Here is a 57671-nt window from a genome sequence, read left to right on the forward strand (position 1 = left end):
CAGCGCACCGAGCCCGACGCCATCGACACGCTCGCCCAGAGCATCTTCCACGATGAGCGCTCCAGCATCGACACGATCCTGGCGTTCGACATCCCGAACAGCCGCGCGTTCATGCACCTCGACACGGTGTTCACGCAGATCGACCACGACAAGTTCACCATCCACCCGGGCATCCTGGGCCCGCTGACGGTCTTCGAGCTCACCAAGGGTGCCGAGGGCAAGATCAACGTCAAGCGCCTCGACTCCGACCTGGAGTCCATCCTCACGAAGTACGTGGGTCAGCCCGTCCAGCTGCTGCAGTGCGGCGCCGGCGATCGCATCGCCGCCGAGCGCGAGCAGTGGAACGACGGCAGCAACACGCTGTGCATCGAGCCTGGCAAGATCTGCGTCTACCAGCGCAACAACGTCACCAACGACTTCCTGTACAAGAATGGTCTTGAACTGGTCGTCATCCCCAGCTGCGAGCTCTCTCGCGGCCGTGGCGGCCCGCGCTGCATGAGCATGCCTGCTTGGCGCGAAGACCTGTAAGGGTTACGCCACGCCTTCGAACCGCATGGCGGTTCAACCAACTCTTTAGTTAACGCCCGTATACGCAGGGCGAAATAGAAAGGAACAATATTATGCCTACTAGCCTGAGCGGTCGCGACTTCCTGAAGCTTCTCGATTTCACCGCCGACGAAATCAACTACCTGCTTCGCCTCTCCCGCGAATTCAAGAACCTGAAGCTCACCGGTACGCCTCACCGCTACCTCGAGGGCAAGAACATTGTTCTGCTGTTCCAGAAGACCTCTACCCGTACGCGTTGCTCCTTCGAGGTTGGCGCTATGGATCTGGGCATGGGCGTGACCTACCTCGATCCCGGCAGCAGCCAGATGGGCAAGAAGGAGTCCATCGAGGACACCGCTCGCGTTCTCGACCGCTTCTACGACGGCATCGAATTCCGCGGCTTCGCTCAGAGCGACGTCGAGGAACTGGCTGCCAACGCTTCCGTGCCCGTATGGAACGGCCTCACCACGGAATGGCATCCCACCCAGATGCTCGCTGACATCCTCACCATGCAGGAAAACTTCAACTACGACATCAAGGGCAAGACGCTGGTCTTCATGGGCGACTGCAAGAACAACGTTGCTCGCTCCCTCATGGTCGTTTGCGCCAAGCTGGGCCTGAACTTCGTGGCCTGCGGCCCCGAGTCCTGCATGCCTGCTCAGGACGTTATCGACGCCACCAAGCCCTTCTTCGAGGAGAACGGCTGCACCTGCACCCTCACGCAGGACGTTGCCGAAGGCGTTAAGGGTGCTCACTGCATCTACACCGACGTTTGGGTATCCATGGGCGAGCCCGACGAGGTTTGGGAGTCTCGCATCGCCGAGCTCACCCCGTACCGCGTAACCAGCGAGGTCATGGCCATGGCCGATCCTTCCGCCATCTTCCTGCACTGCCTGCCCAGCTTCCATGACACCAACACGGTCATCGGTGCTGAAAAGGCCAAGCAGTTCGGCATCACCGAGCAGGAAGTTACCGACGAGGTCTTCGAAGGTCCTCAGAGCCGCGTCTTCGATGAGGCCGAGAACCGCATGCACACCATCAAGGCCATCATGTACGCGACCCTGTCGTAACTAGCCTTACCGCTGTATCGATTTCTTCGGGGCCGGCCCCAGCGGCTGGCCCCGTCATTTGAAAGGAACAACCATGCCTTATCAGAAAGGTGAAGGTCCCTCCGTTGTTATCGCCCTCGGTGGCAACGCTCTGGGCAACACCCCCGAAGAGCAGCTCGAGCTCGTAAAGAACACCGCCAGCCACATCGTCGACATGGTGGGCGAGGGTGTTAACACCATCGTCACGCACGGCAATGGTCCCCAGGTCGGCATGATCAACAACGCATTCGACGCCGCTTGCAAGGATCCCGCGAACAAGGTTCCCGCAATGCCTTTCCCCGAGTGCGGCGCTATGAGCCAGGGTTACATCGGTTACCACCTGTCTCAGGCCATCCTCGGCGAGCTGAAACATCGCGGCATCATGCGTTCCACGGCTAACGTCGTTACGCAGACGGTTGTCGATCCCAGCGACCCCGCTTTCGAGAACCCCACCAAGCCCGTAGGCGCTTTCATGACCGAGGAAGAGGCCAAGGAACTGGCCGAGAAGACCGGCTGCACCGTGAAGGAAGACGCCGGCCGCGGTTGGCGTCGCGTCGTCGCTTCGCCGAAGCCCCAGCGCATCGTCGAATTCGACGCCGTTAAGGACCTCATGGACGCTGGCTACATCGTCGTTTCCACCGGTGGCGGCGGTATCCCCGTCATCGAGGCGAACGACAGCTACCATGGCGTTCCGGCTGTTATCGACAAGGATAACTCCGCTTCTATGCTGGCCGCTTCCTTCAAGGCCGACATGCTCGTCATCCTCACCGCTGTCGAGAAGGTGTGCATCAACTTCGGTAAGCCGAACCAGGAAGCCATCTCCCACATGACGGTTGCCGAGGCTGAGGAGTACATCGCCCAGGAGCAGTTCGCTGCTGGCAGCATGCTGCCCAAGGTTCAGGCTTGCATCAACTACGTGCGCCGTTACCCGCAGGGCAAGGCTCTCATCACGAGCCTCGAGTGCGCTGCGGCTGGCCTCGAGGGCAAGACCGGCACGGTCATCACGCTCGACTAGCACGGTTTAACTTGGTTGTAGTGGGCTGCATCCATTCGTGGATGCAGCCCCTTTTTGTCTAGATTGCTCTATATGCACTGTCATTTCCCGAATCGGGTGCTAGAATAGCCGCAATGTGCATTCGTAATAGGAAGTGACGGAAAACAACCATGCAGATTCGCGAACAACTTGAACAGCTTGTTGGCCAGGGTCTTTCGGCTGCTGTTGCCGATGGATCGCTCGCCCTCGACGAGATTCCGGAAGCTGCTCTAGAGCGACCTCGTGATACGAATAACGGCGATTGGGCTTCTACCGTGGCGCTGCGCCTGGCAAAGGCCGCCAAGAAGAACCCCCGCGAAATCGCGCAGATTATCGTCGATCATCTTCCCGAGAACGGCACCATTGCTTCTTGCGAAATCGCCGGTCCCGGCTTCATCAACTTCACTCTTGCTCCCGCGGTGTTCCAGGGCGTCGTTTCCCAGGTTCGCCAGGAAGGCCTCGATTACGGCAAGGGCGAAATCGAAGGCCCCAACTACATTAATATCGAGTACATCAGCGCTAACCCCACGGGTCCGTTCCATGTGGGCCATGGCCGTTGGGCTGCTTTGGGCGACGCCACGGCTCGTGTGCTTCGCCATGCTGGCTACAAGGTGTACGAGGAAAACTACATCAACGACCACGGTAGCCAGATGGACAACTTCGGCCGCAGCGTAGTTGCCCGTTACCTGCAGGAACTCGGTCATGACGTGCCTCTGCCCGAAAACTGCTACGCTGGCACCTACGTTATCGATATTGCCAAGTCCATTATCGCCAAAGATGGCGATAAGTGGGTAGACGCCGATGAGGAAGAGCGTCTCCTGAACTTCCGCGAGCGCGCCTACGCGTATGAGCTCGCCGAGCAGCATCGCATCTGCGATACGTTCGGCACCACGTTCGACAAGTGGTTCAGCGAGCGTTCTCTCTACGTGGAAGACGAAGAGGGCAAGAGTCAGGTCGACCGCGCCCTGGAAGCCATGGACGAGCGTGGGTACCTGTACGAGAAGGACGGTGCCACGTGGTTCAAGAGCACTGCTTTCGGCGACGACAAAGACCGCGTTCTCCAGAAGAGCAACGGTGAGTACACCTACTTCACCAGCGACGTTGCCTATCACTATAACAAGATGCAGCGTGGCTTCGATCACCTCATCGACCTGTGGGGCGCCGACCACCATGGTTACATCGCCCGTTGCGAGGCCATGCTTGCCGCCTGGGGCTATCCTGGTGCGCTGGAAGTCATGCTCGGCCAGCTGGTTAACCTGTTCCGTAACGGCGAACCGGTTCGCATGAGCAAGCGTACGGGCGAAATGGTCACCTTCGAAGAGCTCATCGAAGAAGTGGGCGTCGATAGCACGCGTTGGCTCATGCTTTCCCGCGGTGCCGACCAGACGATTGACTTCGATATCGAAGTTGCCAAGAAGAAAGACGCTTCCAACCCCGTCTACTACGTGCAGTACGCTCATGCGCGCATTTGCTCCATCCTTCGCAAGGCCGCTTCCGAAGAGGCCGCCAAGAAGGCCGAAGCAGGCGAAATCACGATGGACGAGCTCGTATCCCAGGTTCTGCCCGAGGGCATCGACCTTTCGGTGCTCACCAATCCTTCCGAAATCGCCCTCATGCGCAAGATCGAGACGCTTCACGACTTCGTGCAGCTTGCCGCACGCGACCGCGCCGCGTTCCGCATGACGCATTTCTGCCAGGACCTGGCTGGCCTGTTCCATGGATTCTATACCAACTGCCACGTGAACGTGGAAGACGAGAAGCTTCGCAATGCCCGACTGGCGCTCTGCGACGCCACGCGCATCGTTCTGGCCCTTGGTCTTGGCTTGCTGGGTATTACGGCTCCTGAAAAGATGTAAGCTCATCTCACAGCCTTGTTTTGAAGCGGCGGGGAAGGACCCCGCCGCTTTTTTAGTGCGTGATATGAGGTTGCGCCTTCTGCGTTAGCGCTCTGCCCCTCCGTGCTCGTTTTCCGCAACCATGACTACGCTGCCGATGACGTTCAAGATATTCTGAAGGCCGCCGCAGAATAGCTCGAAGCACAATGCCAGGGAAATGGCCACGTCGGAATTAAGGTACGTCAAGATGATCAACATACCGATGAGGATGGACCCGGGTTGGTTGGGTGCACCGAATGACAGAAATATTACGACAAGGGCTATTACCGCGATGTTGAACCACGATACTTCGCAATTGGCAACGAAAATGTAAATCGCCGCGAGCAGCATGAGGATGAAGCAATTGCCATCAAGGCTGGTCTGCGCCAATACCGGCAGCTCCTTCTTGAGCCGTTCAGTTGATAGCCCTAGGTGCTTCGCGCAATAGCGCGTGTTGTAGGGTACGGCGTCGATTACGGAGCCCATCACGTAGTTTTCCTTGATAAGGGGGCAAAGCTTCCGTACGAACCCCCGCACTTGGATGCCTCGCGCTCTCAGTCGCAGAGCGTATACGGCAAGCAATGGAATCGTGCATGCGAAGACGATGATGCCAATGAATAGGATTTCCAGGAAATTCGTTATGCCGTCTTTCGCCAGGAGAACCTCTAGGAATAGTAGGAAGCACGCCACGGGGAATGCGGTCATCAGGATATTGAGTATGCTGGAGAACAGGCTGTATAAGGCGTCAATCGCCGATTTCAGCAGATCGAAGCTCTTGCCTATTGAATTGAGTGCGCCGACGACGAGGAGCGCTACAACGATCATGGGGATAGGGGAGATGGTTTCGAAGGGTTCGATGATGCTCGATGGAATAATCTGGTCCACTGCCGAGGCGAGCGTCCAATTGGCGAATCCTATGTCAACTTGCTCTGCTACGCCGGTAGATGAGAGGGCCCATTGGGCGAAAGCGAAGCCCATGATGAGGGCAAGGATGACCACGCTTACCGATGACGACACTGCCTTGACGAATAGGCTACGCGATGTGGAATTGCGGTCGGCCACTATGAAGGAATCGGTTACGTTCTTGAGCAGCGAGAAGAGCGTCATCGGTGCGCCAATCATGAGCATGGCGTTGGTGAAAAGCTTTTCGAGAGGCGCTACCCATTCCGTTGCCAGTAGCTGCCGTCCTGATTCGTCGAGCGCAGATTCAAGCACGAGCCCCGCGATGACCGCCATGACGACGGCGAGAAGGCTGGGGAGGATGATGCTCCAGAAGCTCTTGCCCGCCGAAATGGAGATGATGTTGTCGCCATATTTATACGTGCAGGAATACTTGTCGGAGAATGCATGGAGAAGCCCTGCTTCGGAATCCGCTTGTCCATCTTCTTCGGGAAGCGTGAATCGCTTGCCTGGAAACGTGATTTCAATGTCGCTGTGGTCTAGCGCGATGGTGCTGCTGACCTCTAGTTCGGCGTTATCGTTGTCGATTTGAGATGCGGCATGCCGAAAAAGCGCGTTGAAAAGCGCCATGAATTCGGTGCGGCTGCAGGCAGTGATACGGCGCCCCGCAAGAGCGCTCTCCACGAAATCACGAGCTTGCGATAAGCCCGTTTCATTCGCCTTGACTGTTATTGCTTCGTTCTTAGCCATAGGAGGATTTTGCCGGAAAACCGGCGCACCCGTCTTCCTTCATAATCTGCCGTGGTTAATGCAACTTCATTAGCAACATTATACTAGCGTCTGAGCTGTTTTGGCATTTGGGTCTGCTAACAGTACGGTGCAGGATAGACCTAAGGCCATGAGTTTTTTCGTGCATCCAAATTGTGGATGAATGAGGGAGAGGATAGTGGTGCTGGATTGGCTATCCAGATATGAAAAAAGCCCCTTAGCAGGAGCTTTAGAAGAATTCGAAATGGTGGACCGTCGGGGACTCGAACCCCGGACCTTGGGATTAAGAGTCCCCTGCTCTACCAACTAAGCTAACGGTCCATGTTCATATGTCTTTTGCCCTTCGAAAAGCGGCGAACGCTATTTTAGGACAACCGCTCTTGCTTTGCAAGAACTTTTTTAAAAAGTTTTGCGCTGGGGTGGATGGAGAGATTCGAACTCTCGACCTCCAGAGCCACAATCTGGCGCCCTAACCAACTAGGCCACATCCACCGTGCGCAAGGAGAGATTATAGCGGCCGTTAGGGGAGGGGGCAACAAAAGATTTGCTCATCACGAATCATGCACAATTGGCCAAAGTGCGCGTTTGAGCGGTCTGATGAAGCAGGCGTTGAGGGATGCTTGCGAATCTCATTCTTCCGCTATCGGATAGATGCGGGGTTGTTGCGCGCTTCGCCCAGGAAGGGGTTCCTCGAAAAAGTTTTCCCTGCTCTATGGTGCGTACATACGCGCGCGCATAACCTTATATTGCGAATGAATGGGCGAGCGTCGTCTTCGAAAATGTGAAGATGAATCCACAAAAAAGGGGGTTGCCAAAGGGTTTGGTTCGCGTATAATCCTTTCTTGCGCGTTGCAAGTGCGAAAGATTCCTCGGTAGCTCAACGGCAGAGCATCCGGCTGTTAACCGGAGGGTTGTAGGTTCGAATCCTACCCGGGGAGCCATTTGTTTTCAAAGCCAATTGGCTTCTTTATATCGGGCGTTTGGCGCAGCGGGAGCGCGACTCCTTCACACGGAGTAGGTCACAGGTTCAATCCCTGTAACGCCCACCATCAAAACTCCAGGTCAGAGGGTGAATCCTCTGGCCTGGTTTTGTTTTTTCTAGCTCGTGTGGATTGCATTTGGATTACATTAGCGCGTGAAAAGTACCTAATGATGCCGGATAGCCAGGCCTAGTCGAGGAGCGCGCGCCGCTGCTTGGCGTCGCTAGCGCGCTGATTGCTCGAATACATCTAGATATGGAGTAGGCGTGGGGTGGCAGTTGCGATTTGCGACCGCCGATACAATCGGTTCGTTGCATACTGTCAGAAATAGTATATATATTCTGACAAGCACAGACGGAAGGGAATGCCCATGTCCATTGCGGCGGAAGTCGAAGGGCAGATTGCGAGCGTGGGATCTTGCACGGTTTTCGTGCCGTCGGACTTCCACGGCATCGCGAGTGTGGCAAGCCGCTTACGTTTTAACGGCTGAGCCATTGGTGATATTGATGGTCACGGTCCAGCCAATGCATCTCTTTCTGCTGTTTTCACAATGTGATGTACAATGTAACTCACGCGGCGACCGAAAGGCGAGCCATGACTAAGGTTCCAACCACCACGATCAGGATTGATCCCGAAGTAAAAGAGCAGGCTAGCGAGATCTTCGATGAGCTTGGGCTGTCTCTATCAGCAGCGGTAAACATATTCCTACGCGCTGTGGTGAGGCACAAAGGCATGCCGTTTGATGTTGTCATCCTAGATAGCGAGGAAGACGGGGAATAGATGACCAACACAGCAGAAACAGCTTCAATACCGCCCATTGCCGAGCTCGTACCGTATGCCTCAAAGATACTCCAGGCCGCTCAGGCATCCCAAAATGAGGAACAGCTAAAAATTGAGATCGAAGACATCCTAAAAACGATCTGTTCCTCTTGTGGCATCTTTTGGAACCCGTATACATACGAGCATTCGTTCCGATCCGGAAGCTATCGATTGGATGCGGTGCATGGGTCAACAATCATTGAGTACGAACCTCCCAGATCGTTCAATTGTATGGAAGGAGCTCAGCTCCGACATGCGCGCCAGCAGGCAGAGGACTACTGTGGTCTTCTGGCAGAGGAAGAGGGCAGGCGCAATGGAGCTTACTCCCTCGTGGTATGGGATGGAGAGACGATATCGTTTGGCGACGTGCGCGACGGCGAGTTCTTCTGGGACGACCCTAGGGCCTTCGACGCGGCCTGTCTTCATAGGATGCTTATGCTCATCGAGCGAGGCGGCAAGCCGCTCGTCAGCCCCATGGCGCTCAAACAGTTCATCGGCCCAGACACGGAGGTTGGCAAGGGCGTCATTCCCTCGCTGTATCAGGCGGTTGTCAATGCGATAGGCAATTCGAAGACCACGCGAACAAAGTTGATATTCACGGAGTGGGCCCGCCTTTTCGGCCAGGTAGACGGGATAAGCTCAGAACGGCTGCAGACGTATCTCTCGGGAGCCTCTGCCATGCATGGGGTAAACTATCAAGAGCATGCCCAGGCGTATGTCTTCGCGCTTAATACCTACATCGCAATCGTTGCAAAAGTGTGCGCCGTTCACGCCCTGATGGACGGGGGTGGAAGCCCGATTCAGTCAAACACCTCGTCAATCGACTTCCTCAAGGACGTAGAGAGCGATAGGTACTTCAAACTAAAGGGCATTCAGAACATGCTTACCACGGATTTCTTTTCGTGGTACCTAGGGCCAGATGTTGCCGACTCATTGACAGACAAGCTGCAAGTCCTGCTAGATAACCTTAGTTCGATGGACTTTGACGTGACCAGAAAGAGTTCCGAGTCCGTGATAGACCTGTTTAAGGGGCTCTATATGGAGTTCACGCCCGCACCCATGCGCCATGCCTTGGGCGAGTACTACACTCCGGACTGGCTAGCTGCGCATGCGATCGACATGGCGGGATGGGACATGTACGACTCTCTTCTCGATCCCACATGCGGTAGTGGTACGTTCCTGCTTGAAGCCGTGAAAAGGCGGCTTGAGGCGGCACATCCACGTAATACGGCCAAGGAGATACTCGAGGGACTGTACGGCTTTGACCTCAATCCGCTTGCCGTATTGACCGCACGTGCGTCTCTTGTGGTGTTCTTGGCCGGTCATTTCTCTGAGTCCGAAAAGACCCTCCTGCCCGTGTTCCTGGCAGATGCTATAAACACGGCCGATCCCGTTGATGGTGTCTTTACGCACAGCATCTTGACGGAGAAGGGCGAGAAGACGTTCGCCATTCCCTACGAGATGGCGATATCCCCAGACTTTTACGACGTCATGGACCATCTGCGCGTTTGCGTGGACTCGAATGTCGAGGCCAACGACATCGGCTTGGCACTTGAGGCGATGTCGGTAGCCGTAAGGTTCCTGGATGCTGACATGAAGAGCGTCCTCGCAAGAACGATAACCGATCTCGTTGAGCTCCACAGGAATCACTGGAACGGCATCTGGTGCTTCATCCTCTTCGACAGGATCAAGGCAGGTTGCGTGCATGATGTCGACTACGTCGTGGGCAACCCCCCTTGGGTCAAGTGGAGCGACCTTCCGCGCCCGTATGCCGAGTTCGTCAAGCCGCTCTGCGAGCGGATGGACATATTCAGCGAAGACAACTGGGTTGGCGGCATCCAATCCGATATTTCCACCGTCGTCACGTACCATGCCTTGGAGAGGTTCGTGCGTCCGGGCGGAACACTTGCATTCCTCATAACGGGAACGGTCTTCAAGAACGAGTCCAGTCAAGGCTTCAGGCGCTGGACGCTTCACCACGACGACGGCACAACAGAGAGCATGAGTGTCGAGCTCGTTGAGGACTACAAGGCAATCCGCCCATTCGAGGGTGTGGCCAACTGGCCATCGCTCCTCGTCATCAGGCGCAATGGCGAGAGAACGGCGTATCCTGTCGTATATCGCGAGTATCGCAAACCAAAGGGGAAGCCAACGGGAAACGAGCTTCTTTCCATTCCTGCGCAGAAACAGGCCATGCCTGTTCCCGGCACTATCGACGGCCCATGGCTCGTGGGGTCAAGCGAGCAATTACCTGTCTGGTCGCAGATCATGGACGCTGCTTCGTCCGTAAAGGACTACTCTGCGCGGAAGGGTGTCACCACGGATGCGAATGGCATCTACTTTGTCAGCGCACATGCGTCGAGCGTGCCTGGCCTAGTGAGGATATCGAATGATCCAAGCAATGGAAGGCGGTCCCTGCCTCGCATAATTGCCGACGTCGAGAGCACCCACGTCTACCCGTTGCTTCGTGGACGCGAAGTGTCGAGGTTCAGCGCGTCGCCCTCTCTTGGAAGCTGTGTCGTCGTGCCTCAGACTGGCATGTTCGGAGATGAGCGACTTCCCGCGACATCGCCACGGCTCTTTCGGTTCCTCGCCCGCTTCAAAGACACACTTGAGACAAGGTCGAGCTACCGTCGCTTCCAGCGAGGCAAGCCATTCTGGTCCATTTGGACCGTTGGCGCGTATACGTTTGCTCCGTATAAGGTGGTCTGGAAGGAGATGTCGGGCTCCAACTTCGTTGCCGCCTATGTTGGTTCCGAAAGAATGCCCGATGGGACAGAGAGGACGGTCGTTCCTGACCACAAGGTTTATTTCATCCCGGTGCAGACCGAGTCCGAGGCTGCCTATCTCACCGCATTCCTCAACTCGTCATCGGTGTCGGGGGCAATCGGAGCATACGCATCAGCGCTGAGTCTCGGAACGAGCGTTGTCGATTACTTCAAGATTCCAAAGTTTGAAGCCGGCGACGCTCGAATGGCTGAGCTTAGCGAGATGGGAAAGCGTTTTAGCAATGGTGTCGAGCCGACGGCTAGTGACGAGCGTAGGCTGGACGAACTGGTTGCCTGTATCGTATGCGGAAGCTGACTGTGGATACGCAGGTAAGGCAGCGGGTTTAGATTGACGGCATGATTTTAGAAAGGGCTTCAATTGGTATATGCGGGACGGGTGGATTCAAAGAAAATCGAAAAAGCAGCCGTCCTCGCGGTAAAGAACCTTATCCAGCCATGCGAGTGCATAGACGATAAGCTCGATGACGATGATAAGAATATCCTCGTAGACGGCTCTCTTGAGCTGTACAAATCATCTGAATTGACTATCCAGAACTTCATCGGCAAGGTTGATGTTCAGATCAAAGGAACGACCCGCAAGCTGACGTTGAATAAGCGTGGTTACGTGAAATACCAGGTTGAGGTTGAAAACCTCAGACGCTATCTCGACGTATTTCATGGTGTTCTGTTTTTCTGCGTGTCCGTTGGTGCGCCGCAAGGTTATATCGTCGGGAAAGATGTGTACTGCGTGCAGCTTCTGCCATATGACATCACCCAAATTCTTGCGGATACGAGGGAGGGCCAGAAGAAGGTATCAGTTCCGTTCAAGCCGTTCCCGACGGAACCGAAGGAGATTATACGTCTTGTAATGGCATTCAGGGCGGAGCGGGAGAAGCAGCTAAAGGCCAAGGTTTCAGGCTATGGATATCTAGACAAGATCTTCAAGCTACCACCCAACATAAGGTCGTTCAATTTCTCTATGCAGCTGTTCCCTGGTGAGCCCGTCACCACGCTGGGCGGGTTCCGAGAGGGCCCGTATATTTATGGCGAGGACCAAGAGGGGCATCTCACAGTATTCGGAAAAATGGGCGATGTATCGGCATTCGCCATGGGCGTGGAAGCAGAAGTCGGTTCAGGCGACTTCTCGTTTAGGACGACCGTATTTGCCGGCCAGTCCGACGAGGGCGAGTTTCTGGAATTCGAAGGCGTCCGCATGCTGCTTGCGAAGTGCAAGTCGAGGATTGACTATACCGTGTCTGGCAGTATGCGCACGCGTTACGCCACCGTACGTTTCATGCATGAGTTCTCAAGGACGGGCATCATGAGTTTGAATGGCGATAACGTTGTCTTGGCGGACGTTGGCAGCATTGATGATGCTCAGTGCATGCGCCTAGAAGAATTGCTGGAAGCGTACAGTCGGTTAGTCGACACACTGGACGCCCTTCACATACACGCCGACTGGGATCCGGCGACTTTAAGCGAAAAGGAGCTTGACGACTTCAGCTTCATGCGGCGTCTACTTGTAGAGAAGAAGGCCCTGATAGGCCAAAAGCTTGAATCTCCGCTTATTCATTTCGACATACAGGATGCGTACGTCTTCGCGCTTGCACATGAACACGAAGATGGATCCTATGAGTTCAAGGACCTTTTCTCAGGGGATTTGTTTTTCGTGTTCGGCGGTCCAGACGAAGCGACCGGGGAGACAAAGTTCGTGTCAGACCCCGTTCCACCGATAGTGGCGCTTGGCGAAGAGGGCTATAGAAGGATAGTTAACCTAGTTCCAGAGGAAGTTGAGCGGGCGTTCGAAAGATTCCCGATTACTGCGAGCAGCCAGAATCCGCTCAACCAGAAGCTTCTCGAAATGCTCTCCGCATATGACAAGGGCTGCTTGCAGCAGGAAGAGGTCTTGGCGACCGCAGCTATACTGGCTAGGAAACTATACGAAGCCGACCGCGCTTCGGAGACTCATTACCTCAACCTTATGCAAACGATCAAGCGCAAGCGCGATTTGACCGTCGAAGAGAAGAAGCGGCTCCAAGACATTGCCATCGACAGCAGTCAGTCATATGTCAAAGCGGCAGCGTATGCCCTGCTTGGTAATCTAGATATGGCATTCAACTGTCTCGATCGCTGCACGAACGATGAGCGGAAACAGATTGAAGACTATCCGATTGCTGTCTTCTTTAAATAAGAAGAACGGGCGACCGTAACATCGGTGAGAGCGAATCCAAACCGAAGAGCGCGCGTCGTTGAATTTAGTCTGCCGCAGCCCATGCGCACAGGCTCACAAGTTCTTCGAATCACTCGAGCCCGAGCTCGATTGTGGGTGCGCGAACCTGCCCTCCATCACCATTGGTTTTCGTCGTGGCGAAATCTGCAGCCTTTCCTGTGGTGACATTGACTTCGATCGCCGCGTTGCCGACATTCGCCATTCTTACGATAATCTGGGCAACCTCAATGACAGAAAGGCGAAGGCTGGCACCCGCCCTTTCGTTCTCAGACAAAGACCATCTAAGTGCTCAAGGCATACAAGGAAGCATAGTTCAAGCGTTACGCCCGCACCAACCAGTGGTCCAAGCCGGAGGAGGGCTACATTGGGCAGACCAACGACAGCCCCGTCATCTCGGGCGACTGTAGCACTCGCATTCTGCCAACGAATCTCAGTCGTTGGTGGACCGAGGGTCGTGGCGAATATGGATTCGATAGGCTGCCCTTCACGAGGTTCGCCATGCTTATCTGATATTGCTCGCAATTCAGGGTGTGCACCCCGAGGCGATGCAGGAATTAGCGGGCCAGTACAGCTTCCAGATCTCCATGGATATTTACACTTATGTTGATATGGACTCGAAGTGCGAGGTCGTCGCATCCGTTGCTGAGGTGTTCCGATATGCACGTTACAACTGCTGGGCTGTGACCTAATTCCACTGCTCAGAATCTAGCACGTAACCGCCGGGCATGGTTTGTCCAAGGTTTGTCCATGGAGAACCCCACTTGCCTGACCCTGGCAGAATTCAGGACTTCTGCCAGCTGTTTTGTAAGCGGTAAAATGTATCCCAGTTTTAGGACTCCGCTGATGGGGTTGACAACCAAAGAGAATATATTGCCATTGGGCGGGGATTAGATTACATTTTGGATTGCAAGTGACCGGACACACTTGATGTTTTCGTATTTCATCCTCGCACTTTGACCAGGATTCAAACTGACCGTTTGGTATCGTACGTAATAATCTGGTATATCGAGTATATTTCACACACGGAGTAGGTCACAGGTTCAATCCCTGTAACGCCCACCATCAAAACACCAGCTCAGAGTTAGCTTTCTGAGCTGGTTTTCTTTTTCCTGGCCAGTTTACTTTGCGTTACTAGTACGTAGTAAGTACGTAGTGGGCGAGCCAGGGATAGGCGATTCGCTTTCTTGCATGTAGAAGGTTTGGCGTGGAAGTCAGTTGCGCTATACTACGTGTTCACGGGCCTGTAGCTCAATGGTGGAGCAGGGGACTCATAATCCTTTGGTTGTCGGTTCGAGTCCGGCCGGGCCCACCACGAAGAATTGCATCGGGTCAGTCGTTTTCGGCTGGCCCGTTTTAGTGTGTGAGGGTTTCTATTCTCCGATGATTATTCAGCTTGAGCATATATCCAAGTCGTTCGGCGCGCGTACGCTTTTTTCCGACGTCACGTTCAAACTCGAGGCATTTGATAGGCTTGCGCTCGTTGGTCCTAACGGCGCGGGCAAGACGACGATGCTCAATATCATCACCGGCAACGAAGAGCCTGATGAGGGCCGTGTTCTGTTTGCAAAGGGTGCATCGGTTGGCTACTTGGAGCAGGAAGCCATCGAGATGGGCGATCGCCCGCTGTTCGACGAGGTATTTTCCAGCCAGCAGGAGATTTTGCAGGCTGAAGAGCGTCTGCGCGCTTTGGAGGCCGAGCTGGGCGACAACCCCACCGAAAAGCAGCTTGCCGCCGCGGGTCGTGCGCGTGATGCGTATGAAGCCATGGGTGGCTACCTGCTTGAATCGAAGGTGCGCAGCGTCCTGTTCGGCCTGGGCTTCGGCGAAGAGGACATGAAGAAGCGCACGGTGGATTACTCCGGTGGCTGGCAGATGCGCATCGCCCTTGCGAAGCTGCTCGTGCGCAACCCCGACGTGCTCATGCTCGACGAGCCCACTAATCACCTCGATCTCGAGAGCGTGACTTGGCTAGAAGGCTTTTTGCGTGGCTATAGCGGCACGGTTATCGTGGTCAGCCACGACCGTGCGTTCATGGACAACATGGTCGATCGCGTTGCCGAAATCGACAATGGCACGGTTAACTTCTACAAGGGCAACTACTCGGCTTACCTGAAGCAGCGTGAAGAGCGTATCGAGCTCCTTCGTCAGCAGGCGGAGCGTCAGCAGGCGGAAATAGCCCATATGGAAGCGTTCATCGAGCGCTTCCGCTACAAGGCCACCAAGGCCAAGCAGGTGCAGGACAGGGTTCGCAAGCTCGAGAAGATCGAGCGCATCGTCGTTCCCGAAGAGCGCAAGACCGTGCATTTCAACTTCATCCAGCCGCCGCGAACCGGCGATATGGTCGTCGACCTTTCGGGCGTTTCGAAGGCGTTTGGCGAACATGTGGTGTACGAAAAGCTCGACTTGTCTATTTATCGAGGTCAGAAGATTGCGCTCGTTGGCCCTAACGGCGCTGGCAAGTCGACGCTCCTCAAGATGATTGCCGGCGTGCTTCAGCCCGATGCTGGTTCCATTCGCTATGGCGCCCACGTCGATAAGACGTATTACGCACAGCACCAGCTTGAAGAACTGCACGAGGGGAATACCGTGTTCGAAGAGCTCGATCGCGTTGCCCCCGGTTGGACGATTTCCCAAGTGCGTACGCTTCTTGGTGCGTTTCTGTTCCAGGGCGACGCCGTCGAAAAGCGCGTGGGCGTTCTTTCGGGTGGCGAGAAGAGCCGTTTGGCGCTGGCCAAGATGCTCGTTTCGCCTAAGCCGTTGTTGTGTCTCGACGAGCCTACCAACCATCTCGACATCCAAAGTGCCGATGTTCTGGAGCAGGCCCTTGCGGCGTTCGAAGGTACGATTCTGCTTATCACGCACGATAGGCATCTTATTCGAGGCGTGGCTAATCGCATTATCGAAATCACGCCTGGCAATGTGACCGTCTACGATGGCGATTACGACTACTACCTGTTCAAGAGCGGGCAGGAGGATTCGGCATCCATTACGGGCGGTCGCGAGAACGGCGCATCCGTGTCGAAGTCGGGCCTTTCGAGCAGTCATGCCGCGTCGAAGGCGCAGGAAACCAAGAAGAGCGGCGCTTCGAATGTGACGGTGAATCGCCATCCGCGAGGCGAGCGCCCCGACAAGGCGTCTTCGGCATCGCTCACTGCGCCTAAGGGGAGCGCTCCCAAGTCGAAGGAGCAGAAGCGTCGCGAGGCCGAGGCTCGCAACAGGGCGTATGCCGCGTTGAAGAACCATCGCAAGCGCATTGCCCAGCTCGACAAGCAGATGGAAGCCGACAATAAGAGGCTCGCGGAGATTCTGGAGCTTTTGGCCGATCCTGATTTCTACACGAACGAAGATGCCTCGAGCGATGTGATTGCCGAGCATGCGAAGCTCAAGAAGCGCCTTGCTGCGGCTGAAGAGGAATGGTTCGTCTTGAACGAGGAACTTGAAGCCGAAATGGCACGTCAGAGGGATGCGGCGGAGTAGTTCGCCGCGCCGATGGCCGATACGTCCCGCGTATTCGGGTGAAATCGCGGGATTATATTTCGGAATGAGCCCCTGCGGTATACTAGGACAACTATGAGTACAGACATCATTGCATATTACGCCTGTTCGATTCTGGCTTTCGTGCCGGCAATCGTCCTGCATGAGGTTTCGCACGGTTTCGCCGCGTACAAGCTCGGCGATCCTACGGCGAAAAACGCGGGTCGTCTTTCCATGAACCCGCTTCGCCATGTCGACCCGTTCGGCACGGTGCTTCTGCCTGCGATTCTCATGCTGGCGAATGCTCCCATTTTCGGTTACGCGAAGCCCGTTCCGTACAACCCGCGCTACTTCAAGGACAAGCGCAAGGGCGATTTGATCGTGGGTTTGGCTGGTCCCGCCGCCAACCTGGTTATGGCGCTTCTGGGCGCATTGGTTGCCTGGCTTCTGTATCCGCTGGCAACGACGAGCATCGCGAACGGCAACGAATTCTTCGCTTACTTTTACTTAATGTTCCTGCCGTACTTTACGCTCATCAACTTGTACCTCATGTTTTTCAACATCTTGCCTATTCCTCCGTTGGATGGCTCGAGCATTTTCGCGTTCATTCTGCCGGAGAAATACCTGCGTCAGTACTATGCGGTGCAGCAGTATGCCATGCCCGTATTGCTGATTCTGCTTTTCGTCGTCCCGTACTTCAGCCCCATTAATCCCATTTCGGTGTACATGGACGCGACCGCGGGCAATGTTGCCAATTTGATTTTCCCGTTCCGTATTTCGTAGCGATAAGTAAGGATAGAGGCATGTCGGAAGAACTTTGCGTAGACAATCAGGACAGCAGCACGTTCGTTGAGCCCAGCGAGCGCATCATTCTCACGGGCGACCGTCCCACCGGCCGCTTGCATGTGGGCCACTACGTGGGCTCGCTGCGTGAGCGCGTGCGTCTTCAGAATTCGGGCGAGTTCGATCGCATCTTCATCATGATTGCCGACGCCCAGGCGCTCACCGACAATGCCGACAACCCCGAAAAGGTTCGCCAGAACATCATCGAGGTCGCGCTCGACTACCTGTCTTGCGGTATCGACCCTGCTAAGACCACGATTTTCATTCAGTCTCAGATTCCCGAGCTCTTCGAGCTCACCGCGTACTACATGAACCTCGTAACCGTGGCGCGCGTCCAGCGCAATCCCACGGTGAAGAGCGAAATTCAGATGCGCGGGTTCAATGCCGATATCCCGGTAGGGTTCTTCACGTATCCCATCAGCCAGGCTTCCGACATCACCGCGTTCAAGGCTACGACGGTTCCCGTAGGCGAGGACCAGCTTCCCATGCTCGAGCAGACGCGCGAAATCGTGCGTTCGTTCAATCGCACGTACGCGCCCGTGCTCATCGAGCCCGAAGCCCTCATTCCACAGGGCGAGGCCGCCAAGCGCCTGCCCGGTATCGATGGCAAGGCCAAGATGAGCAAGTCGCTGGGCAATGGCATTTACCTGTCCGATACGCCCGAGGAAGTGGCCAAGAAAGTCAAGAGCATGTATACCGACCCCGGTCACCTGCAGGTAAGCGACCCGGGCAAGATCGAGGGCAATGCGGTGTTCACGTATCTCGATGCGTTTAGCAAGCCCGAGCATTTCGCCGAGTTCTGGCCGGAATACGCTAACCTCGACGAGCTGAAGGCCCATTACCAGCGTGGAGGCCTGGGCGATGTGAAGTGCAAGAAGTTCCTCAATCGCGTTCTCGAGGATACGCTTGCTCCCATCCGCGAACGCCGTCATGCGCTCGAGATGGATATCCCCGCGGTATACGACATCCTTTCCGCTGGTTGCGAAGTTGCACGCGAAGCCGCCGCAAACACGCTGTCCGAAGTGAAGGATGCCATGCGCATCAATTACTTCCGCGATGTCGCCCTTATGGAAGAGCAGGCGCTCCGCTACCGCCGCGTGGATGAGTAGCCGCTGCTAGATGTCGTATCGCGTACGCACAGAAAGCTTCGAAGGCCCCTTCGACCTGCTTCTTTACCTAGTAAGCCGGCAAAGGGTCGATATCGGCGCGATTTCCATCACCGAAATCGCCGACCAGTATCTCGAGGAAGTCTCCCATATGGAGAACGTCGACTTGGATGTCGCGAGCGACTTTCTGCTCGTGGCATCCACGTTGCTCGAGATCAAGGCCGCCGCGCTTCTACCGAAGCCCAAGGACAACCTCGTGGAAGAGTACGAGGAAATCGGCCCGATGGAAGCGCGTGACATGCTCGTCAAGCGACTTCTGGCGTATACCCAGTTCAAGAATGCGGCAGCGGAGCTTTCCGCGCGATACGATTCCGAGCTCCGCCTGCATCGCAGGAGCGCAGGGCCCGACGAGAGCCTTCTCACGCTCATGCCCGATTATCTCGAGGATGTCACGCTCGATTCGCTTGCGTACCTTTGCGCTCAGGTCATGGGACATCGCGATCCGTTCTTGCTGGAAAGCGAGCATATCGCGGCGAAGCCCATTCCCGTGGAGGTTCACGTGCGCGCCATCCATACGCGCATCCGCAATCAGAAGCACGCCCGTTTCAGCGAGCTTCTTTCCAATCGCGCCAGCAAGCCTGTTATCGTCGTAACGTTCCTTGCCATCCTCGAGCTGTATAAGCGCGGCATGGTAACGGTGCGTCAATCCGAGGCATTTGGCGATATCGACATCGATTTCATCGAAGGTTCGGGCGAGCTGTTCCTCGAAGGCGAGGGTGCCCTAACCAGCGTTGTTCAGGAGGCATAGACATGTTTGAGGGATTGAGCGAAGCCCAGCTCACCAGCGCTATTCAGGCGATGCTGTTCGTGACCGATGGCCCCGTTTCAACTATCACCATGGCCGATATGCTTCAGGTCGAGCCGTCTGCCGTGGAAAGCGCTTGCGTCGAACTACGCGCGCGTTTGCTCGAAGACGAAGAGGGGATTCAGCTTACGGAGGTTGCTGGTGGGTGGCGCTTGTGCACCCATCCCGTTTTCCACGAGCTGCTTGAGGCGTACGTGCTTTCCTGGGACACGCGCAAGCTCTCGCAGGCGGCGTTAGAGGTGCTTGCCGTCGTAGCGTATTCCCAGCCCGTCACGCGTACGGGCGTTGCCGACGTGCGTGGCGTCAACTCCGATAGCTCCCTCAACTCGCTCATCGAAAAGGGCCTGGTGAAAGAGGTCGGAACATCCGATGCGCCCGGCAATCCGATGCTCTATGGCACCACGCAGGCGTTCCTTGAGAAGTTCGGCCTGCGTTCGTTGAAGGATCTTCCCGATATCACGGAATTCGCTCCCGATGACGAGACGCGCGAGTTCATCCGCACGCGCCTTTCCGCTACGCGTGGTTATATTCCCCCGGTTCGTGAGGATGCTGCCTCGGAAGATGCGACCCAACAGGAAGCGCCCGAGCGCAGCGAGTCGGGTCGTCAGGAAAGCATGGACGATGCGATGCGCCAGATGATGGCGGGGGCGTTAGCCGATGCCGCGGGTGCCGTCGAGAAGATTGATTTTGACGATTTGGAATTCGAGGAGTAAGCGTGTCTGATATTCGCGATATCGGTTGGGAAGAGCGCATCGAGGACCATGCGTTTCCCATGCGACTGCAGAAGTTCCTCGCACGTGCCGGCGTGGCAAGTCGTCGTGGTTCCGAAAGCCTCATTACGGCAGGGCGCGTTGAGGTGAACGGCGTCGTCGTAACCGAGCTGGGCAGCAAAGTCGATCCGCTTGAAGATGAGGTCGCCGTCGATGGGGCAGTGGTGACCTGGGGTTCTTCCCATGTGGTTCTGGCATTGAACAAGCCTTCCGGCATCATCACCACCATGAAGGATTATCGTGGGCGTCGTTGCGTGGCCGACATCATGCCGTGCGACGAGTATCCCGGCCTGTATCCCATCGGGCGCTTGGATATGGACACCACGGGGCTCTTGCTCTTCACCACCGATGGCGAGCTGGGGAACAACCTGCTCCATCCCAGCCACCATGTGACCAAGGTGTACCATGCCACGGTCTCCGGCGTCATGACCGAGGAAGAGGCTCAGCAGCTGCGCGATGGCATCATGCTCGAAGATGGCATGACGGCGCCTGCCGAAATCGAGGTCATTTCCAAATCCAAGAAGCGCTGCGTCGTTTCGCTTGCCATTCACGAGGGGCGAAAGCATCAGGTCAAGCGCATGTGCAAGGCGGTGGGACACCCTGTCGAGCATCTCGATCGCGTTTCCTTTGGCCCCATTGAAACGGGTTCCCTGCCTCAGGGGGTATGGCGAAAGCTCGACGATGAAGAGACCGCGGCTTTATATCGCGCCGCTGGTCTTGCGTGATACTATTACGTCCTGAAATTTCATACCTGTCGTGAATGCGGGGTTGCCGGTGGATACCAGCAGATACAAGAACATTGCCGTTGTGGGCTTGGGTTTGATTGGCGCGTCTATTGCCGCGCGAATTCGTCAGTTCGACGAGAGCATCGGCGTGTTCGGCGTCGATACCGATGAGATCACGCTCGTCACGGCCGTGCAGAAGGGGTGGGTCACCGGCGCGTCTCTTCCCGATGGCGAAGCGTTCGAGGCCTTTGTTCGCAACGAATGTGACCTGGTCATTCTGGCGATTCCCGCCACGGTCGCCCGCTCGTATTTCGACCGCCTCGTTTCCTGGGGCTACACGGGCATCATCACCGACACCGCCTCTACCAAGGCGCGCATCTGTGCCGATGCCATCGAGGCCCTGCCCGACATCAGCCGTTTCATTCCCGGCCACCCCATGGCCGGATCCGAAGTGAATGGCATCGAAGGGGCGCGCGTCGACCTGTTCGAAGGTGCGCACTGGATTGTCTGTCCCGATGAGGATACTCCCGCCGACGATTATCTTGCTCTTCACGAGCTTCTTACGGGCATGGGCGCCCGCGTCATCTCGCTTCCGCGCGAAGATCACGACCGCGCCATCGCCATCGTTAGCCATGTGCCCCATTTTGTGGCATCTTCCCTGGTAGAGCTTGCCGCGAATCACGCCGACGATCAGAAGGCGCTGTTCCGCCTGTGCGCCGGTGGCTTCAAGGATTCCACGCGCATTGCCGCTGGTTCCCCCGAGCTGTGGAGCGGCATTGCCTTCGATAACAAGAAGGCCCTGCACGACGGCTTGGTGGAGATGAGCGAGATCATCGGCCGCTTTATCGCCGCGCTCGAGCACGACGACCGCATGGAGCTCACGGCCCTGCTCGATCATTCCGCGAAAATCCGCAGGTCGATTCCCAAAAAGTGGCTTCCCGACAGCGAGAACCTGCTGGAGGTTCGCATCCCCATGGAAAATCGCAAGGGCATGGTGGCCGAAGTTACCACCATCGCCAGCAAGGTCGGATGCAACATTCAGTCAATCGAAATCGACCATCTAACGTCAAGCGCCGCGGTTCTTGATATGATACTTACCGACGAGGGGGATATCGGTCGCCTTTCCATCGAGCTGCTCAATGCCGGCTTCCGCGTATCCTTGCTTCCTTTGAGCGTGAAGGAGTAACTCATGAGCGATCAAACTACCGTCATCAATCCGCTGCCTGCACCGCTGAATGGCAGCACCACGGTTCCCGGCGACAAGTCAATTTCCCATCGAGCCGTTCTCTTCTCCGCAATGGCCGAAGGCACCTCGCGCGTGTCTGGCGTGCTCGATTCGGGCGATGTTCGTTCCTCCATTCGCGCTGTTCAGGCTCTTGGCGCAACGGTTGCCCTCGAAAAGCAGATCGACGGTAGCCTTTCCGGTGGCATTACGGGCTGGGGCGCCGAAGGCCCCAAGCAGCCCAGCGGCCCCATCGACTGCGGCAACTCCGGTACCACGGTGCGCCTGCTCATGGGCGTACTTGCGCCGTGGGATATCGAAGTCGAGCTTACGGGCGACGAGTCTCTTTGCCGCCGTCCCATGCGTCGCATCACCGCACCGCTCATGAAGATGGGTGCCCAGTTCTCGCCAGCTGGCAGGGAAACGCTGCCCATCACCATTCACGGATCGCGCAGCCTGCGCGCTATCGAATACGATGCGCCCATGGCATCCGCCCAGCTGAAGACCGCCGTTCTTCTTGCCGGCCTGGGAGCTACGGGCAAGACGATTCTGAACGAGCCCGCTATCTCGCGTAATCACACCGAGCTCATGCTGCCCGAATACGGCGCCGTTACCACCGCTGCCGAGCGCGTGGCCACGGTGAAGGGGCCCTGCACGCTTCGTGCATGCGAAGTGAACGTTCCAGGCGATCCCTCTTCTGCAGCGTTCCTCGTGTGCGCCGCGCTTTTGAAGCCCGGCAGCGAAGTGCAGATTGAGAACGTCAGCCTGAACGCCGGTCGCATTGGCTTCACGCGCACGCTCGAGCGCATGGGCGCCAACGTGTCCATCGAGGGGCTCGGTGCCGCGGGCAAAGAGCCATACGGCATTATTTCCGCACGTTACACGCATGACCTCGTGGGCTGCGAGATTCCCGCCGACAAGATTGCCTCGGTAATCGACGAGATTCCCGTTCTGGCTCTTGTTGCGGCGCATGCGCGCGGCATTACCGTGTTCCGCCAGGTGGGCGAGCTTCGCGTGAAAGAGGCGAATCGCCTGAAGGCGACCATCGACGGCCTTTCCCAGCTTGGCGTCGACGCCTGGGTGGAGGGCGACGACCTCTACATCGAGGGCCAGCCCGACCTGAAGACCCCCGAGGGTCTCGTGTTCAATTCCCATAAAGACCATCGCATGGCCATGACTTGGTCGCTTGTTGGCCTTTGCGGCGACAAGCCGGTCACCATCGTTGATTTCGACTCAATCAAGATCAGCTTCCCCACGTTCCTGGGAAGCCTGGAGGCGCTTGCCCGATGATTATTGCCATAGACGGCCCCTCTGGCGCCGGTAAATCTACCGTTTCCAAGGCAGTTGCCCGGAAGCTTGGATATTCGTGTCTCGATACGGGGGCGATGTATCGCTCCATAGCCTGGTATGCGCTGCGTGAGGGCGCGGAGCTTTCCGATGCCGACGCATTGGGCGAGATTGCGCGTTCGAAGGAAATCTCCTTTGGCATCACGCCCGGCGACCCTTTGCCCAGCGAGGTGTTCATCGACGGCATCAACGTCACGCGCGATATCCGCACGGCGCGTATCGATAAATCCGTCAGCGCGGTAGCGGCTCATGCTTGCGTGCGCGAAGCCCTGGTCATGCAGCAGCGTCGCATTGGCGCTTCGGGTAATTTCGTCGTCGAGGGCCGCGATATCGGAACTGCGGTGTTTCCCGAGGCCGACGTTAAGGTGTTCCTTACCGCAAGTGACGAGCAGCGTGCGCTACGCAGGTTGCGCCAGAACAAGTCGCGCGGAATCGGCTCAACCGACTACGACGAAGTGCTTGCCGACATTAAAAAGCGCGATAGCATCGATTCCTCTCGTGAGGCATCGCCGCTGAAGCCCGCTTCCGATGCGGTGCTCATCGATTCCAGTTCTCTTCCCATCAACGACGTCGTTTCCACGATTTGCGAAATGGCGCACAGCAAGGCGGTTTGCTAATGAAGTTGTTCCTTACGCTCGAGGAAATGTGGGATCGTCCCCTTGGCGGGGAGAATACCGAACGTGAGATTCCCCATTGGTGCGGCAATATCTGCTATGTCATCGTGGGCCTGGTGCTGAAGGTTGCCTTCCGCTTCAAGGTGCATGGCAGGGAAAACCTGCGTGAGGCACGTGGCAAGCAGGGCCTGTGCCTTTGCTCTACGCATACGTCGTTCCTCGATGTGGCGTTTCTGTACGTGGCCGTGCGTCCCAGTCAGTGGGTGCGCTTCATGGCGCGTGACAACCTGTTCACGGGGTCCCAGGTAGGAGCTCAGATTATCGCCCGCGTGGGCGCTTTCCCCGTAACCAGGGATTCTGCCGACCGAACGAGCGTCAAGCGCGCTACGCGCATGCTTCGCAACAAGGAAGTCGTCGGCATTTTCCCCGAGGGAACGCGCCGCGGCAAGAGCGAGAACACGCCGTCGCTGCATGCCGGCGCGGCTCTCATCGCGCGCATGGGGAAGGCTCCCTTGGTGCCCACGGCCGTGCGCAATGTCGAGAACATCAAGCGCAAGGGAGAGCTCATTCGCTTCCCGCGCGTGCATGTTCTCTTTGGCGAGCCCATCGACGTGAAGGCGTTCGACTTCCTTCCCAAGGAAGACAGGCTCGAAGGTGCCGTCTGGTACGTCATGCGCGAAAGCTTCGCGCTCCAGCATGACGTTCCCGCCGAGGAAATCGATATGGTGGAGCTCTTTCCCGAGACGAAGGATTACAGTCAGGTGTTCGCAGAGCATCCTGTTCGGGGGTAAGCATGGAAGTCATCACCGCATCATGTGCCGGCGCCTGCTATGGCGTGAAGCGTGCATTGCGCCTTGCCGAGCGCGCTTCCGAGTCGGGTCGTTCAACGCAGACGCTCGGTCCTCTCATTCATAATCCCCAGGTCGTCGACCGTTTGGCCGACGCTGGCGTGGGGGTTGCCCATAGTCCAGCTGAAATCGTCAGCGACTGCGTCATCATTCGCAGCCATGGCGTCACGCCTCAGGTGCGTTCCGAGATCGAGGAGCGCGGTGTCGAGATTATCGATGCCACGTGTCCTCACGTGCTTCGCGCGCAGCGTGCCGCCAAGGAGCTTGCCGAAGAGGGCCGCACCGTAGTGGTGGTGGGCGAGAAGAGCCATCCCGAAGTGGAAGGTCTGCGCGCCTGGGCGGAAAGCGCTGGCGACCGCGTCGTGGTGGCTTGCGATGCAAGCGAGCTTCCCGCTGATTTAGAGGGCCCCATCGGCGTCGTGGTGCAAACCACGCAGCGACGCGCCATGCTCGACGACGTGCTCGCCGAGCTCGATGCGCGCAGCCTGGAATACGTTCTCGAAGATACGATCTGCAATGCCACGAGCACGCGTCAGAGCGCGGCCGAGGAACTTGCGGCAAATGTCGATGCGATGGTTGTTATTGGCGGACACAACTCGTCGAACACCACGCGCCTCTACGAAATATGCTCGGCCATTGCGCCGCGTACGTTCCACATCGAAACCGTTGACGAGCTTAACCGCGACGATTTCGCGGGTTGCGAACGTGTTGGCGTAACCGCGGGCGCCTCTACGCCCGACGATATCATTCAGGACGTGGTACACGTTCTTTCGGAAGGATTCGATGCGTAACTCGAATACGACACCTATTGCTTGGATCAAGGACGTCGCTCCCGGGTCGCCGGCCGATGACGCTGGGTTCACGCCTGGTTGTGGCATTCTTGCCGTCGATGGCTTTCCCATTCGCGACGCCATCGATTGGCGCTGGTATACCGACGACTACGAGATCGAGCTTACGTATATCGATACCGACGGCGACCAGGGCACGGTCGTACTGGAGCGCGACGAGGGCGAATCGTGGGGTTTCGACTTCACCAAGGCCATCTTCGACGATCTGATGCTGTGCCGCAATGCCTGCAAGTTCTGCTTCATGCGCCAGCTGCCCGAGGATGCACGCGATACGCTCACGCTGCGCGACGACGACTATCGTCTTAGCTTCCTGCAGGGCACGTTCGTCACGTTCACCAATGTGAAGCCCGAAGACGAAGAGCGCATTATCGAGCAGTACATTTCGCCGCTCAGGTTCTCGCTCCATGCGATCACTCCCGAAGTGCGCCTGGATGTGATTGGCCGCCACGCTCAACGCGGCATCGACGTAGCCGAGCACCTTCTTGAGGCGGGAATTCAGCTGCATGCCCAGATCGTGCTCATGCCTGACGTGAACGATGGGGAAGAGCTTCGCAAGACGCTCGAATGGGCGTATGCGCACCCTGGCATTCTTTCCGTGGGCATCGTGCCCCTTGGGTTTACCAAGCATCAGACTTCGTTCGAGTTCAGTTTCAACGATGCCGCCATGGCGCAGAACGTCATCGATTGCATCGAGCCGTTTCAGCTTCGCGCGATGGAAGAGCGCTCCGATGCCTGGGTGTTTTGCTCCGACGAGTTCTACCGCAACGCCCATCGCGACGATTTGCTCGACCATCTGCCGCCGGCGGAGTTCTATGGCGAGTTCGATTTGTTCGAAGACGGCATCGGCATCGTCCGGTCGTTCGTGGACGATTGGCTTGCGTGCGAGGATGCTCAGCGCGAGTGCGCCGAGGCCATACGTGCATCGGGTAAGAAGGTGCTGTTCGTATGCGGATGCGCCCAGCGTGAATTCTTTACGCCCCTTATCGAGCGCAGCCCTCTGAAGGGACTGCTCGAGCCCTTGTACGTGAAGAATGAGTACTTTGGCGGCAACGTGGATGTCACGGGGCTCCTCTGCGGGTGCGATATCGCGCCGGCGCTGGAGCGCGCTTCGGCGTCGGGCGACTACGCGTTCGCGGCGTTGCCCAAGGTGATACTGAACGCCGACAGCGTTACGCTTGATGATATGACCGTGGGCGATATGGAGGGCTCGTCGGGCCTGCATATCCATGTGGTATCCTGCGTAGCATCGGAATTTCTTCCCCAAATCGCTTCAGCCTGCCGCAAGCTGGCGTAGGGATTAGGGGTTTCTCGCAAACGCTTCCAAGCGAAAGGCGGAATAATGGCAAAACATCTGGTGGCCGTAGTTGGCCGTCCGAATGTGGGCAAATCCACGTTCGTGAATCGCATTGCCCAGGCAGATGACGCAATCGTCCATTCCATGCGTGGCGTCACGCGCGATCGTTCGTATCACGAGGCCGATTGGAATGGCGAAAGCTTCACGCTCATCGATACCGGCGGTATCGAAATGGGCGACGAAGACGCATTTCAGACTTCTATCCGCAATCAGGCTTTCACCGCCGCGAACGAGTGCGACGTCATCTTGTTCGTGGTCGATGGAAAGACGGGCATCAACGCCGACGACGAGGAAGTCGCGCGTAGCCTGCGCAAGGCCAACGTGCCCGTGCTTCTCGTCGTGAACAAAATCGACGACCCGGGCAACCTCGACGCAATCTACGAGTTCTACAATCTGGGTCTGGGCGATCCCTGGCCCGTATCGGCGCTGCATGGCACCGGCACCGGCGATCTGCTCGATGAAACCGTGAAGCTCCTTCGCGAGGCTCCCGAGCGCTTCGACCCCAATGCCGAAGAGGCCATCAACGTGGCCATCATTGGCCGCCCTAACGCGGGCAAGTCGTCCATCACCAACATGCTCTCCCAGAACGATCGCTCCATCGTCAGCGACGTCGCGGGCACCACGCGCGATGCTATCGATACGCTCGTGCATCATGAGGGCAAGGCCTATCGCCTCGTCGATACGGCTGGTCTGCGCCGCAAGAGCCAGATCGACGAAGATGTCGAGTACTATGGCTTCGTGCGCTCCATGCGCGCCATCGATCGCGCCGAGGTCGTGCTCCTCATGGTCGACGGCACCCTGGGCCTCACCGACCAGGATCAGCGCATCGCCGGCTTTGCCGCCGAACGTGGCTGCGCCATGGTCATCGTCCTGAACAAGTGGGATATCGTGGAGGGTTCCGAAGCGAAGGAGCGCGTGCGCGATCAGGTGGCCGAACGCCTCCAGTTCGTCTCGTATGCTCCCGTCATCGCCGTTTCCGCGCTTACGGGCAAGAACACGCATCGCATCTGGGAAATGATCGATAAGGCGTACGCTGGCTATAACGCGCGCGTGTCCACGAGCGCCCTCAATAACTGGCTTGCCGAAATCCGCGACTTCGGTCATAGCATCTCGCAGGGCAAGAAGCTCCTGAAGCTTAAGTACGCTACGCAGACGGCAACGTGCCCTCCGCAGATTACGTTCTTCGCCAACCATCCCGAAATCGTCACCGACAATTACGAGCGTTACCTCGAGAATCGCCTCCGTCGCTCGTTCGATTTCACTGGCACCCCTGTACGCATCAAGTTCAAACGGAAGGATTAACCCTTGCAGTCGCCACTCGTACTTATTGTCGTATTGGCCGTTTCCTTTCTGCTCGGGTCGCTTCCCAGCGGTGTCATCATCGGCAAATGCATTTACCACGTCGATATTCGCGAAGTAGGTTCGGGCAATATCGGCACCACGAACGCCATCCGCGCGTTCGGTAAGAAGGGCGGATACCTCGTCTTCGTGATGGACTTTGGAAAAGGCCTGCTTGCGGGCTTGTTTGCAATGGTCGTCACGTCGTTGTTCGCAACGAGCGAAGGCATGTTCACCACCGGCGACGCCATGGCGATGGCCCTCGTGGGCGGATGTCTCGGCCATGTGTTCTCGCCGTGGCTTGGCTTCCATGGCGGCAAGGGCATTGCCGTTTCCGTTGGTGCGCTCTTTTTCGTGTTTGGCCCCGTGCCCGCGCTCATCGAGTTGGCCGCGTTCATCCTCGTGGTCGTGTTCACGAAGTACATCTCAGCGGGTTCCATTACCGCTGCGGTTATCTGCCCGTTCATGTCTTTTTACGTGTTCTGGGGCGATTGGTTCGCTGCCATCGCTTGTGCGCTCGTGGGCATTCTCGTCGTGTGGGCGCATCGCCAGAACATTTCCCGTTTGCGTGAAGGTACCGAAAACCGCATAGGCAGCAAGAAGGGGGAGTAAGCTCGTTATGAAAATCGGCGTTATAGGTGCAGGTTCCTGGGGCACTGCCATTGCCCAGATGCTCGGCCAGAACGGCCAGAACGTCAATATCTGGGCGCGTAGACCCGAGGTCGTTTCCTCCATCAACTGCGATCATGTGAACCCCCGGTATTTCAGCGATATCGAGCTCTCGCGCAATATCGTTGCCACCGTTGGGTATCGCGATTGCCTGTACAACGCCGATGCCGTGGCCATCGTCACGCCTTCCAAGCTCCTGCGTGGCGTCGCCCGCGCGCTTGCCCCCATTGCGAGCGATACGCTTCCCATCGTTATCTGCAGCAAGGGCGTCGAGGCCGAAAGCGGTCTGCTCCCGGTGCAGATTTTCGAGCAGGAAATGGGCAATTCCGAACGTTTCGCCGTTCTCTCTGGTCCCAATCATGCCGAAGAGGTCATTCGCGGCATGCCTTCCGCCACCGTTATCGCATCTAAGTCGGAAGAGGTGGCCAAATTCCTGCAGGGTGCGTTTGCGAACGACATGTTCCGCACGTACACCTGCACCGACGTGGTGGGCGTGGAAATCTGCGCCGCCGCCAAGAACGTCATCGCGCTTGCCGTGGGCATGTCCTTCGGCCTGGGCTATGGCGATAACACGGCTTCCTTGCTCATGACGCGCGGCTTGGCCGAGATGAGCCGCCTCGTGAACGCTCTCGGCGGCGAAGCCATCACCTGCATGGGCCTGGCTGGCACGGGCGACCTCATTGCCACGTGCACGTCTCAGCATTCGCGCAACCGTCGATTCGGCGAAATGGTCGCACGCGGTGGCACGCTCGAGCAGTTCACCAACGAAACGCACATGGTCGTCGAAGGCGCCTACGCGTGCCAGACGCTTCTGCCCCTCGCCAAGAAGGCTGGCGTCGACCTTCCCATCACCGAAGCGGTGCGCCAGGTTATCTGGGATGGTGCCGACCCGCGTGTCGTGGGTGCGTCGCTGAAGGATCGCCCCCTCAAGCAAGAGTTCTACGGCCTGGGCTAACGACTCATGCCGCGCGATACGTATTTCGCATACAACACGCCCATTGGGCATATCACGCTTGCGTCTGACGGCAACGCCATCACGCGGCTGGCCTTCGGCGTGGTTTCGCTCGATGGGGAAGAGGCCCCCACGGCGCTTACCAACAAAGCCGCGAATGAACTGCAGGAATACTTTGCCGGGAAAAGGCGCGTGTTCACGGTGCCCTTGTGCGCTCAGGGGAGCGAGTTCCGCGAATCGGTGTGGCATGCCATTTCGATGATTCCCTACGGGCAAACGCGCTCGTATTCCGACGTTGCCGCTTCCGCTGGCAGGCCGGGAGCCCATCGCGCGTGCGGCATGGCTGCGAACGCCAACCCAATCCCCGTGCTCATCCCATGTCATCGCGTCATCGGATCGAACGGAAAGCTCGTTGGTTACGCCGGCGGGCTCGCTATCAAGGAATTCCTGCTCAATTTAGAACAAGAATACGCCTAGTCGATTCCTGGGCGTTACAATCGGGGAACTTGGAATTAGCCATTCGTGCCAGTTGAAAGGTCTAGCATGTTCGAATCGGTTCGCGTATCGCCTTCAATTCTCTCATCCGATTTCATGAACCTACAATCGGAAATCGATTCAATCGAGGCAGGCGGCGCGGATTGGGTCCACGTCGACGTGATGGACGGGCACTTCGTCCCGAACCTCACCATTGGCGTTCCCGTTGCGCAGCAGCTCGCGCGCATCACCGATATGCCCCTCGACGTTCACCTGATGATTTCGAACCCGCTCATCCAGCTTCCCTGGTTCCTCCAGGGCAAGCCAGAAATCGTGACCGTGCATTGGGAGTCGTTCGACACCGAGCATCCTAACGACGATGCTCGTGCGGCTGCGCAGCTCATTCACGATGCTGGCTCGAAAGCCGGTATCGCGCTCAAGCCCGATACCGATATCTCGGTACTTGCCGAAACCATCGACCTTTGGGATATGGTGCTGGTCATGAGCGTATTCCCGGGCTTTTCCGGTCAATCGTTCATTCCCGAAACCCCCGATCGCATTCGTCAGCTCGTCGCAATCGCGAACGAGGCTGGAGCAAGCCCCCTTATCCAGGTAGACGGGGGCATTAACCCCACCACCGCTGCGCTCGTGGCGGCTGCCGGCGCCGATGTCCTCGTTGCGGGCAATGGCGTCTTTAAGGCGCCCGACCGAGCGGCGGCAATTTCCGATATTCGCACTGCGGCTACGAACGCACGTTAGGAGCAACAATGGATCGCGTGTACATGGATTGGGCTGCAACCGCTCCTCTCTGCGTCGAAGCGCAGAAGGCCATGGAGCCGTATATGCTTGGTGGCCCGGGCAATATCGCAGTTGGCGCAAACGCCAATTCGCTTCATTCCGAGGGAAGGGCCGCGTTCGCTGCGCTCGAGGAATCTCGTGACATCGTTGCACGCTGCATTGGCGCCCGCCCCGACGAAATCACGTTCATGAGCGGCGCTACGGAATCCGACAACCTCGCGCTCATGGGAATCGCACACAAGAAGTATTCCCAGTACAAGCAAGAGGGCCGCACGGGAGTGCGCGGTCACGTCGTCGTTTCCGCCATCGAGCACGATGCCGTGCATCAAACGGCCCATATGCTCGAGCGCATTGGCATCGACGTGTCGTACCTGAAGCCTGATGCCAATGGTTTCATTTCCGTCGATGACCTGAAGGCGAACCTTCGCCCTGATACGTTCCTCGTGTCGGTTATGCTTGCCAACAACGAAATCGGTTCCATCCAGCCCATCGCAGAGCTCGCGGAAGTCGCGCACAATTGCGGCGCGCTCTTCCATACCGATGCCACGCAGGCGCTTGGCAAGATGCCCGTTTCGGTTAGGGAACTGGGCGTCGATGCGATGAGCTTCTCGTCGCATAAGGTATGCGGCCCCAAGGGCGTGGGCGCGCTGTACCTGAAGCATGGCGTGCCGTGCCAGCCCATTCTCTTTGGCGGTGGCCAGGAGTCGGGTCTTCGCAGCGGCACGCAAAATGTCGCCGGCGTGGTGGGATTCGCGGCGGCCATGAAGGCGTTTTGCTCCGACGCTCAGAAGATCAATGACGAAGTGGCTCGCCAGCGCGGGCTGCGCGATATGCTCTATCGTGGGCTTATGGAGTATCCCCAGGTGGTGCAAACGGTTCAGTGCCGTGAGGGAGATACGCGCTTCCTGCCCAACATCGCTAACGTGTGCGTGCGCGGCTTCGAGAGCGAAACGCTCATCCTCCGCTTCGACCGCGAGGGCGTCTCGCTTTCGGGTGGTTCCGCGTGCAGCTCGCATTCGCTCGAACCCAGTCGCGTCTTGAAGACGATTGGCATCGAACGCGACCTGGCCCTGGGCAGCCTTCGCTTCAGCATTGGCGCTTTCACGACCACCGAAGACGTGCAGCGCGCCCTTGCGACCTTTGACCGTGTGGTGAATTGGAATAAGCGTTAGAATATTGCGTGCATTAGGGGGTTGATGCTAATGGTCGAAAGAAGCCATAGTCGAGACAACGCACCCTGCGATCTGGCGCCCGTCCACGCCGAGACGCTTAGGGCTCCCGAGTCTGCCACGTTTACGGTGGGGCAGATAGAGCATGCGCTCCTCGCCATGTTTCCGCGTAGCCAAGCTGAATCCTGGGACAAGATGGGGCTGCTTGTAGGCGATCCGTCAGCGCAGGTCACACGTGTGGCAATTGCGCTCGATCCCACGATTTCCGCCGTGCGCGAAGCGCAGGTGAATGGATGCCAGCTGCTCCTCACGCATCACCCCGTTTTCATAGATCCGCCCGAATCGTTCACCTCGGCTTCCTCCGGCGCCATGTCGCCTGGGTCCGTTGTGTTCGAAGCCGCCCGATGCGGCGTGGCGCTCATGAACTTCCACACCGCCCTCGACGTGAATCCGCGTGTTCCCGAACTTCTGTCCTCCATGCTCGGCCTCTCGTTCGGCGGCATCGTCGACGTTGTGTATCCAGAGCTGAAACGCGGATACGGCCATCTGTGCGCTCCCGATGAATCGGGCATGACGCTTCGCACGCTCGCCGCGCGCTGCGTATCCGTGTTCGGGCGCATCCCACGTGTATGGGGCGATTTCGACAAGCCGGTTCAATCGGTGGTCACCTGCACGGGTTCGCAGGGAGTTTTGGCCCCGTTATGTGTTGAACGTGGCTACGATGTGCTCATTTGCGGCGAGATACGCTATCATGACGCTCTTCCCGCTGCCGAAGCGGGGTTGGGAATCATCGAGCTTGGGCATGACGTGAGCGAATTGCCGCTCTGCCTCGTGCTCGCCGATGCCCTCGAGGAAATCGGCATGGCCCGCGAAGCCATGCACATTATCGACCAGAACAACAATTGGCTAACACCCGAAGCGGTGAGAAAGTAGGAAGCATGCAGGCAACAGCTGAACAGATTCAAGCACTCGAATCCCTGCAGGATATCGATCGCCGCCGTCTGCGCGCCCGTCTCGAAATCGAATCGCTTCCTCATGGGAAGAAAATCGTCGAGATTCGCCATAAGCGCACCCAGGCCGATGCCAAGCGCGCTCAGGTGGAAGCCATTCTCGCCAAGGCCGAAGAGCAGATGAACCGCTATTCCGAAGAGGATGAGCAGCTGGAAGGCAAGCAGAGGGAAACGCAGGCCAAGATCAACGAGGTGCAGGGCGACTACCGCAGCGTCACCTCGCTTACGCGCGACCTCGACGGCATGCGCAAGCGCCGCGAGACGCTCGAGTTCGAAATGGGAAAACTCGACAAGAAGATCGAGGAAATTCGTGCCGTCGCCGAGCAGGCTGGCAAGGTCGTCGCCACGCTTTCCTCGCAGGAAACGAAGCTCACCGAGCAGTTCCGCGCGGAAACCGCTCGCCTTCAGAATGAAATCGCCCAGGCCGATTCCGAGCGTGCCTCTCAGGTGAAGCTCGTGAATGCCAAGCTCCTGGCCACGTACGAAGCGGCACTCGAGCGCTGCGGGGGCGTTGCGCTCGCCAAGCTCGACGACACGCGTTGCTCCGCTTGCCGTAACGTCATCGAAGCCAACAGGCTCCTGCAGATCAAGCGCGATGCGCCCATCTCGCAGTGCCCCCATTGCCGTCGTCTGCTTCTCATCGACTAGTGACTGCCGGCGTACTCTACATAGACGGCGCCTCTCACGGCAACCCTGGCCCTTCGGCCTGCGCATACGCCCTGCTTTCCGAATCGGGTAGCAGGGTTTCGCATGGTGCCTGGTACTTGGGCGACGCCACGAACAACATCGCCGCGTACATGGCGCTCATCTGGGGCATGCAGAACGCCCTGGAAAGCGGCATCACCGCGGTGAACGTGCGTTGCGACAGCCAGCTCGTCGCCTTGCAGATGGGCGGTGCGCTGAAGGTGAAAACCGCCGATTTGGTGCCGCTTTATCGCAAGGCGTCGCATCTTGCTTCCCAGTTCGACACGTTTTCCATCACGCGCATCAGGCGCGTCGAGAACCATACGCTGAACGAGCTCGCAGGCGAAGCGCTTGATACGCGTTCGCATAGCGGCACGTATACCGTGCCGCTCGATGCTGGGCAGGATACGCTGTTCCAGGTGCGCGATGAATCTGAACGCTCCACCGAAACGGTGTTCGATTCCGACGCTTCGTACCTGTATAAGGGCGGGTATTACGAGCTCACGATAAAGAGTCGCTTCGAGCAGGTCACGCCTACGGGCGAACCCGTTGCCTGGAGCGTCGAGGCGCGCGTTTCCGCCGATACGCTCGATGCGCAGGGGCGCGTCTATTCGCTGGGCACCATTCGCCAGATGCTCGCAGACGTTATCGATGGGCTCGACGGAGCCGATCTTTCGCGCCAGGAACCCTTCGATGCTCTTCCGGCTACGATGGAACATTTGGCTCGCGTGATATTCTGGCGCCTCGACCCTGCGCTTCCGGATCGCGTTCAGCTTGATGAGGTCGGTATATGGTCTTCGGCTATAGGAGCCAAAATCGTATATCGCCCCTAGTGGGCAATGGCTATACTTGCCAACTATGGTTACTAAAGAGACATTCAAGAGCGCATTCAAGGCGGCCTTGCCCGTTATGGCCGGGTATGTTGGCATTGGCGTGCCGTGCGGCATCATGGAAAGCTCGGTGGGCCTCAATGCCCTCATGGCGTTCATCGTGAGCATCACGTTCTATTCGGGTGCGGGCCAGTTCATGGTTTCCAGCATGTGGCTTGCGGGCAATCCCATCTCCGCCATCGTGGCATCCGTTTCCTTCGTGAACACGAGGCAGATGCTCTACTCCACGGCGTTCGCGCCGTATTTCTCGGGCGTACGCAAATGGCTCACGTTCCTCTTTTCGGCTACGGTTACCGACGAGAGCTTCGGAGTGAACATGGGGCTGTTCAGGCAGGGTGTCTGGCGTCCCGCGCAGGCCACGCTCGTCAACTTCCTCTGCATGTTCACGTGGGCCATTTCCAATGCGGTGGGCGTCCTCATCGGCGATGCGCTTTCCATTCCCACGGCTATCGCGTCGTTCGCCATGACGTCAATTTTCATTTGCCTGCTCGTAACGCAGAAATTCGACCGTACGAACGTCGTCGTGGTGGTAACCGCGTTTGCAGGCGTGTTCTTCTTCAAGCTAATCGGCCTTGCCGGAGCCGCGATTCTTCTTGGTGCTTGCCTGGGCGTTGTCTGCGGCATGCTGTTCCGTAGGTTCGGGGGTCATCGTGAGCTGGTCTGATTTCTTCTTCATTTACGGTCTGTGCCTCGTTGCGATCCTGCTGTGCCGCTGCGTTCCCATCTTCGCCTTGAAGGGCCGCGATCTGCCGCGTAACGTGCAGACGGCGCTGTTCCTCATTCCGCCTGCCGCGTTTGCAGCCCTCGTGGCGAACGACCTGCTGTCTCCTACGATGTTCGATGGGGGAGTCTGGCAAGGCGCTCTGCCCCTGCTTAGCGCCGCGGTTGTCGTGGTGGTTGCGTGGAAAACCCGCTCGTTGATATGGTGTGCCCTCGCTGGCGTTGCCGTATATGCGATACTTACTCTGCTGTAAGCAGCGTGTGTGGTGCCGCTAGTTTCAAACCGTTGGGGCGGTCGAAGCGCTGGGAGATAAGTCCAGCTCCCAAAACCTTCATAACCATAAACTGCTTCTTGCAGAACTACGGTCTGGGCGTTATACTTTTCAATCGCGTCTTTACCGGACATTCAGTTTTGAATTGCAAAAATAGAAGGACAATGAACAATGGATATCATTCGCGCTATTGAACAGCAGCAAATCAAGCAGGATCTTCCTGAGTTTCATGTGGGCGATACCGTAAAGGTGCACTATCGCATTACCGAGGGTAACCGCGAGCGTATCCAGGTTTTCCAGGGCGACGTTATCCGTCGTCATGGTGCAAGCAGCCGCGAGACCTTCACGGTCCGCAAGATTAGCTTCTCCATCGGTGTCGAGCGTACGTTCCCCGTGCACTCTCCCAAGATCGACAAGATCGAGGTTGTGCGTCATGGCGATGTTCGTCGCGCCAAGCTGTACTACCTGCGTGACAAGGTTGGCAAAGCTGCCAAGATCAAGGAAAAGGCATTCTAGGCTTACAGCCATCGGAATGATACAAAGGGGCCTGCTTGCAGGCCCCTTCTTTTATGTAAGGGTGCATTGATGAAGCATTATTTCCATACCGCACAGGATATCGTCGAGCGTCTTCGCGTTGCCGACGCATCGGAGCTCGCCACGCTCGAGCGTTCGCTTGCCGCCGATGGGCGCAAAACCGTGCAACGTGCTCTGGCGAGCGCGCGTCGTCGTATTGAAGCCGAACGTGCGGAACGGGAACGCGTCGAGGACATGTACGCCTTTCAGAGCGAGCTTGCGTCTGGTGGGGTGCTCGTAGGCCTCGACGAGGTTGGGCGAGGCCCCCTTGCGGGTCCGCTCACCGTTGGGGCGGTCGTGCTTCCGCCCGAGCCAATCATCTACGGGCTGAATGATTCCAAGCAGCTTACGCCGCAGCGCCGCGAGGAACTTGCGGCCCAGATTAAGGACCAGGCCATTGCTTGGTCCATCCAGCATATCCAACCGCGTGATATCGACGAGAATGGCATGACCGCTTCGTTGCGTGCTGCGTTTTCCGCCGCCGTACGCGCGGTCGAGGGCGCTGGCGTAGCGGTTGACGTGGTGCTTCTAGATGGCAATGCGCTGCATTTGGACGAGCGTGAAGTGAACGTGGTGAAGGGCGATGCCCGTTGCGCGAGCATTTCGGCTGCGTCGATCATCGCCAAGGTCGAACGTGATGCGCTCATGGTGGAGTACGCGAAGGAGTTTCCCGAGTACGGCTTCGATGGCAATAAGGGCTACGGCTCGGCGAATCATATCGAGGCAATCAAGCGTTTCGGCCTTACGCCCATCCATCGCGCCTCGTTCTGCACGTCGTTTGTGCAGGACTCGCTCTTCTAGCGGCTTTTCTGCATTCAATCTGCGACTTCCGTGCGACTCTGATGCGACTAATGTCGCATCGATTCGTTAGAGCCTATCCGTAAGGTTGACCCCAATAGAAAGGGGGTCCTATGGACAGGACGAATAGCGTCAGCCATGTGTATGGCGGAACCGAATCGAGTGCAGATGCCGAGCGCACATCGGGGCATAACTTCGAGCTGGGGAAGAAAGGCGAGGACGCCGCCGCGGCGTATCTTGAGCATCGCGGGTGCAGGGTAATCGAACGCAATTGGCGATGTCCCGCAGGTGAGGCCGATATTATCGCCCTCGACGAAGATGGCTTGCATTTCGTTGAGGTGAAGACGCGCATGAGCGAGCGCAGGGGTTTTCCAGCGGAAGCCGTCGACGAGAAGAAGCGCCAGAAATACGAGCGCATGGCCGAAATCTATATCTGCGATAGCGATATCGAGGACGACCTTGCTATCTATTTCGATATCATCTCGATTCTCGTGGGCGACAATAACCGTGCGTTTCTGCGTTACCATCGGAACGCCTACGGGCGCGATAGCGAGTGATGGCATGGCGCGGAAACAATGCACGGTGCAAAGCGCCACTATCGTTGGCGTGAAGGCAGTGCCCGTATCGGTTGAAGTGGCCATAACCAGCGGCATTCCCGGGTTTTCCATCGTTGGCATGCCTGATGCGGCCATTCAAGAAGCACGTGAACGCATTCGCTCGGCCATCAAGGCCTGCGGTTTCACGATGCCACGCGAAAAGGTCGTGGTGAACTTGGCGCCCGGATCGCTTCGGAAAACGGGGTCGGGGTTCGATTTGCCCATTGCCGTGGCGTTGCTGGCCGCAACGGGGCAGATACGTGCGGCCCCATTCGAGCGTGCGCTCATCGTGGGCGAGTTGTCGCTTGAGGGCGGGATTCGTGCCGTCCCGGGCCTGCTCGCGTATCTTCTATGCGCGCGTGAGATGAATCTCGAGCTTCTTTGCGCCGCTTCCGACGAAGCTGTTTTCCCCGAGAACTCCTGCGATGGGGTAGTGGTGGCGAAGCATCTTACGTCGTTTGCCACGGGTGAATTCGAGCATCCTTCGCGCACGCTTGGGGCGCCTGCGGGCAATTTGCCCGATTATGCCGACATCGGTGGTCATGTGCTCGAGAAACGCGCCATGCAAATCGCCGCGACGGGCAATCATGGCGTGTTGCTCATGGGGCCGCCCGGCTCGGGAAAGACGATGCTCGCATCGCGTCTGCCCAGCATTTTGCCGCCACTCAGCGAGCGTGAAATCATGGAGACCGCTTGCGTGCACTCCGTTGCGGGCGAAGACGTCTCTTCGATCTTGCGTGGCGTGCGCCCCTTTCGCGCGCCGCATCATTCCGCTACCATGGCTGGCTTGGTTGGGGGTGGAAAGCCCGTTAGGCCCGGAGAGCTCACGCTGGCTCATAATGGCGTTCTGTTTCTGGATGAGCTGGGGGAATTCTCTGGTCATGTATTGCAGTCGATTCGCCAGCCGCTCGAGTCGGGCGTTATCACCATCACGCGCGCAAATGGCAACGTCGATCTGCCTGCAAAGTTCATGCTCGTTGCGGCAAGCAATCCGTGCCCCTGCGGGTACTACGGCGACGAGAAGGTTGAATGCACATGCTCGCCGTCGCGCGTGAGCGACTACCAGAATCGAATAGGCGGTCCGCTTATCGATCGTATCGACATCTGTCTCGATGTATGGCGTAGCGAGTTCGACGACGTCGTGTCATCGGGGTCGAACCTCGATTCGAATACATTGCGCGAGGGCGTCGAAGCTGGTCGCGCATTTGCCTTCGAGCGGTGGAAGCGAAGCGACACGCCCATCATCCTCTCCACCCACGACATGATGCGCGTTTGCATGATGAATGGGGAAGCCGAGCGCTTCTTCAAGGGCATGGCCGAGGCGCATGTGCTTTCGGGGCGTGGCATTATGCGCGTGCTCTCCGTTGCGCGCACGATTGCCGATATCGAACAGAGCGAGCGTGTGACCTGCGATCACATTGCCGAATCGTTCAGCTTGCGCGTTCGTGCGCAGATAGGGGTCGCCGCATGAAAGATACGTTTACCGCCCCTACGCGAGCCGATGCCGTACGTGAGCAAAGGCGTTTGGGGTTCGGTGGCTACAAAGGCCCCAAGCTTGTGGGCGAGCGCACGGTGCTCGCTTCGTGCGATAGTCGCTTTCCTGCGCAACTTCGCTCCATTCCGAATCCGCCGGACGAGCTGTACGTAATTGGCAATGTCGAAGCCCTGTCGGACGGGCTTGCCATTGTGGGAGCGCGGAAGGCCACGCCGTATGGGCTGGCATGCGTCGACCTTTTTGGTGGGCTAGCAGCGCGGGCGGGCGTCACCATCGTGTCGGGTGGCGCATTGGGATGCGACTCGCGAGCCCATGAAGCCGCTTTGCGCGAAGGGGCCCTTACGGTTGCCGTGCTGGGCGGCGGGTGCGATCAAATCTATCCCGCACGCAATTACCGTCTCTTTCAGCGCATCATCGATGCAGGTGGCGCCGTACTATCTGAGCAGCCGTGGGATTTTCCCGCTGTGCCTTATGCGTTTCGCCTGCGCAACAGGCTTATTGCGGGGCTTGCACGCGCGACGCTCATCGTTGAGGCCGGGCTGCCTTCGGGAACGTTTTCCACGGCCGACGAAGCGCTCGGCGCTAATCGCGACGTGCTCGTGGTGCCCGGAGCCATTAGCTCGCCAACTTCGGCGGGGTCCAATCGCCTTCTGTACCAGGGCGCAACTCCCATCGTTGACGCCGAGTCGTTCGAAGACTACCTTGCGTCTTCGTTTGGCGTGCTTCGATATCCCGATTCGCCTGGTCCGTTATCCGCATCGCCCACGCATCGTAAGGCGCGCAGCAGCGATCCCGTATTCGATTCGTTACGTGCCGAGCCCATGCGTATGGATAAGCTTATTCGCGTCATGGCGGGGAAGAGCGGCACTGCATGCGACATGCGAGCACGCGTGCAACGGCGCGTGGCGGAGCTCGAGCGCGACGGGCTGGTGGCGCGCTATCCAGATGGTCGGTATGGCCCCAGTCGCGTAGATGCGCTTTAGCGTGGTGTATTCACTTCACGTAGAGTTTTCATTTGCGAGCGTTCCCGCATGGGGCGGCCGTATAATGTGGCCACTGAATTCAAATACGCGAAAGGTGCGCTATGGGTTACGTGAAGTGGAGTTTCGATACGCTCGATCGCTTTTGCGGGGATGTGTTCTCCGCATTCGGCTTCTCGAAGGAAGACGGCGACATCATCAAGGACGTCCTGCTGACGGCCGACCTGTTCGGCATCGAAAGCCATGGCATGCAGCGCATGGTGCGCTACCACAAGGGCATCGAAAAGGGAACCATCCATCCTCAGGAGAAGCCCGAAGTCGTGTTCGATACGCCCATCTCGGCAGTTATCGATGGTCATAATGGCATGGGCCAGCTCGTTTCCCATTTCGCTATGACCAAGGCCATCGAGAAGGCCAAGCAGTCGGGCGTTGGCATCGTCAGCGTTCGCAATTCGAACCACTACGGCATTGCGGGCTATTACGCGAAGATGGCCGTCGACGAAGGCCTGATGGGCTTCAGCTGCACGAACTCCGAGGCCATCATGGTTCCCACGTTCGCGCGCAAGGCCATGCTCGGCTCGAACCCCATCGCCATCGCCATGCCGGCCGATCCGTATCCGTTCTGGTTCGATAGCTCCACCTCGGTTGTTACGCGCGGCAAGCTGGAAATCTACAACAAGCGCGGCGAGGCCCTTCCCGCAGGTTGGGCGCTCGACGAGAATGGCAACCCCTGCTCGGAAGCTCCTCGCGTGCTGAAGAACATCGTCGAGAAGAATGGTGGCGGCATCATGCCCCTCGGCGGAAACACCGAAAAGCTGGGCAGCCACAAGGGCTACGGCTATGGCATGGTATGCGAACTTTTCAGCTCCATCCTGTCCATGGGCGTTTTCTCCAGCTCCTGCTGCACGTTCGAAGACAAGACGGGCATCTGCCACGGTTTCATGGCCATCAACCCTGCGTACTTTGGCGACCCCGATGCTATTCGCGCGCATCTCTCCGAGTTCATGGAAGAGCTTCGCAACGCTCCGAAGGCAGAAGGCGCCGAGCGCATTTACACGCACGGCGAAAAGGAAGTACTCGCCGAGCAGGAACGCCGCGAAAACGGCATTCCCGTTAACGACGGCACCATGGTGGAAATCGCCAACCTCTGCAATTACCTCGAGCTCGATTTCGCCTCGTATTTCCCTGGCTACGAACTGCCGAAGGACAGCACGTTCTTCTCCGGCAATTACTAAGATCTTCGGCTGAACGGTAGTCGCGTAGATGGCATATAGCGTCAACATCATCGGAGCGGGCCTTGCGGGAAGCGAGGCCGCTCTGTACCTTTCCCACCTGGGCTGCAACGTTACGCTCTTCGAGCAGCGTCCCGTGCGCACCACGCCCGTGCACACGGGCGATGCATGCGCCGAGCTGGTGTGCTCGAATTCGCTCAAGAGCATGAAGCCCGATAGCGCGGCCGGCATGCTGAAGTCCGAGCTCGCATCGCTTGGCTCGTTCGTATACGAAGCCGCGCTTCGGAATAAGGTTGCCGCAGGTGGGGCGCTTGCCGTAAACCGCGAAGACTTTTCGGCCGCGGTAACCGACGCCGTTCGGGGGAACGAGCGCATCACGGTAGTGCGCGGTGAGGTCGTTTCCATCAACGAAGATGGCTCGGTGCTCGTTTCGGGCAGTGAAGAGCCTTTGGGTTGCGGCTCCAATGCCGTCATCCTGGCTTCCGGCCCCCTCACCTCCGATGCGCTTGCCGCCTGGCTGTGCGGCATCACGGGAGAGGATACGCTCGCGTTCTACGATGCCGCCGCTCCCATCGTGCTGGCCGATTCGCTTGATATGAACTGCGTGTTTAGGCAGAGCCGCTACGAAGAGGGCGTGGGTGATTACCTGAACGCTCCGTTTTCGAAGGAGGAATACGAGCGCTTCGCCCACGAACTCGTGAACGCCGAGCGCGTCATTATGCGCGAGTTCGAGTCGCGTGACCTCTTCCAGGCGTGCCAGCCCATCGAGGAAATCGCACGCAAGGGCTTCGACGCGCCTCGTTTCGGCCCGCTGAAGCCCGTCGGGCTCACCGACCCCCGAACGGGCCGTCGCCCCTGGGCGGCGCTTCAGCTTCGCGCCGAAGACGCGCACGGTCAGAGCTTCAACCTCGTGGGTTTTCAGACGAACCTCACGTTTCCCGAACAAAAACGCGTGTTCCGCCTCATCCCTGGCTTGGAGAACGCTGAGTTCGTGCGCTACGGCGTAATGCATCGCAACACGTTCGTCGATGCGCCGCGCATCCTCGATGCGTCCCTGCGCGTTACGTCAAACCCGCTTTCGGTGCCGCTGTTCATGGCGGGCCAGGTTGCGGGCACCGAGGGCTATTGCGAGGCAATCCGCTCGGGTCTGCATGCGGCTCTCTCCGCGTATATGGCGCTCGCGGGCATCCCGTTCGTTCCGATGCCGGGGGATACGGCCTTCGGTGCGCTGCTTGCCTATGCATGCAATCCGGAAACGGCCGATTATCAGCCCATGCACGTGAACTTCGGTATCATGCCGCCGTTCCAGCAGCGCATCAGGAATAAGGGCGAGCGCTATGCGGCCTATGCCGAACGCGGCCGCGGTGCGCTCGTGTCGTATTGCGAGCAGTTACGTGCCGCAGGCGTGCCTTTGCGCGACGCAGTATCGGTAATGCCCGATGAAGAGGCAAACTCGTAAGCTATGGCTTCCACAACGAATTCTCCTGCCGATAGCGCGCGCAAATTGCCTGGCGATTTCGCAGAGCGCTTGGATGCCTATCTTGCATCGCTGCGGGTTGAGCAGAACGTGTCTGCGCACACCATTCGCAACTACCGTATCGACCTCGAGTCGTATGGGCGTTGGGCGGTTCGCGCCAAGGTGAAGCCCTGTGCGGTCACGCATAAGCAATTGCGCCGATACCTGGCCGACATGGATGCTGCTCGCTACGCACGCAGCACGGTGAACAGGCGCCTGAGCAGCCTGCGAGGCTTCTTCCGTTGGATGGTCATCAACGAATACGTCGAGTCGAACCCCGTGGACGTGATTCCCTCGGTTCGCTCCTCGAAACGCCTTCCGCATCGCATTCCCGCAGGTGATATGGCGCGGATCCTTTCCGTGCATGGTTCCATCGACAAGCAGGGCCATACGCGCCATCAAATGCCTTCGCAGCTTCGCGATCAGGCAATCCTAGAATTCCTGTACGCATGCGGCGCGCGTATCTCGGAGGCATCGAACCTGAGGCTCGAAGACATCGACTTCGAACAGGCTCAGGTGCGAATGCTGGGAAAGGGAAGCAAGGAGCGCATCGTGCCCTTGCACGAGCTCTCGCTGACCAGCTTGCGTGCGTACTTGGACTTCGGTCGTCCCGACCTGTTGGGCGACAAGCCCGACCCGGGGTACGTGTTCCTTTCCACACGCGGCAATCGCATGGGCACCGACGCCATGCGCAAGATGTTCGCCAAGACGCTTGTGGATGCTGGCGTCGATGCCCATTACACTCCGCATGACATGCGCCATACGTTCGCAACGGACGTGCTTGAAGGCGGTGCCGACCTCCGCAGCGTGCAGGAGATGCTCGGGCACGCGAGCCTTTCCACGACGCAGATCTACACGCATCTTTCGGTGGGGCGCCTGGCTGAAGTGCATAAGAGCGCTCACCCGCGTGGGTAGTACATGTGTTCGTATTCTAGCGATGCGGTAACAACTCTACCATTGTTTATCTGCGCCTTTACAATGGGCATAGCAAACTGGCTTTTTGTTAGGCGGTCCCATGTCGCAGAATTCCATCGTTATCAAAGGCGCGCGCGAGCATAACCTCAAGAACATCGACGTTACCATCCCGCGCGATAAGCTCGTCGTCATTACCGGTCTTTCCGGTTCGGGAAAAAGCTCCCTTGCATTCGATACCATCTATGCGGAAGGCCAGCGCCGTTACGTGGAAAGTCTTTCCAGCTACGCGCGCATGTTCCTCGGCCAGATGAACAAGCCCGACCTCGATAGCATCGACGGTCTTTCCCCGGCTGTTTCCATCGACCAGAAAACCACCAGCAAGAACCCGCGTTCCACCGTTGGCACGGTCACGGAAATCTACGACTACCTGCGACTTCTGTTCGCGCGCGTGGGCGTGCCCCATTGCCCCGAATGCGGCAGGGAAATCAAGAAGCAAACCACCGACCAGGTAACCGATGAAATCATCGCCCTGGGCGAAGGCATTCGCGCCCTCGTCATGGCCCCCATGGTCATCGGACGCAAAGGCGAATTCACCAAGCTCTTCCAAGACGTTCGCGCCGAGGGCTTTTCGCGCGTTCGCGTCGATGGCGAGGTCATGCGCCTCGATGGGGAAGAGGAAATCAAGCTCGACAAGAAGTTCAAGCACACCATCGAGGTGGTCGTCGACCGCGTGGTGCTGAAGGCGTCCGCTACCTCGCGTATCGCGGAAGCCGTCGAGGTGGCTACGCGCCTGGCAAATGGCCGCGTGATCATTCACGCCATCGATGGTCAGCAGGAAACCGACCATCTTTTCAGCTTGGCTCTGGCGTGTCCCGAACACGGCCACTCCATGGACGAGCTGCAGCCGCGCGATTTCAGCTTCAACGCGCCCTATGGCGCCTGCCCCGATTGCTCCGGCATCGGCAGCAGGGAGGAAATCGACCCCAGCCTCATCATTCCCGATCCATCCCTCACGCTGAACCAAGGCGTTGTTGCGCCTCTTTCCAGCGGAAATTACTATCCGCAGGTGCTTCGCGCCGTCGCCGCCCATCTGGGCTACGATGCCGATACCCCGTGGGAAGACTTCTCGCGCAAGGCGCAGCAGGCGTTCATGGAAGGCCTTCCTGCGAAGGAAAAGGTGCGCGTCGACTATCGCACGGTCGATGGGCGCGAAACGTACTGGTATATAGAATGGGAGGGCATCCGCGCTGCGGTCATGAACCGCTACAAGGAAGCAAGCAGCGACCGCCAGCGCGAAAAGTACGAGCGCTATTTCGCGGTGGTGCCCTGCGCCACATGCGGCGGCAAGCGTCTGAAGCCCGAAATCCTCGCGGTAACCGTAAACGGCAAGAACATCCACGAGGTGTGCGAGCTTTCCGCGCGCGACTCGCTCTCGTTCTTCAACTGCCTGCAGTTCGAGGGCCCCGATGCGCAAATCGCCAACCCCATCGTAAAGGAGATTCGCTCGCGTTTGCAGTTCCTGGTAGACGTGGGCCTCGACTACCTCACGCTCGAACGAGCAACGGCCACGCTTTCCGGCGGCGAAGCGCAGCGCATTCGCCTCGCCACGCAGATTGGCGCGGGCCTCATGGGCGTGCTCTACATTCTCGACGAGCCTTCCATTGGCTTGCACCAGCGCGATAACGAGCGCCTTATTGGCACGCTCGAGCATTTGCGCGATTTGGGGAACACCGTTGTCGTGGTCGAGCACGACGAGGACACCATCCGCCATGCCGACTACGTAATTGACATGGGTCCTGGCGCCGGCGAGCACGGCGGGGAAGTGGTGGCCTGCGGCACGCCCGCCCAGATCGTGCATTGCCCCGATTCCCTTACGGCCGCATACCTCACGGGCAAGCGCGAGATATCCGTTCCCGAAAAGCGCAGGAACCCCCGCCGCGGAAAGATCACCATTTCGGGTTGCCGCGAAAACAACTTGCGTGACCTTACGGTAAGCATTCCCATCGGCACGCTTACCGTCGTTACGGGCGTTTCCGGCTCTGGCAAGAGCTCGCTCATCACCGACACGCTCGCCCCGGCGCTTGCGAATCGCGTGAACCACGCGCATCGCAGCACGGGCGATTACCGCAAGATCACGGGAGTCGACAAGCTCGACAAGATAGTCGACATCGACCAGTCTCCCATCGGGCGCACGCCCCGTTCCAACCCCGCCACTTACGTGGGCCTATGGGACGACATTCGCAAGCTCATGGCCTCCACGCAGGAATCGAAGGCACGCGGCTATTCGCCTGGTCGCTTCAGCTTCAACGTCCCTGGTGGCCGCTGCGAGGCATGCAAGGGCGATGGCCAGGTGAAAATCGAAATGCACTTCCTGCCCGACGTGTACGTGCCGTGCGAGGTCTGCGGTGGCCAGCGCTACAACCGCGAAACGCTGCAGGTGCATTACCGTGGCAAGAACGTTTACGAGCTGCTCGACATGACGGTCGACGAAGCGCTCGAGTTCTTCGAGAACATCCCGCGCATTACCCGCAAGCTGCAAACGCTGCACGACGTTGGATTGGGCTACATTCGCCTTGGCCAGCCCGCCACCACGCTTTCCGGCGGCGAGGTTCAGCGCGTGAAGCTCTCGAGCGAGCTCCAGCGCGTTCAAACGGGCAAGACGTTCTACATTCTCGACGAGCCCACTACCGGCTTGCATTTCGAAGACGTCCGCCAGCTCATCGTGGTGCTCCAGCGCCTCGTCGATGCGGGAAACACGGTGCTCATCGTCGAGCACAATCTCGATGTAATCAAATGCGCCGACCACGTCATCGATTTGGGGCCCGAAGGCGGCGAACGAGGTGGCGGAATCGTATGCGAGGGCACTCCCGAAGACGTCGCTTCGTGTTATGAAAGTCATACCGGTCGTTTTCTCGCCGATATGCTTTCGTAACGGCTATAATCGTGGGCTATGGATCAAAGCTCCCGAGAAAAATTCGCCCTGATAGTGTTCCTTGCGCTGATCGTTGTCGTGATCAGCGGCGGTATTTGGTATATCAACGTAGGCCATAACTGGAACACGGCTGCAACCACTATCGACGACGCAACTGGTTCCATGGAGGGGTATACCGCCATCGTGTTCGATGGCGTCGATATCCCCACCGTGGAAGAGGCGAATGCCACCACCGCGCCCGTAACGCGCAATAGCGTTATCACCAGCTATCGGGAAAAGAACGCCACGGTCGTGAGCCTCGACCTCATCAACACGGCGCTCTACGACGAGGGCATCATCGTGAAGGCAGGCTCGAAGCGCATTGGCGTTCTCTGCGTCGATTCGCTCGAAGACGCAAGCCTGTACCAGAACGCCATCCGCGCGTTCGAACGCCAGGAAGTCGACTTCGTCATCTGCATCACGCCCGATAAGCAGCTTCTTTCCTGCAGTTCCGCGGGCGTGAGCGGTATCGATATCGTCATCTCCACGCAGCACAACACCAGCAACGCGTTTGACGGCACGTTGGGGAGCGCCTATTGCGTCGACTCTCCGTGCGTGGGCAAAATCGGCGTGATTCTCATCTCTCCTAGCAACGTCGTGTCCTCCAAAGTCGTTTCGTAAACGCTTTTGTTTCTGCAACGTTAATAATTCGTTAAATCCTCGTTTCACTCTATCACGCGAAAGTGCCGCCGTATAATTGGCCGAGTTGGCAATCGCACTAAGGAGGTAACCTTGAGTTACACGCAGCAAGTTATCGATATGGTGAAGGCGAAGGACGCCGACCAGCCGGAATTCATCCAGGCTGTCACCGAAGTCCTCACCTCTCTCCAGCCCGTCATCGACGCTCATCCCGAGTATCAGAAGAAGGCTCTGCTCGAGCGCATCGTCGAGCCCGAGCGCGTCGTCATGTTCCGCGTTCCCTGGGAAGACGACGAGGGCAACATCCATGTGAACCGCGGCTTCCGCATCCAGTTCAACAGCGCTCTGGGGCCCTACAAGGGCGGCCTGCGTCTGCATCCCTCGGTTAACCTCTCCATCCTGAAGTTCCTCGGCTTCGAGCAGATCTTCAAGAACAGCCTCACCACGCTGCCCATGGGCGGCGGCAAGGGCGGTTCCGACTTCGACCCGAAGGGCAAGTCCGACCGCGAGGTCATGCGCTTCTGCCAGAGCTTCATGACGGAACTCTGCCGTCACATTGGCCCCGACACCGACGTCCCCGCTGGCGACATCGGCACGGGTGCTCGTGAAATCGGCTACATGTTCGGCCAGTACAAGCGCATCCGCGACGAATGGTCCAGCGTTCTCACCGGCAAGGGCCTTTCCTTCGGCGGTTCCCTGGCTCGCACCGAAGCCACCGGCTATGGCCTGGTGTACTTCGTGCAGGAATTCCTGAACTGCAACGACGACAGCTTCGAGGGCAAGACGGTTACCATCTCCGGTTCCGGCAACGTTGCCATCTACGCTGCCGAAAAGGCTCAGCAGCTGGGCGCCACCGTCGTCACGCTGTCCGACTCCACCGGCTGGATCCACGCTCCCCAGGGCATCGATATCGCTCTGTTGAAGCAGATCAAGGAAGTCGAGCGCGCTCGCATCAGCGAGTACGCCAAGCGCGCCGAGGGCGTGGAGTACCACGAGGGCCGCGGCGTTTGGCAGATCCCCTGCGACATCGCGCTTCCCTGCGCTACGCAGAACGAGCTGTTCATCGAGGATGCCAAGCAGCTCGCCGCTAACGGCTGCAAGGTCGTTGCCGAGGGTGCCAACATGCCCACCACGATGGACGCAACCAACTTCCTCATCGAAAACGGCGTGACCTTCATGCCCGGCAAGGCCGCTAACGCCGGTGGCGTTGCCACCTCCGGCCTGGAGATGAGCCAGAACCACGAGCATCTGTCCTGGACGTTCGAAGAGGTCGACGAGAAGCTGCACGGCATCATGAAGAGCATCTTCCACGCTGCCGACGACGCTGCTCGCGAGTACGGCTTCGAAGGCAACTACGTTGTTGGCGCCAACATCGCCGGCTTCAAGAAGATTGCCGACGCCATGATTGCCCAGGGTCTCGTGTAGTTCCCAGCTATCAGGCAACATCTTCGATGCTTTTAAGCCGCGGGGCCTTTTTGGCTCCGCGGCTTTCGTTATACTTGCCCCATGGATAACGAGCGCATCGAAATCATCAAACGCCAGCTTGACGAAGTACCCACCCTGCCGGGGGTCTACCTATGGAAAGACGAAGATGGCCAGGTCATATATGTGGGCAAGGCAAAGCAGCTTCGCGCGCGCATGCGCCAGTACGTCAATTTCCAAGACGATCGCGCTAAAATCCCGCTGCTCGTCGACCAGATTCGCTCGTTCGAATACATCGTCGTCGACAACGAGTACGAAAGCCTCGTGCTGGAAAAGAACCTCATCGACCAGTATGCGCCGTTCTTCAACGCCGACTTCAAAGACGACAAGAGCTATCCGTTCATCGCGCTCACCAAGGGAGATACGTTTCCCGCCATCAAGTTCACGCGCGAGAAGCATAAGCCGGAAACGCAGTATTTCGGGCCCTATACCGATAGCAAGGCCGCGCGTCGCATGATCGAAATCGCGCGCAAGGTAGTTCCCATCTGCGCAGCTTCGTGCGCGCAATGGCGTGCGATGAGCCGCGAAATCGAAAAGTCAGGTCTTCAAGATTATCTGTCTGAACAGCGCAAGCCTTGCTTCGACTGCCATGTGGGCATTGGGCCGGGCGCGTGCTGCGGCAAGATCACGCCCGAAGCGTATGCGGAAAACGTGCGTCGCGTCGAGCGCTTTCTGCGTGGCAATCATGCGGAGTTCATTTCCGAGCTGAAAGAGGATATGGGGATTGCCGCTTCCGAACTCGATTTCGAGAAGGCGGGGCGCATCAAGGAGCGCATCGAGGTTATCGAGCGCCTTACCGACAAGCAGCATGCCGTTATGGCGCATGACGTCAATGCCGACGTCATCGGCTTCTACCGCGAGGAAACCATCGCGGGCGTCCACGTGCTCATGGTGCGCGAGGGAAGGGTCATCAACGGGAACGAGTTCGTGCTCGACAAGGGCAAGAACGTTCCCGACCAGGATATTCTGCACTTCTTCTTGCTGCGCTACTACAGCGTGACGGAATCCATCCCGCGCGAGGTGATAGTTGCGCAGATGCCCGAAGACCAGCCGACGATGGAAGACTGGCTCACCAACCGTCTTGCCAGCAAGTTCGGCGCGCGCGTTCGATTCGTCGTTCCCGAGCGCGGCGAGAAGCGAGATCTGCTGGAAATGGCGCAGGTCAACGCGAAGCACACGCTCATGCGCTACAAGGTGCGCACGAATTACGAAGACAAGCGCATCAACGAGGCGCTCACGCAGCTCGAAAGCGCGCTCGCGCTCGACGCGCCGCCCATGCGCATCGAATGCTTCGACATCTCAACGCTTCATGGCACGTACACCGTTGCCTCGATGGTGGTATTCACCGACGGAAAGCCCGACAAGAGCCAGTACCGCCGTTTCAAGATTCGCGCCGAACTCGACGAGGCGAACGACTTCGTCTCGATGCAGGAGGTGCTGGGTCGCCGCTATTCGCCCGAGCGCATGGCCGACGAACGCTTCGGACGCAAGCCCGACCTGCTCATTCTCGACGGTGGCAAGCCGCAGCTTTCGGCTGCCATGGAACAGCTGGGCGGCATGGGCGTCGACATCCCCATGGCCGGCCTGGCCAAGCGCGACGAGGAGCTGTTCGTGCCCTGGCAAGACACGGGACCGGTGGTTCTGCCCAGCGGGTCGGCATCGCTGTACCTGGTGAAGCAGGTGCGCGACGAATCGCATCGCTTCGCCATCACGTTCCACCGCGAGCTTCGCGGCAAGGGCATGACCACGAGCATTCTCGACGAAGTGCCCGGCGTTGGCCCCGTGCGCAAGAAGGCGCTGCTGAAGGCCATGGGTGGTTTCCGCAAGCTGCGTGATGCCAGCCTGCAGGACATTTTGGATGCTCATGTTGTGCCGGATGACGTCGCACGCGAGGTGTACGCTGTCTTGCGGCAGTATAATGGCACGCAAGAGAAGAATTCGATTGAAGTCGCTGGTCATTCTTCCGTAGGCGAGGGGGAATAGCATATATGCCTAGCAATGACGCGCAGCAAACGCAAACGCCCAATGCCACGCCCGATTTGGTGGTCATCACCGGCATGAGCGGGGCAGGGCGCACCGAGGCGATGCACACGTTCGAGGACATGAACTACTTCTGCATCGACAACCTTCCTCCCGCGCTTCTCATGTCGCTCGTCACTTCCGACAGCATCCCCAGCCAGGATGGCGCATCGGGGAAGCTCGCCGTGGTGTGCGATGCGCGCAACCGCAACTATTTCCGCGAGCTTACGCGCGAACTGGGCCGTTTGCGCGACGCTGGAATCAATTACTCGATCATCTTCCTCGACGCGTCCGACGAGGCCATTCTCGCGCGCTACAAGGCGTCGCGTCGCCGTCACCCGATGTGCGTCGACAACAAGACCACCATTTCGCAGGGCATCGAAATGGAACGCGAGCTCACGCAGGAACTGCGCGTGAGCGCCGATGCCATCATCGACACGTCGAACTTGCGTCCCATTGCCCTGCGCGAGCGCATTCGCGCGCTGTTCGCGCATGAAACGCCCCGCGAGGGCATGAGCGTCGTCGTGTATTCGTTCGGCTTCAAGCACGGCTCGGCCGCTGATGCCGACATCCTCATCGATGTGCGCTTCTTGCCCAACCCCTATTACGACCCCGAAATGCGCCACCTTACCGGCCTCGACGACAAGGTGCGCACGTTCGTGATGGGGCGTTCCGAAACGAAGGAATTCATGGTGCGCTGGACGGCACTGCTCGACTGCGTCATGCCTGGCTACGTATCGGAAGGCAAGCAGCAGCTCGCCATTGGCGTAGGCTGCACGGGTGGTCAGCATCGCAGCGTCGCCATCGCCGAGGCAACTGGAGCGTACCTGCATAAATGCGGTTATCACGTGCATGTTTCCCACCGCGACCTCTCGCGCGCCGACACGGGCGCGAATGACAAGAGCGGGGAGGGGAAGTAATGGCGAATTCCGCATTCAGGCAAGATCCATCCGCAACCGGCTCGTTCGACAAGATTCGCGGCATTGAACCCGTCGTGGGCAATGCCCAGCCCGCTCACGCCGTGGTCATCGGCGGCGGAACCGGTGCGCCCGTCTCCATTCGCACGCTCGTTTCCATGGGCGTGCGCACGTCTGCCGTTGTGGCCATGGCCGATGATGGCGGTTCCACGGGCGCGTTGCGCGAGGTCGCGAACGTCACGCCTCCGGGCGATATCCGCAAGTGCCTCGTGGCCTTTGCCGAAAACCCGCACGACCCCCTTACACGCGCGTTCAAATATCGTTTCGAACTCGCGAACAACCATGCGCTGGGCAACCTGCTCATCACCGCGCTCGAGGATGCCACGGGTTCATTTCCCGAGGCCATCCACATTTGCGAGGAGCTGCTGCATGCCAAGGGGCATGTGTATCCGTCTACGCTCGACAAGGTCACGCTGTGCGGGCGCACGCTCGATGGGCGCGTTATCGAGGGCCAAGCCAACATCTCGCATTCTCGCACCGCCATCGAAAGCGTGTGGCTGAAGGCGCCCTATACGGGCACGCCGTATCCTGCCGCCATCAAGGCAATCTGCGAAGCCGACCTCATCGTGCTCGGCCCCGGTTCGCTGTTCACGTCCATCATCCCGAACCTGCTCATCCCGGGCGTGCTCGAGGCTATTCGCAGCTCGCGCGCGAAGACGGTGTTCGTGTGCAGCGTGGCCGATTTCCAGGGTGAGACCTGGGGCTTTTCCGCCGAGGAACACGTGCGCGCCCTGCAGGACCACGGCATGGCCGGCCTGCTCGACTACGTGCTGGTGCATACTCCGGTGCAGCTGCGCCCCGGCGGGCACGAGCCCGGCAGCTTCAACCAGGTGGCACGCGAAGATGCGCTCCAGAACGACTTCGACGGCGCGAGCCGCGTGCGCTCCGTGCCCATCACCTACGATGCCGCGTACCGCATTCAGGAAAGCGGCCCCGTGGTGATCGCGCGCGATTTCGTCGACCCGGCGCATCCCACCATTCACAATCCCATTGCTCTACGCGACGCCTTAACGGGGGTGCTCAAGCTTTGTCGTTCACCGCAGATGTAAAGGAAGAACTCTCACGCGTTCCACCGGTTTGCTCCCATTGCGAACGTGCCACGCTCGCGGCGCTCATCCGCATGGAGGGCTCGCTGTTTCTGGCTGGCTCGGGCCGCTTTCGCATCGAAGTCGATACCGATTCGCCTTCCGTGGCGCGCCTTCTCGTGAAGCTATTGCATGAGATCTACGGCCTGAAAACCGATTGGACGGTTCGCAGGAGCGTGCTGCACAAGACGCCGAACTACCTCATCGAAGTACCCATGCAGAAGGGGCTGCCCGAAGCCATGAAGGACATGGGCGTGCTCACGTCGGGCGGCTTCGATCGCGGCGTGTACCCGAAGCTCGTCGAAAAGCGCTGCTGCGCGGCGGCGTATTTGCGTGGGGCGTTTCTGGGTAGCGGGTTCATCGCGAACCCCAAGGGCGACTTTCACTTCGAGATGTCCGTCGAGTCGGAAGACTTGGCAACGGGCCTGGTGGAGCTCATGTCGGAGCGCGACATCTCCGCGAAGATCATGCAGCGCCGCAGCAATTACATCGTGTACATGAAAAGCGGTTCTGCCATTTCGGCGTTTCTGGCCGTCGTCGGCGCGCATCAGAGCGCGCTTGCGATGGAGAACGTGCGCGTCATCAAGAGCGTGCGCAACGACGTGAACCGGCGCGTGAACGCCGAACTCGCCAACCAGCAGAAGGCAACCGAAGCCAGCATGGAGCAGATCATGGCCATTCATGCCGTGGTCGACCATTACGGCCTGGAGAGCCTCCCACCTGCTCTTCAAGAATTCATCAAACTTCGCGTGTCCCACCCGGATGCCACGTTGAAGGAGTTGGGCGAATACGCCGACCCGCCACTGTCCAAATCCGCCGTATACCATCGCGTTCGTCGAATCGAGCAGCTTGCCGCGCAGGTTGAGCGGTAAATGCGTTATAGTATCCACGGCGCGACCTGCGTGTTGTGCCTGAATAGTATCGAGAGATAAGGAGTGCCTAATGGCAACGAGGGTAGCGATCAACGGGTTTGGCCGTATTGGACGCCTGGTCTTCCGTGCGATGGCAAAAGACCCCGCTTTGGAAGTGGTCGCGGTTAACGATCCCGGTTCCGTGGAGGCTATGGTCCACCTTCTGAAGTACGATTCCATTCATGGACGCGATTTCGAATCGGTAGAAGCCACCGAAGATGGTTTCATTGCAGACGGCAAGAGCGTTAAGGTTTTCTCCGACCGCAATCCTTCCAACCTGCCCTGGGGCGAGCTGGACATCGACATCGTCGTTGAGTCAACGGGCGTGTTCCGCGATCGCGCGGGCGCTCAGAAGCACATCGACGCCGGCGCCAAGAAGGTCCTCATCACCGCTCCCGGCAAAGATGAAGACATCACCATCGTCATGGGCGTGAACGACCACCTGTACGACCCCGCCGTTCACAACATCGTCAGCAACGCATCTTGCACCACCAACTGCCTCGCGCCGTTCGCCAAGGTCCTGCTCGACAACTTCGGCATTAAGCGCGGCTACATGAACACCATTCATGCCTACACGAACGACCAGAAGATTCTCGACCTTCCTCATAAGGACCTTCGTCGTGCCCGTGCCGCGGCCATGTCGATCATCCCCACCACCACGGGTGCCGCCCGCGCCGTTTCCCTGGTTCTCCCCGAACTCAAGGGCAAGCTCGACGGCTTCGCAACGCGCGTGCCCATCCCCGACGGCTCCATGGTCGACCTCACCGTCGAACTGGAGAAGACGGTTACGAAGGAAGAAATCAACGCTGCCATGAAGGCTGCCGCCGAAGGCCCGCTGAAGGGCATCCTGGAGTACAGCGAAGAGCCGCTGGTCTCCATCGACATCGTGCACAACAGCCACTCCTCTATCTTCGATAGCGGCCTCACCATGGTCATGGGTGGCGAGAGCAACCTCGTTAAGTGCGTAAGCTGGTACGACAACGAGTGGGGCTACTCCAACCGCGTTAAGGACCTCGCGAAGATCCTGCTCTAAGGTCTTTTGTCATCACGGCCGGAACATGCATGCTTGCGCTGCGGTTCCGGCCTTGTTTTGTTGTAGAAAGGAAATGCAAGCATGGCTGAAGTGAAGTCACTTGAGCAAGCCGACGTCGCCGGCAAGCGCGTTCTGTGCCGCGTCGATTTCAACGTCCCCCTGAACGGTTCCACGGTTGCCGACGACACGCGTATCCGCGCCGCTCTTCCCACGATCGAATATCTGGTGGGGAAGGGCGCCAAGGTAATCCTCATGAGCCACCTGGGCCGCCCCGCGGGCACGGGCTTCGAGGAGAAGTTCTCGCTGGCCCCCGCCGCCGCGCGCCTGGCAGAGCTGGTAGACGCCCCCGTCACCTTCGCCGCCGACACGGTGGGCCCGCATGCCCATGAAGTCGTCGACGCCATGGAAGACGGCCAGATCGTAGTGCTCGAAAACCTTCGTTTCGACAAGCGCGAGAAGAAGAACGACCCCGCCTTCTGCGAGGAGCTCGCCAAGCTGGGCGACCTGTACGTGAACGACGCCTTCGGCACCGCGCATCGCGCCCACGCCTCCACGGCGGGCGTTGCCGCGCTTCTGCCCGCATACGCCGGTTACCTCATGCTTCGCGAGGTTGGCACGCTCTCCAGCATGCTCGACGAGCCCAAGCGCCCGTTCGTGGCCATCCTTGGCGGCTCGAAGGTCTCCGATAAGGTGGGCGTCATCGATGCCCTCATCGGCAAGGCCGACACCATCATCATTGGCGGCGGCATGTGCTTCACGTTCCTGCTCGCACAGGGCAAAGCCGTGGGCACCAGCCTCAAGGAAGTAGACTGGGTCGAGCGCGCGGCTGGCATGATCGAGCATGCCAAGGAAGCCGGCGTGAAGCTCCTTCTGCCGCAGGACGTCGTGGTTGCCGACCGCTTCGCCGAAGATGCGAACACCGCTACGGTTTCCGTCGACGAGATCCCCGAGGACATGATGGGCCTCGACATCGGCCCCGAAACCGAGAAGCTGTATGCCCAGGCCATTGCCGAGGCGGAAACGGTGTTCTGGAACGGTCCCATGGGCGTGTTCGAGATGGCCGCGTTCGAGCACGGCACCAAGGCGGTTGCCCTGGCCGTTGCCGAAAACGAGCAGGCCGACACCATCATCGGTGGCGGCGACAGCGTTGCCGCAGTGAATAAGTTCGACCTTGGAAGCAAGATGACGTTCATCTCCACCGGTGGCGGCGCTTCCATGGAACTGGTGCAGGGTCTGGCCCTGCCCGGCGTTGAGGCTCTTAAGGAGGCTTAATCATGCGCAAGCCCATGATGGCTGGAAACTGGAAGATGAATAAGACCTGGGCCGAGTCCACCGTGCTCGCCCAGGGTATTTCCAATCGCTACGACGTCCATTGGGAAGATGTCGACGTCGTGCTCTGCCCGCCGGCCTGCAATCTGAAGGCCGTGCACACCGTGCTGGAGTTCGACCGCCGCGACATCCACGTCGGCGCGCAGAACTGCCATTGGGAAGAGGGTGGCGCCTTCACGGGCGAGCTCGCCATTCCCATGCTCGAAGACATTGGCGTCGATCATTGCATCGTAGGCCATTCCGAGCGCCGCGAATACTTCGCCGAAACCGACGAAATGGTTAACCGCAAGGTAATCGCCCTGCTCAAGCATGGCCTCACGCCCATCGTGTGCGTGGGCGAATCGCTCGCCGTGCGCGATGCGGAAACGTACATCGACTTCGTATGCAACCAGGTGCGCGCGGCCTTCGCCGGCCTCGAGCCCGAGGAAGCCGCCAAGTGCGTCGTCGCCTACGAGCCCATCTGGGCCATTGGCACGGGCCGCACCGCCACCCCCGAGCAGGCGCAGGAAGTCTGCGCCGCCATCAGGGCCGCTCTCGCCGATGCGTTTGGCCAGGATGTGGCCGATGGCATGCGCGTGCTATACGGTGGCTCCATGAAGCCCGCAAACGTCGAGGGCCTCATGGCCCAGCCCGACATCGATGGCGGCCTTATCGGCGGCGCGGCGCTTTCCGCCGATTCCTTCGCCGAGCTAGTCGAAGCGTGCCTCAAGTAGCACGGGAAAGAAGTTCAAGTATGGATACAAGCAAGCTTCATCTGCCCGCAGCCCTCATCATCATGGATGGCTTCGGCATCGCCGAACCGGGCCCGGGCAATGCGATTTCGCTTGCGAAGACGCCCAACCTCGACCATTTGCGCGAAACGGCCTCGAACATCCAGATCCAGGCATCTGGCGAGTACGTGGGTCTGCCCGATGGCCAGATGGGCAACTCCGAAGTGGGCCATCTGAATATCGGTGCCGGCCGCATCGTGTATCAGGAGCTCACGCGCATCAACAACGCCTGCCGTAGCGGCAGCATCGCCGAAAACGAGAAGCTCCTGGCTGCCATGCAGCGCGTGAAGGAAGCCAATTCCGTGCTGCACGTTATGGGCCTCACCTCCGATGGCGGCGTGCATTCCAGCAA

The 57671-nt window shown here is 58.5% G+C and carries 50 protein-coding genes and 5 tRNA genes (1 of these 55 running past the window's edge); 52 read left to right on the plus strand and 3 right to left on the minus strand.

Going from position 1 to position 57671, the window contains the following annotated elements; genetic code table 11:
• The 4 genes from AC04P6_RS07610 to argS all read left to right on the plus strand — a co-directional run.
• A partial coding sequence (locus tag AC04P6_RS07610) for an arginine deiminase family protein (protein WP_475566026.1) occupies window positions 1–528 on the plus strand: 528 nt, incomplete at its 5' end.
• A gap of 92 nt (window positions 529–620) precedes the next feature.
• Window positions 621–1616: an ornithine carbamoyltransferase gene (gene argF / locus AC04P6_RS07615; protein WP_475566027.1), complete on the plus strand. Its 996-nt coding sequence runs from the start codon at window positions 621–623 to the stop codon at window positions 1614–1616.
• 73 nt (window positions 1617–1689) lie between these two features.
• A complete protein-coding gene (arcC, locus tag AC04P6_RS07620; RefSeq protein WP_475566028.1) occupies window positions 1690–2649 on the plus strand; it encodes a carbamate kinase in 960 nt (319 codons plus the stop codon).
• A 149-nt stretch (window positions 2650–2798) separates the two neighbouring features.
• Window positions 2799–4523 (plus strand): arginine--tRNA ligase, encoded by a 1725-nt coding sequence (gene argS / locus AC04P6_RS07625; protein ID WP_475566029.1) that lies wholly within the window; start codon window positions 2799–2801, stop codon window positions 4521–4523.
• An 84-nt stretch (window positions 4524–4607) separates the two neighbouring features.
• Here argS and AC04P6_RS07630 read toward each other — a convergent pair whose 3' ends face one another.
• The 3 genes from AC04P6_RS07630 to AC04P6_RS07640 all read right to left on the minus strand — a co-directional run bounded on the left by AC04P6_RS07630 (window position 4608) and on the right by AC04P6_RS07640 (window position 6701).
• Entirely contained in the window at window positions 4608–6191 is a 1584-nt protein-coding gene (locus tag AC04P6_RS07630; protein ID WP_475566030.1) for a dicarboxylate/amino acid:cation symporter, read from the minus strand.
• Window positions 6192–6454: 263 nt separating this feature from the next.
• Window positions 6455–6530 (minus strand) — tRNA-Lys (locus tag AC04P6_RS07635).
• A gap of 94 nt (window positions 6531–6624) precedes the next feature.
• Window positions 6625–6701: transfer RNA gene (locus tag AC04P6_RS07640), tRNA-His, on the minus strand.
• A 374-nt stretch (window positions 6702–7075) separates the two neighbouring features.
• Here AC04P6_RS07640 and AC04P6_RS07645 point away from each other — a divergent pair.
• From AC04P6_RS07645 to gpmI, 48 genes are all read left to right on the plus strand, one after another.
• Window positions 7076–7150 (plus strand) — tRNA-Asn (locus AC04P6_RS07645).
• A gap of 33 nt (window positions 7151–7183) precedes the next feature.
• Window positions 7184–7258: transfer RNA gene (locus AC04P6_RS07650), tRNA-Val, on the plus strand.
• 525 nt (window positions 7259–7783) lie between these two features.
• Window positions 7784–7969, plus strand: coding sequence for a type II toxin-antitoxin system RelB/DinJ family antitoxin (locus tag AC04P6_RS07655; protein ID WP_475566031.1), 186 nt, complete (start codon window positions 7784–7786; stop codon window positions 7967–7969).
• Complete coding sequence (locus tag AC04P6_RS07660) at window positions 7970–11092, plus strand: N-6 DNA methylase (protein WP_475566032.1); 3123 nt, start codon at window positions 7970–7972, stop codon at window positions 11090–11092.
• An 81-nt stretch (window positions 11093–11173) separates the two neighbouring features.
• A complete protein-coding gene (locus AC04P6_RS07665; protein ID WP_475566033.1) occupies window positions 11174–12967 on the plus strand; it encodes a DUF4365 domain-containing protein in 1794 nt (597 codons plus the stop codon).
• A 1276-nt stretch (window positions 12968–14243) separates the two neighbouring features.
• A tRNA-Ile gene (locus AC04P6_RS07670) sits at window positions 14244–14318 on the plus strand.
• A 68-nt stretch (window positions 14319–14386) separates the two neighbouring features.
• Complete coding sequence (locus tag AC04P6_RS07675) at window positions 14387–16483, plus strand: ABC-F family ATP-binding cassette domain-containing protein (protein ID WP_475566034.1); 2097 nt, start codon at window positions 14387–14389, stop codon at window positions 16481–16483.
• A gap of 93 nt (window positions 16484–16576) precedes the next feature.
• The gene (locus AC04P6_RS07680; RefSeq protein ID WP_475566035.1) at window positions 16577–17263 is read left to right on the plus strand and encodes a site-2 protease family protein; all 687 of its coding nucleotides are present in this window, start codon (window positions 16577–16579) and stop codon (window positions 17261–17263) included.
• A gap of 20 nt (window positions 17264–17283) precedes the next feature.
• Window positions 17284–18432 (plus strand): tryptophan--tRNA ligase, encoded by a 1149-nt coding sequence (gene trpS / locus AC04P6_RS07685; protein ID WP_475566036.1) that lies wholly within the window; start codon window positions 17284–17286, stop codon window positions 18430–18432.
• 10 nt (window positions 18433–18442) lie between these two features.
• A complete protein-coding gene (locus AC04P6_RS07690) occupies window positions 18443–19237 on the plus strand; it encodes a segregation and condensation protein A (protein ID WP_475566037.1) in 795 nt (264 codons plus the stop codon).
• Window positions 19238–19239: 2 nt separating this feature from the next.
• Window positions 19240–20007 (plus strand): SMC-Scp complex subunit ScpB, encoded by a 768-nt coding sequence (scpB, locus tag AC04P6_RS07695; RefSeq protein ID WP_475566038.1) that lies wholly within the window; start codon window positions 19240–19242, stop codon window positions 20005–20007.
• A gap of 59 nt (window positions 20008–20066) precedes the next feature.
• On the plus strand, window positions 20067–20789 hold the full coding sequence (locus AC04P6_RS07700; protein WP_475566089.1) for a pseudouridine synthase: 723 nt from the start codon (window positions 20067–20069) through the stop codon (window positions 20787–20789).
• A 49-nt stretch (window positions 20790–20838) separates the two neighbouring features.
• Complete coding sequence (locus AC04P6_RS07705; protein WP_475566039.1) at window positions 20839–21975, plus strand: prephenate dehydrogenase/arogenate dehydrogenase family protein; 1137 nt, start codon at window positions 20839–20841, stop codon at window positions 21973–21975.
• Window positions 21976–21978: 3 nt separating this feature from the next.
• On the plus strand, window positions 21979–23301 hold the full coding sequence (aroA, locus tag AC04P6_RS07710; protein WP_475566040.1) for a 3-phosphoshikimate 1-carboxyvinyltransferase: 1323 nt from the start codon (window positions 21979–21981) through the stop codon (window positions 23299–23301).
• Complete coding sequence (gene cmk, locus AC04P6_RS07715; protein WP_475566041.1) at window positions 23298–23975, plus strand: (d)CMP kinase; 678 nt, start codon at window positions 23298–23300, stop codon at window positions 23973–23975. Before aroA ends, cmk begins: the two co-directional genes overlap by 4 nt.
• Complete coding sequence (locus tag AC04P6_RS07720; RefSeq protein WP_475566042.1) at window positions 23975–24763, plus strand: lysophospholipid acyltransferase family protein; 789 nt, start codon at window positions 23975–23977, stop codon at window positions 24761–24763. Before cmk ends, AC04P6_RS07720 begins: the two co-directional genes overlap by 1 nt.
• 2 nt (window positions 24764–24765) lie before the next feature.
• Window positions 24766–25611, plus strand: a complete 846-nt coding sequence (gene ispH / locus AC04P6_RS07725) for a 4-hydroxy-3-methylbut-2-enyl diphosphate reductase (RefSeq protein ID WP_475566043.1) — start codon at window positions 24766–24768, stop codon at window positions 25609–25611.
• Entirely contained in the window at window positions 25604–26962 is a 1359-nt protein-coding gene (locus AC04P6_RS07730; protein ID WP_475566044.1) for a DUF512 domain-containing protein, read from the plus strand. Before ispH ends, AC04P6_RS07730 begins: the two co-directional genes overlap by 8 nt.
• A 45-nt stretch (window positions 26963–27007) precedes the next feature.
• Window positions 27008–28324: a ribosome biogenesis GTPase Der gene (gene der / locus AC04P6_RS07735; RefSeq protein ID WP_475566045.1), complete on the plus strand. Its 1317-nt coding sequence runs from the start codon at window positions 27008–27010 to the stop codon at window positions 28322–28324.
• Window positions 28325–28327: 3 nt separating this feature from the next.
• Window positions 28328–28972 carry a glycerol-3-phosphate 1-O-acyltransferase PlsY gene (gene plsY / locus AC04P6_RS07740; RefSeq protein WP_475566046.1) on the plus strand — a complete coding sequence of 215 codons (645 nt, stop codon included), beginning with the start codon at window positions 28328–28330 and terminating at the stop codon, window positions 28970–28972.
• 7 nt (window positions 28973–28979) lie between these two features.
• Entirely contained in the window at window positions 28980–29984 is a 1005-nt protein-coding gene (locus AC04P6_RS07745) for an NAD(P)H-dependent glycerol-3-phosphate dehydrogenase (RefSeq protein ID WP_475566047.1), read from the plus strand.
• Window positions 29985–29990: 6 nt separating this feature from the next.
• Window positions 29991–30458, plus strand: coding sequence for a methylated-DNA--[protein]-cysteine S-methyltransferase (locus AC04P6_RS07750; protein WP_475566048.1), 468 nt, complete (start codon window positions 29991–29993; stop codon window positions 30456–30458).
• A gap of 66 nt (window positions 30459–30524) precedes the next feature.
• Complete coding sequence (gene rpe, locus AC04P6_RS07755) at window positions 30525–31214, plus strand: ribulose-phosphate 3-epimerase (RefSeq protein ID WP_475566049.1); 690 nt, start codon at window positions 30525–30527, stop codon at window positions 31212–31214.
• A gap of 8 nt (window positions 31215–31222) precedes the next feature.
• Window positions 31223–32425, plus strand: coding sequence for a cysteine desulfurase family protein (locus AC04P6_RS07760; RefSeq protein ID WP_475566050.1), 1203 nt, complete (start codon window positions 31223–31225; stop codon window positions 32423–32425).
• Between the two features lie 30 nt (window positions 32426–32455).
• The gene (locus AC04P6_RS07765; RefSeq protein WP_475566051.1) at window positions 32456–33355 is read left to right on the plus strand and encodes a Nif3-like dinuclear metal center hexameric protein; all 900 of its coding nucleotides are present in this window, start codon (window positions 32456–32458) and stop codon (window positions 33353–33355) included.
• Window positions 33356–33360: 5 nt separating this feature from the next.
• Complete coding sequence (locus tag AC04P6_RS07770) at window positions 33361–34080, plus strand: zinc ribbon domain-containing protein (RefSeq protein ID WP_475566052.1); 720 nt, start codon at window positions 33361–33363, stop codon at window positions 34078–34080.
• Window positions 34080–34949 carry a reverse transcriptase-like protein gene (locus tag AC04P6_RS07775; RefSeq protein ID WP_475566053.1) on the plus strand — a complete coding sequence of 290 codons (870 nt, stop codon included), beginning with the start codon at window positions 34080–34082 and terminating at the stop codon, window positions 34947–34949. The genes AC04P6_RS07770 and AC04P6_RS07775 overlap by 1 nt, the downstream gene beginning before the upstream one ends.
• 25 nt (window positions 34950–34974) lie before the next feature.
• On the plus strand, window positions 34975–35670 hold the full coding sequence (locus AC04P6_RS07780; RefSeq protein ID WP_475566054.1) for an AzlC family ABC transporter permease: 696 nt from the start codon (window positions 34975–34977) through the stop codon (window positions 35668–35670).
• Complete coding sequence (locus AC04P6_RS07785; RefSeq protein WP_475566055.1) at window positions 35657–35980, plus strand: AzlD domain-containing protein; 324 nt, start codon at window positions 35657–35659, stop codon at window positions 35978–35980. The genes AC04P6_RS07780 and AC04P6_RS07785 overlap by 14 nt, the downstream gene beginning before the upstream one ends.
• Before the next feature lie 189 nt (window positions 35981–36169).
• Window positions 36170–36514, plus strand: a complete 345-nt coding sequence (gene rplS, locus AC04P6_RS07790) for a 50S ribosomal protein L19 (RefSeq protein ID WP_475566056.1) — start codon at window positions 36170–36172, stop codon at window positions 36512–36514.
• Window positions 36515–36583: 69 nt separating this feature from the next.
• Entirely contained in the window at window positions 36584–37372 is a 789-nt protein-coding gene (locus AC04P6_RS07795; RefSeq protein WP_475566057.1) for a ribonuclease HII, read from the plus strand.
• A 110-nt stretch (window positions 37373–37482) separates the two neighbouring features.
• Window positions 37483–37926: a YraN family protein gene (locus AC04P6_RS07800; RefSeq protein ID WP_475566058.1), complete on the plus strand. Its 444-nt coding sequence runs from the start codon at window positions 37483–37485 to the stop codon at window positions 37924–37926.
• A gap of 4 nt (window positions 37927–37930) precedes the next feature.
• On the plus strand, window positions 37931–39436 hold the full coding sequence (locus AC04P6_RS07805) for a YifB family Mg chelatase-like AAA ATPase (RefSeq protein ID WP_475566059.1): 1506 nt from the start codon (window positions 37931–37933) through the stop codon (window positions 39434–39436).
• Entirely contained in the window at window positions 39433–40443 is a 1011-nt protein-coding gene (gene dprA, locus AC04P6_RS07810) for a DNA-processing protein DprA (RefSeq protein WP_475566060.1), read from the plus strand. Before AC04P6_RS07805 ends, dprA begins: the two co-directional genes overlap by 4 nt.
• A 101-nt stretch (window positions 40444–40544) precedes the next feature.
• The gene (locus AC04P6_RS07815) at window positions 40545–41675 is read left to right on the plus strand and encodes an Ldh family oxidoreductase (protein WP_475566061.1); all 1131 of its coding nucleotides are present in this window, start codon (window positions 40545–40547) and stop codon (window positions 41673–41675) included.
• 28 nt (window positions 41676–41703) lie between these two features.
• Window positions 41704–43131 (plus strand): methylenetetrahydrofolate--tRNA-(uracil(54)-C(5))-methyltransferase (FADH(2)-oxidizing) TrmFO, encoded by a 1428-nt coding sequence (gene trmFO, locus AC04P6_RS07820; RefSeq protein ID WP_475566062.1) that lies wholly within the window; start codon window positions 41704–41706, stop codon window positions 43129–43131.
• A gap of 3 nt (window positions 43132–43134) precedes the next feature.
• Window positions 43135–44103, plus strand: coding sequence for a tyrosine recombinase XerC (locus AC04P6_RS07825; RefSeq protein WP_475566063.1), 969 nt, complete (start codon window positions 43135–43137; stop codon window positions 44101–44103).
• A 100-nt stretch (window positions 44104–44203) separates the two neighbouring features.
• On the plus strand, window positions 44204–47035 hold the full coding sequence (uvrA, locus tag AC04P6_RS07830) for an excinuclease ABC subunit UvrA (protein ID WP_475566064.1): 2832 nt from the start codon (window positions 44204–44206) through the stop codon (window positions 47033–47035).
• Window positions 47036–47089: 54 nt separating this feature from the next.
• A complete protein-coding gene (locus AC04P6_RS07835) occupies window positions 47090–47695 on the plus strand; it encodes a hypothetical protein (RefSeq protein WP_475566065.1) in 606 nt (201 codons plus the stop codon).
• 138 nt (window positions 47696–47833) lie between these two features.
• Entirely contained in the window at window positions 47834–49138 is a 1305-nt protein-coding gene (gene gdhA, locus AC04P6_RS07840) for an NADP-specific glutamate dehydrogenase (protein WP_475566090.1), read from the plus strand.
• 81 nt (window positions 49139–49219) lie between these two features.
• Entirely contained in the window at window positions 49220–51178 is a 1959-nt protein-coding gene (gene uvrC, locus AC04P6_RS07845; protein WP_475566066.1) for an excinuclease ABC subunit UvrC, read from the plus strand.
• A gap of 5 nt (window positions 51179–51183) precedes the next feature.
• On the plus strand, window positions 51184–52134 hold the full coding sequence (rapZ, locus tag AC04P6_RS07850; protein WP_475566067.1) for an RNase adapter RapZ: 951 nt from the start codon (window positions 51184–51186) through the stop codon (window positions 52132–52134).
• Window positions 52134–53240 carry a gluconeogenesis factor YvcK family protein gene (locus AC04P6_RS07855; RefSeq protein WP_475566068.1) on the plus strand — a complete coding sequence of 369 codons (1107 nt, stop codon included), beginning with the start codon at window positions 52134–52136 and terminating at the stop codon, window positions 53238–53240. The genes rapZ and AC04P6_RS07855 overlap by 1 nt, the downstream gene beginning before the upstream one ends.
• Window positions 53219–54148, plus strand: a complete 930-nt coding sequence (gene whiA / locus AC04P6_RS07860) for a DNA-binding protein WhiA (protein WP_475566069.1) — start codon at window positions 53219–53221, stop codon at window positions 54146–54148. The genes AC04P6_RS07855 and whiA overlap by 22 nt, the downstream gene beginning before the upstream one ends.
• A 70-nt stretch (window positions 54149–54218) precedes the next feature.
• A complete protein-coding gene (gene gap / locus AC04P6_RS07865) occupies window positions 54219–55220 on the plus strand; it encodes a type I glyceraldehyde-3-phosphate dehydrogenase (RefSeq protein ID WP_475566070.1) in 1002 nt (333 codons plus the stop codon).
• A gap of 81 nt (window positions 55221–55301) precedes the next feature.
• On the plus strand, window positions 55302–56492 hold the full coding sequence (locus tag AC04P6_RS07870) for a phosphoglycerate kinase (RefSeq protein ID WP_475566071.1): 1191 nt from the start codon (window positions 55302–55304) through the stop codon (window positions 56490–56492).
• A gap of 2 nt (window positions 56493–56494) precedes the next feature.
• Window positions 56495–57262: a triose-phosphate isomerase gene (gene tpiA, locus AC04P6_RS07875; protein WP_475566072.1), complete on the plus strand. Its 768-nt coding sequence runs from the start codon at window positions 56495–56497 to the stop codon at window positions 57260–57262.
• 20 nt (window positions 57263–57282) lie between these two features.
• A protein-coding gene (gene gpmI, locus AC04P6_RS07880) for a 2,3-bisphosphoglycerate-independent phosphoglycerate mutase (protein ID WP_475566073.1) crosses the window boundary here: on the plus strand, window positions 57283–57671 show its 5' end (the start). It continues 1159 nt past the right edge of the window; the window shows 389 of its 1548 coding nt (coding positions 1–389); the start codon lies at window positions 57283–57285; the stop codon falls past the right edge of the window.

The sequence above is a fragment of the Denitrobacterium sp. genome, from assembly GCF_056180635.1.

Coding starts and splice junctions, on each gene's coding strand:
- argF (WP_475566027.1), top strand. CDS start 621: ATGCCTACTAGCCTGAGCGGTCGCGACTTCCTGAAGCTTCTCGATTTC.
- arcC (WP_475566028.1), top strand. CDS start 1,690: ATGCCTTATCAGAAAGGTGAAGGTCCCTCCGTTGTTATCGCCCTCGGT.
- argS (WP_475566029.1), top strand. CDS start 2,799: ATGCAGATTCGCGAACAACTTGAACAGCTTGTTGGCCAGGGTCTTTCG.
- AC04P6_RS07630 (WP_475566030.1), bottom strand. CDS start 6,191: ATGGCTAAGAACGAAGCAATAACAGTCAAGGCGAATGAAACGGGCTTA.
- AC04P6_RS07655 (WP_475566031.1), top strand. CDS start 7,784: ATGACTAAGGTTCCAACCACCACGATCAGGATTGATCCCGAAGTAAAA.
- AC04P6_RS07660 (WP_475566032.1), top strand. CDS start 7,970: ATGACCAACACAGCAGAAACAGCTTCAATACCGCCCATTGCCGAGCTC.
- AC04P6_RS07675 (WP_475566034.1), top strand. CDS start 14,387: ATGATTATTCAGCTTGAGCATATATCCAAGTCGTTCGGCGCGCGTACG.
- AC04P6_RS07680 (WP_475566035.1), top strand. CDS start 16,577: ATGAGTACAGACATCATTGCATATTACGCCTGTTCGATTCTGGCTTTC.
- trpS (WP_475566036.1), top strand. CDS start 17,284: ATGTCGGAAGAACTTTGCGTAGACAATCAGGACAGCAGCACGTTCGTT.
- AC04P6_RS07690 (WP_475566037.1), top strand. CDS start 18,443: ATGTCGTATCGCGTACGCACAGAAAGCTTCGAAGGCCCCTTCGACCTG.
- scpB (WP_475566038.1), top strand. CDS start 19,240: ATGTTTGAGGGATTGAGCGAAGCCCAGCTCACCAGCGCTATTCAGGCG.
- AC04P6_RS07700 (WP_475566089.1), top strand. CDS start 20,067: ATGCGACTGCAGAAGTTCCTCGCACGTGCCGGCGTGGCAAGTCGTCGT.
- aroA (WP_475566040.1), top strand. CDS start 21,979: ATGAGCGATCAAACTACCGTCATCAATCCGCTGCCTGCACCGCTGAAT.
- cmk (WP_475566041.1), top strand. CDS start 23,298: ATGATTATTGCCATAGACGGCCCCTCTGGCGCCGGTAAATCTACCGTT.
- AC04P6_RS07720 (WP_475566042.1), top strand. CDS start 23,975: ATGAAGTTGTTCCTTACGCTCGAGGAAATGTGGGATCGTCCCCTTGGC.
- ispH (WP_475566043.1), top strand. CDS start 24,766: ATGGAAGTCATCACCGCATCATGTGCCGGCGCCTGCTATGGCGTGAAG.
- AC04P6_RS07730 (WP_475566044.1), top strand. CDS start 25,604: ATGCGTAACTCGAATACGACACCTATTGCTTGGATCAAGGACGTCGCT.
- der (WP_475566045.1), top strand. CDS start 27,008: ATGGCAAAACATCTGGTGGCCGTAGTTGGCCGTCCGAATGTGGGCAAA.
- AC04P6_RS07745 (WP_475566047.1), top strand. CDS start 28,980: ATGAAAATCGGCGTTATAGGTGCAGGTTCCTGGGGCACTGCCATTGCC.
- AC04P6_RS07750 (WP_475566048.1), top strand. CDS start 29,991: ATGCCGCGCGATACGTATTTCGCATACAACACGCCCATTGGGCATATC.
- rpe (WP_475566049.1), top strand. CDS start 30,525: ATGTTCGAATCGGTTCGCGTATCGCCTTCAATTCTCTCATCCGATTTC.
- AC04P6_RS07760 (WP_475566050.1), top strand. CDS start 31,223: ATGGATCGCGTGTACATGGATTGGGCTGCAACCGCTCCTCTCTGCGTC.
- AC04P6_RS07765 (WP_475566051.1), top strand. CDS start 32,456: ATGGTCGAAAGAAGCCATAGTCGAGACAACGCACCCTGCGATCTGGCG.
- AC04P6_RS07770 (WP_475566052.1), top strand. CDS start 33,361: ATGCAGGCAACAGCTGAACAGATTCAAGCACTCGAATCCCTGCAGGAT.
- AC04P6_RS07780 (WP_475566054.1), top strand. CDS start 34,975: ATGGTTACTAAAGAGACATTCAAGAGCGCATTCAAGGCGGCCTTGCCC.
- rplS (WP_475566056.1), top strand. CDS start 36,170: ATGGATATCATTCGCGCTATTGAACAGCAGCAAATCAAGCAGGATCTT.
- AC04P6_RS07795 (WP_475566057.1), top strand. CDS start 36,584: ATGAAGCATTATTTCCATACCGCACAGGATATCGTCGAGCGTCTTCGC.
- AC04P6_RS07800 (WP_475566058.1), top strand. CDS start 37,483: ATGGACAGGACGAATAGCGTCAGCCATGTGTATGGCGGAACCGAATCG.
- AC04P6_RS07805 (WP_475566059.1), top strand. CDS start 37,931: ATGGCGCGGAAACAATGCACGGTGCAAAGCGCCACTATCGTTGGCGTG.
- dprA (WP_475566060.1), top strand. CDS start 39,433: ATGAAAGATACGTTTACCGCCCCTACGCGAGCCGATGCCGTACGTGAG.
- AC04P6_RS07815 (WP_475566061.1), top strand. CDS start 40,545: ATGGGTTACGTGAAGTGGAGTTTCGATACGCTCGATCGCTTTTGCGGG.
- trmFO (WP_475566062.1), top strand. CDS start 41,704: ATGGCATATAGCGTCAACATCATCGGAGCGGGCCTTGCGGGAAGCGAG.
- AC04P6_RS07825 (WP_475566063.1), top strand. CDS start 43,135: ATGGCTTCCACAACGAATTCTCCTGCCGATAGCGCGCGCAAATTGCCT.
- uvrA (WP_475566064.1), top strand. CDS start 44,204: ATGTCGCAGAATTCCATCGTTATCAAAGGCGCGCGCGAGCATAACCTC.
- gdhA (WP_475566090.1), top strand. CDS start 47,834: ATGGTGAAGGCGAAGGACGCCGACCAGCCGGAATTCATCCAGGCTGTC.
- uvrC (WP_475566066.1), top strand. CDS start 49,220: ATGGATAACGAGCGCATCGAAATCATCAAACGCCAGCTTGACGAAGTA.
- rapZ (WP_475566067.1), top strand. CDS start 51,184: ATGCCTAGCAATGACGCGCAGCAAACGCAAACGCCCAATGCCACGCCC.
- AC04P6_RS07855 (WP_475566068.1), top strand. CDS start 52,134: ATGGCGAATTCCGCATTCAGGCAAGATCCATCCGCAACCGGCTCGTTC.
- gap (WP_475566070.1), top strand. CDS start 54,219: ATGGCAACGAGGGTAGCGATCAACGGGTTTGGCCGTATTGGACGCCTG.
- AC04P6_RS07870 (WP_475566071.1), top strand. CDS start 55,302: ATGGCTGAAGTGAAGTCACTTGAGCAAGCCGACGTCGCCGGCAAGCGC.
- tpiA (WP_475566072.1), top strand. CDS start 56,495: ATGCGCAAGCCCATGATGGCTGGAAACTGGAAGATGAATAAGACCTGG.